We start from the raw sequence: 57,671 nt of genomic DNA, 5'->3' as shown, positions 1-57,671 counted from the left end.
ATCAAAAATTTGAATAGCACTTGCCCCTGCATGAATTTGTGCTCGTACATATGTAATCGTCATTTCCGCCAATTTATCCATTAATGCAAACCAAGCTTTTGGTTCAGAGTACATAAATGCTTTGGTTTTATTGTAATTTTTCGATGGCCCTCCTTCAATCATATAGCTTGCTAATGTAAACGGAGCCCCAGCAAATCCTATTAGCGGAACAGATAATTGTTCCTGAGTTAAGATCTTGATTGTTTCTAACACGTAAGGAACATCTTGCTCAGGATGAATTTCCCCCAGTTTCTCAACATCAGCTAAAGATTGTATAGGATTATCAATCACAGGACCAATTCCTGACTTGATATCTACATGTACCCCAATAGATGGAAGCGGTGACATAATATCTTTATATAAAATGGCCGCATCTACATCATATTGCTCAACAGGTAATCTTGTCACATATGCACAGAGTTCAGGTTGATGAGTAATTTCAAAAAGTGAATATTTTTCTTTTAATTTTCTATATTCAGGTTGCGAACGGCCCGCCTGACGCATATACCATACTGGAGTATAATCTGTTTTTTCTCCTAAAGCTGCACGCAATATAGTTTCATTTATTTCTCTCATGCCTTTCGTCCACCTTTCAATTGGTCATCATTCTATAAAGGTTCATCTACTTTTATCATCATTAAGTAATAGTATGAATCGATGAACATAAAAGTAAGCAGGGGCCTACTTCCTCAAGCCCCTCTTCTGTAGTAGATAGAAATATGATTTTATGTAGAATTCATTCCATGCCCATCATCTAATTATACGATTACACTATAGACTTTTTTTAATTGAATGTATAGTTAATCAGGATAAATGTCATAAATTTGCCCGATTTAGTCCATTTTTGCTGTTTTAACGCCATTTCCCCTTTTTCTTGAAAATGTATATAATAATGGTAATGTTAAATCCTTAAAACTAAGAGGTGATCAAAGTGAATGTCTATTTAACAACAGGCACATATGATTTTTTAAGGATGATCTTGAATAATCATAAGCGGGAAAATCTAGTGTTAATGCAAAATGGTGAGCACACCTTATTGCTCCATGAGACGGACAAAAAAACAATTTTTCAGTCCCCTAGATCGTATGAGATTGTGGTCAAATCCGGAAAAATTGATCGACATGATGGATTTTTTGTAATGAACCATATACCCTTAACAGATGAAGGGAGACCGGTTTTTGAGTACCGCTTTAAAAACAGATCTGGATTCATTGAAAATGCTCCAGGTTTTAAAGCGCTCCGTGTGTTACGACCTGTTCATTCTGATACATATATCATATTAACAGAATGGCAAAATGAAGAGGCATTTAATAGATGGAAAAAATCAAAAACCTTTGAAAACGCACATAAAAAACAACAGGATTACCAAAAAGAGGAAGATAAAACCCCGATTTATCCAAGACCTTCCTATGTCACAACCTATTTCATTCCTAAAGAGGACAATTAAATTTGGCTGTTGATTTCTACTTCAGACGCTACGCTTTCTGCGGGGTCTCCCCTACTTAAATCAACATTAAATTAACATTGACTTTTAGCACAGCCTTTGAAAAAAGTGGATGAGCTTTTTTAAGCAATCCTCTTTTTCTGCATCTCCTCATATTTCACTTTTTTTCCTATTTAAGTGACCCCATCTCCATTTATTTCTCAGGAAATGACAAACTTTTCCCCAAAAAATTCAACTTTCATCCATTGCATCTTCCTTATTTTTTCACTAGTACATGTTTTAAGGAAATTTTCTTTACCCATTTTAGTGTTCTTTTTCACAACTTTATTATTTTCTCATATGTTGTATTAAAAAATTTGGCATATGCCTACATGTTTTTCCCCTATGCCTGAATCCTTTCGCATGAAAATCTCAATATTCCATCCTCCTATTTGACTCTGTTAAGATTTCTATTCTTCGATATTTGAAATAAAAATCGCTCTGTTTCTGAGTTTACGTTTCGTTTTTCACCTTCATCTCGTGAGGAGGCCAATGATATGCAAGTAGATTTATCGATGATTCATTGGATATATGTCCTTTTTATTGCGTTCATCATTTTATTTATGGTTTTTCAAAAGGACACAACGATTATATGTATTGTTGGGATTTTTTTAATTGGATTAACTGCAACCGGATCCCTTTATAAATCTATCATCAGTCTTTTTTCTAGTTTTGCTTATGCCATTACTGAATTATTATCTACCATCCTTGTTATTTCCATCATTGTAGCCATGAGTAGAAGTTTAATGAAAACAGGCATCAATGACGCCTTGATTAGACCATTTTCTAAACTTATTCGTACACCAACTCTTGCTTATTGGACGATTGGAATCGTGATGATGATGATTTCCTGGTTTTTCTGGCCTTCTCCCGCCGTTGCCTTATTAGGCGCAGTACTTGTACCGGTTGCCATTCGTGTTGGATTACCTGCTTTAGGAGCAGCGATGGCTATGAACTTATTCGGTCATGGGATTGCCTTATCGAGTGACTTTATCATTCAAGCAGCCCCAAAACTGACGGCTGATGCGGCTGGAATTCCTGTTCATGACGTAATTAGTGCCAGCATTCCACTAGCTATAACGATGGGGATTTCAACGACTATCATCGCCTTTTTCTTATTAAAAAGAGATATGAAAAAAGGAGTATTAGTTGTAAAACCGGAAGATCAAGAACATTTCCTGAACAAAGGAACGGACTTAGAAACCACTTTATCTCCACTACTAAAAAATTTTCTCGCTATTTTAATTACATTCCTATTTGCTTTAGATGTTATAATTATGTCCATTTACAATTTGCAAGGTGGAGACGCGGCAGCACTTGTTGGCGGTACAGCCATTGCCATTCTTTTAATCGTTACTTTAGTCGGTTTTAAAATGAAAGGGTTAGAAAAATCAACAAGTTTTTTAGTGGAAGGCTTTCAATTCGGATTTAAAGTCTTCGGTCCTGTCATCCCAATCGCTGCATTCTTCTATTTAGGTGACATAGGATTCGAAAAAATCATCGGCCCTTTCCTTCCAGAGACATCTCACGGAATTGTGAATGACTTAGGAGTTGCCTTATCTTCTGTTGTTCCATTTACGAAGGCCGTAGGTGCCATCACATTAAGTATTGTTGGGGCGATTACCGGGTTAGATGGTTCCGGATTTTCGGGGATCTCATTAGTGGGATCGGTTGCCACAATTTTTTCCCATACCATCGAATCAGGAACCGCCACTTTAACAGCCCTTGGTCAAATAACAGGGATTTGGGTGGGCGGTGGTACACTCGTCCCTTGGGCGCTCATTCCAGCTGCAGCGATTTGTAATGTCGATCCATTTGAGCTTGCCCGTCGAAATGTCATCCCTGTGTTTATTGGGATTTTGATCACCACAATCGTTGCAATCCTCTTATTATAATCAGCTTGTGAATTAACCCCACAGAAAGGGACCGAATCTCGGTCCCTTTTCTCACATTTTTCTTTCCATCTTTTTCAAACGTGCTGGTGCATATAAAATAATGAAAATACTTGCAAAAACTAGGTTACAAATGATGACGATTAAGCCATCTTTCCATGTGTCCGGAAGACCAGCCAAAATTCCAAATAACACAGATTGAATCAACAACCATTTTCTTAATACATATAAGAAGGCTTTCTTTTTTTGTTCTTGAGGAACAGGGTAAAGGAAGACCCAAATTTTACTTTCGTGACGCTTCATCATAGGAAAAAGCTGAAATCCTGTTAAGTAAATAAACAAGAAAGAAAGGATTAATTTTAATACCAATATATCACTAAAAGCAATAATGAGCCCACCTATAACCGTTAACCGCACAAACAACCCAAAATATTCATTCAAACGAATAAACGTTCTCGAAAGCAAATAGGTAAAGGAATTCTCTTGTTTGAAAGGAATCGTTTGAAGGATGAAATCCATCCACACTCTTCTTTTTACTTTTCCTTCAAGATGTGGAACATCTGTGAATAAATTAGCCAGATGATAAAATCTTGACATCCGTCGTTCTTCTAATTCCACTAATGTTTCCCATTTTAACACAAATGAATTAGTCACTTTTTTAAAATAGGAGAGATAAGCTATCATCATCACCAAAAGCGCAATGACTAAATAAAGATTCGCCTTAGAAAATAGAAAATATAGTAGAATAACATTAAGGAAATACCTTACAGCGATATCGATCAAATGAGCCTCTTTTTCCTGATACTTCAAAATATGCCAACGAACCGTTAGATTCCAAAATTTCAATCCAATTATAATCAACAACCAAATAAAAAAGGAAGAAAGATCAGCATGATTCACTTGAGCAAGCATAGGCATAAAGGCAGCCATAACTAAAATTAACGGATAGCTTTGAAAGGCAAGACTAGTGGTAAGACTTTTTTTAAAATAATCCTGCATTTTTTCTTCTAAAGGAATTAAAAAAACAGTATCTGCTCTTTTTAAAAACGTATACACGGATCCTAAAGCTAAAAATAAACTGAGGATAATGGCTGCTATCCATGCTGCCGGGAAATCCTTATCAAGTGTTTTAACCCAATCACTGTAATAATATAACCCAGCTCCTAAACCAAAAATGAGGACAAATAAGAAATGGTCATTCAACATATATTTCAAATATTTTCGGAGCTCAATGAAATATTGTTGAACCCTTTCTTTCCATAACAATTGTATATTATTCATTGCTCTTCTTCCTTTGTTAACTGAATATAAATGTCGTCTAATGAAGCCTCAGGCATTTGAAATTGTTGTTGAAGCTCATGAATCGTTCCTTTCGCTCGTATTTGCCCATTATGTAAGATGATGAAGGAATCACAATATTTCTCCGCTGTAGCTAAAATATGTGTGGACATTAGAATTCCTGCCCCTTTTTCCTTCATTCTCTTAATTAATTCAAGTAAAGATTGTATCCCTAATGGATCTAAGCCGACAAAGGGTTCATCGATAATGTATAAATTGGGCTCTGTCAGAAAGGCACTCATAATCATTACTTTTTGTTTCATCCCTTTTGAAAAATGGGCTGGGAACCATTTGTATTTATTTGTTAACCGAAACTCTTTTAATAATGGTTCGATTCTTTCATTTAATTGGGTTTCTGATAAACCATACGCCATTGCCGTTAATTTCATATGCTCTTCCAATGTTAGCTCTTCATATAAAATAGGAGTTTCAGGAATATAAGCAAATTGTTGGCGATATTTTTCTGGACTCTCCTTTAATGTTGAATCATTTATGGAAATGGTTCCTTTCTTTGGTTCCATAAGTCCAATAATATGTTTAATCGTTGTACTTTTTCCAGCTCCATTTAAACCGATTAAACCGACGATTTCATTCTTATTTATCGTAAAGGAAACGTCCTTTAATACAGGTTTCCTTGTATAACCGCCGACAAGGCCTTCAACTTTTAACAATGACATATACTCAACGTCCTTTCGTTTTGTCAGAGGTCTACCTCTTTAAATCTATAGCTATTTTAACAAAAAAGTAAAAGATTCTCATGTGCTAAACGTTATACAACCGAAAAAGTGAAACAATAAATTTTTCCTGTATAAAAAATGGCGATTTACACATTCTAATATTCGAAGGGGCTAACATTAAGAAAAACGGGGTGGTTGTTAAAAACCGTCTAACGAAGAGGTCACTAGTCGGTCGTCATTGAAGAAGACATAGATTACTCCAATAACGGGGTGGTAACAGCAGACTACGCTAATTCCTTTCATAAAAAGCACTAAGCTAAAAATGATAAGGGGATGGTAGTGTTGGACAAAGGATCTATGAATTCATAACAAACAACCAAATTGCAAAAATGAGGTGTTGATCAAAGATCACTTACTGATTGAAGATTTTCACCAAAAGAATAAGCAAATGAGGTGTTTGTCGCAGGCAACTTACTATAAAACCTATATAGCTAATGAAACGCTAACAAGGGGATGGTAAGCTTGAATTTGTTCGACGACTTAGAATCTGTCCGATAAAACAATCATTTATTGTAAATGAGGTGTTTATCAAAGGCATAGACCGAATGAATTAACCCTTTTTCTCCCCTTCATGGGATAGGATGAAATCGACATCCTATCCCTTTTCTTTTTTGCCCTTGTTTTATTTGTATAAATTTATATGATAAAGTTTACTATGCAACGAAATTTGGAAAGGATGAACATAATGAGCGATTGTATTTTTTGTAAAATTATTAATGGAGAAATCCCTTCAGCTAAAGTATATGAAGATGAGCATGTTTTAGCCTTCCTAGACATTAGCCAAGTGACCAAAGGGCATACCCTTGTCATCCCGAAAGCACATAAAGAAAATGTATTTGAGCTGGATTCCGAAACAGCTAGTTACATATTTGCGGCTGTTCCTAAAGTAGCTAATGCCATTAAATCTGAATTTCAACCCGTGGGGATGAATTTATTAAATAATAACGGAAAAGAAGCTGGGCAGGAAGTCTTTCATTACCATATCCACCTTTTGCCACGGTATGGAAAAGGGGATGGATTCGGAGCTGTATGGAAAACGCATAATAGTGAATATTCACAAGAAGACTTGCAAAATATCGCCCACTCCATCGCAAAACATGTGTAAGATCCAAAGAAAGAGCTCCTCTAAGGGGCTTTTTTGCGGACGGGAATCCTCTACCTCTTTAGAGTAGAGATGAGAGTACGCTTTTGTCGAAATCCCCTTGTGGGATGGCAAGACAAAACATGATATACTACTTACAAGAACGAGTGTTCTTTGAAAACTGCATTATATGGGGTTGTGGTGAAGAAAGAACAGTCACCACGTAAAATAATGCCTGTCATGTGGGAAAGACCCACTCATTTGAAACCATTGCAAGGTTCGGAATGAACCTTCGTGGAGGGCAGGTCGATAGACCGCCCGATGAAGCGAGAAGCTCAGTCAATTCATTGACGGGTAGTTCACTCGTAATGTAAATCAAAATTGGAAATACTCCCCTCTTTATAGTGAAATTTCTGAAAATGATTTCTTCTAATCCCCTTTTCCATGTGTTATAATAATGAAAACATTTTCGCTAATGGCAACGAGAGCACATTAGGAGAATGCCTAGACAAGAAGAGATGAGGAGAGAAGAGAAAAATGAATACGAAATCATTAGTAAGTCTATCCATGTTGATTGGGATTGGGGCTGTATTACACGCTGTGATGCCTGGACTATTTTTAGGAATGAAGCCTGACATGATGTTAACGATGATGTTTCTTGGAATTCTTATGTTCCCAACATTCCAAAATGTTTTATTAATCGGGCTGGTTACAGGTGTTATTTCCGGATTAACGACAACATTTCCTATGGGATTGGTCCCAAACTTTATTGATAAACCGATTACGGCTATTTTATTTTATGGTCTGTTTCTGATAAGCTCAAAGGTTTCCAAAAATCTAATTGGAGCTACTGTATTAACTGCGATCGGAACGATTATTTCAGGAACAATCTTCTTAACATCCGCTTTGATGATCGTCGGGTTACCTGGTCCATTTGTGGCACTTTTCACAACTGTTGTGTTACCAGCAACCGTCGTCAACGCCATTGTCATGGTGATTGTCTATCCAATTGTTCACTCTATTTTAAAACGTTCTAAATTAGTCGAGCAATTATAGAGTTCAAAACGTCACGCCCTGTCCATCGTCGGACCTTCATGTGCAATTATCCTCCCCTTCTTCTTTGATACCTCATCATTTTGAAGTGGAGGTTTTACTGCCCGTAAAGGCGGGATCACGACATCACAAGGAAGTAATTCGATTCCCTATCGATTGCTTCCTTGTTTCATTTTTTAGTGTTTCTTTCATTACATGAGCAAAATACTATGTCATAACCGTAAGGAGAACCCCAATCAAAAATGTAACCAACCCACTCATCCCCAAAAAACCCGCTCGTTTTTTTAATATGTTTTTAGGAGGATAGATCCCTGGCCGATAAAGGGCAAAAATATAGTGGAACATGCCAAAAAAGAAAACGGCACTTAAAGCAAATAAACCAAAAATAACCCCGTCCATACCCCACCTCCTCTATGTGTATCAGCCATTGTGGATAAAAATCACCATTTAGTCAAAGGTCTTTTCAAAAAGACTGTTATCTTTTTTAAAAATTTTTTCAATCATTATCGGTAAACGCCGGTTCCCCTAAGCCCCAACCTATCCTCCCCCAAGGAAAACAAAGAATAAATCATTTCCAATAATGAAACAACTATTATTCAACATCCTATGCATTTCAAGTTTGAAATATGAAATTTCATTCATCAGGAATAATTGAAGGATTTTATCCGAGTTTTGTTGAAATTCTTAAATGATAGTTCATCAAAGGGGGGCGAAACGAATGGATAAAAAATCTTTGACTTACGGATTTCTCATTGGAGGTGCAATAAGCGCGGTTACAACTTTACTTATTACACCTTCATCTGGAAAGGATATACAATTAAAATTCAAAACAAAAAAACAGCATTTAAAAGAAAGCTCAAATCAACTAAAAGGGGAAGTATTGCAGCTTAAACAGTCGGTAGTGTCGCTAGCAAAAGAAGGAAAAAGCGCATTTAATCAATTATCTACTGATTTGAAATCGAGTATTGAATTATGGCAAAAAAACATTGAACCAAATAAAGATGCCATCCAAAATGAACTTGAAGAAATTAAAAAATCCATTGATCAACTGGAAAATACAATGAAAATGTGAAAAACAAGTAACCTTTTTACAAGGTTGCTTATTTTTTCGAAAATTTAGTCAATTTAGGCCTTTATTAATTTTTACTTTATTGGCATAATAATATACATAGCTAAAATATTTTAAAAATAAAACAAATGCGGAAGCGCCTGCTTATCGGCGTACGGATTTCGCAAGTTTAGACTGAGATAAAGGAAACGAGAGTGAGGTACTTCACGAACTAATGTTGACTTATCGTAGGAAGAAAACGGAGAAATTCGCTAGACGACTACAAATGCGGAAGCGCCTGCTTATCGGCGTACGGATTTCGCAAGTTTAGACTGAGATAAAGGAAATAAGAGTGAGGTACTCCACGAACTGATGTTGACTTATCGTAGGGAGAAAACGGAGAAATTCGCTAGACGATAGGCGCTGAAGGCTTGCCGTGGACAACATTTTTAAAAGGGGATCCACAGTTCTAAAATTTTTTAGTTTCCTAAACAACCAAAAAGAAGGTGAGCATATGAAGGATGGTCAATACTCGATGAAAGAGGCTTTACTCTTTAGTCAAAGAATGGCTCAATTAAGTAAAGCACTTTGGAAAGCCGTTGAAAAAGATTGGCAACAATGGATCAAACCGTATAACCTAAATATTAATGAACACCATATATTATGGATTGCTTATCATTTAAAAGGAGCCTCCATATCAGATGTGGCGAAATTTGGTGTTATGCATGTATCAACAGCTTTTAACTTTTCGAAAAAACTAGAAGAACGTGGTTTTCTCACATTCTCCAAAAAAGAAACAGACAAACGCAACACGTATGTGCAACTATCAGAGAAGGGTAAAGATGTTTTATTACAATTAATGCAATCTTATAACCCAAAAACAAATTCAGTTTTTCAAGGGGCAGCACCTCTAAGAGAAATATTCGGAAGATTTCCAGATTTAATGGAAATTATGGCGATCGTTAAAAATATTTATGGAGATGATTTTGTAGAAATTTTTGAGAAGTCCATGATTAATATTGATCATGAATTTCTTGAGGAGGACGGAAAAATAACCAAAATTACAGATTCGAAAACTCACTAAATATTTTTCTTCAACTCCACCATTAATGGCACATACACCCCTTGTTGAATGCAAGCCTCTATCACTTCTTTACTTCTTAGACGGGGATGTACTCGTCTCTTAAACTCTTTAAAAAGCGGCGAATGGAATACAAATCCTTCCGCTTTTTGTTCCAGTCTAACCTTGTTCAACTCTTCACAAACTTTAAAAAACTCGTCCCTATCTTCTCTAGATAGCCTTTTTTCGATGATTATCCAATTAAAAGGGTAATCATCTCTTTTTACCATATTTAGTAGTAATTGCTGGTGAAACTCAAGTTTTTCAATTCTTTTAATTAAATCCTCTACCATGCTGCTCCCCCGTTTTTCCACCTATTCTAATAGCTTTTGATTTCATATGAATAAAACAATGAGTGAATCTCCGGTTACACTGGCTAACATAACGATCCATTCATTTATTGGCAACAAAATTTACGAATATTTTCCTTTTTTTAAATACAATACATTTATATTTCTTGTTTTTTATGAAAACTCCTTCTATTATTAATAATTTATCATACGAAACTCCCTTAAGGCGGAGTTTTACTGTTCATTCCAAGTCACCTTTTCAAATGAACACAATGAAAACGCCTCCATAGTTGCTATGTAAATCATGTCGAAAATTCAAGATTTTTTTTACAAAAAACTAATAAAAATTGTATTGATTTTTCCCCTAAATCATCGTAAAGTATGTAAGCAATATAGAAAGTTTTTAAAGTTTGCGAGAGAACACCCAGAAGTAGTTATAAGTTTATAAACTACTATTCATTCAAAAATATAAAATATTCGATAGGGGCTGGTTTCTTTGAGATGCTGGCGTACAATTGATTTAGAAAAAAAATATGGATTTCATAAAATTGCCTTGATTTCTACTTTGGTCATGATGTTAGTCTTTTCTATCATGTTTGCTTCATTACAAACATTTTTTTCTCAAACCCTTCATGACCGATATTTTATTGTTTTTACCGTGTCACTCATCTTATTATATCCGGCTCATAAATTTCTTCATATTTTGCCGTATATTCGTTTTATGCATAAACTTACTTTTAAGTGTCAGATCAAATTAATGGTTCTTCCCGTTATTATTGTCAGAGTGAAGGAACCTATTTCTAAAATGCGCTTTGTCATTTCGCTTTTAAATCCTTTTATCATTTTAAATTCGCTTTTTATCATTGGGTGTGCTATATTCCCGCATTATATACATTATTTTACGATGTTATTTGCTTTTCATACAGGAATTTGCGCGATCGATTTCATCAATTTAAAATCATTGATCGCTTCTCCAAAAAGCTCATATATTGAAGAAAATGATGATGGTTATGAAATTTTAATTTCACAATAAAAACACCCTATTCGGGTGTTTTTTCCCTTCAATCTTCTCTTTATATGAATAGCTTTTCCTTTATAGACCGAAGTTTCACTTCACTATTTCCTATCTTTTTTGAAAAAAATTTGATATCGTATTATTAATACGTAATATCGGAAGGGGGATTTGATGATCACCGTCTTTATTATTTTCTCTATTTTTATATTATACAATATTAATAGTATGACGAATTCCCTGTGTATTAAAAGAGAGATACCAGAAGAACGTCAACCAAAAGTATTTCGAACCATTAATGTTCTAATTACAATTTTGTTAATATCTTCCTATGTTGAAATTTTGTATACATAATAAAATACAACTTTTTCAATATGCTAATATCATGAAACTGAATATGGTGAACTTAGTAAACCATACAATAAGAAGAGCCCGGCTTCAAAGCCAGGCCCTCTTTGTTATATACCATTAGTAAACCCAAGTAGCCCCAATGATAATCAATAGAATAAACAATACTACGATTAATGCAAAACCTCCGCCATAAGTGGAACTCATCGTACTTCCTCCTTCAATAATGTTTTTAATGATGTTTCTTCATTAAAACCACGCTGCCCCTACAATGATCAACAAAATGAACAACACAACGATTAACGCAAAGCCTCCACCGTATGCTGCGCCCATATGAAACACCTCCCCTTGATCCGTCTTTATATCTTATTCATTGGCATTATTTTTTGTTTAGGCGTATAACTATGTGAATGGTTTCCATAAGTATGTGTATTAACAAATATAAGCTGCCCCTACAATAATTAATAAAATAAACAAAACAACAATCAAAGCAAAACCAGGATTATAAGCATTTCCCATTCGTAATACCTCCTTTTATCTCTTCTTTAATATCCTATGTATTGGCCTTTTTTTTGTTTTGGTGGAATCGCCCATTTTTTTCTAAATATCAGTAATAATTTTTGGGTTTTAAAAAAAATTATGATATAGTATGTTTTATGGAAATGTAGAACAATATAATTAGGGAGTTGTTGAACGGTATGAAAAAGTGGATTCTATCCCTTACTTTAGCTGCAGGGGTTGTAGGACTAGCAGCTTGTGGGAATAATAGCGGTGAAAAAGTGGCGACTTCGAAAGCGGGAGATGTGACAAAGGACGAGCTTTATGAGGCAATGAAAGAAAAATATTCACCGCAAATGGAACAAGCACTCCAAGAGCTCATGTATAAGAAAGTTCTTTCTGAAAAATACGATGTTTCAAAAGATGAACTAGACAAGAAATTTAAAGAAGCCAAAAATCAACTTGGTTCACAATACGATATGTTCCTTACCCAATATAGTTTAGACGAAGAGGGCTTTAAAGATGTTCTTGAATTAGAAATCTTACGTAATAAAGCCGCTACAGCAGGGGTAAAAGTGTCTGATAAAGAACTAAAAGACTATTATAAAAAATGGCAACCAGAAATTAAAGTCCGCCATATTTTAGTGGAAGACGAAGCGAAAGCTAATGAGGTTAAACAAAAGCTAGATAAAGGAGAAAAATTCGAGGATTTAGCGAAGAAGTACTCCTCTGACCAAGGTTCAGCACAAAATGGTGGAGAATTAGGATGGGTTAATAATGAAGGTCGTAAACAATTCGTTCCTGAATTCACAAAGGCACTCGAAACGTTAAAGAAAGGCGAAATTAGTGAACCCATTAAATCACAATTTGGATACCATATCATTGAAGTAACAGATGTAAAAGAAAAACAATCTTTTGATAAATTAAAAGGTCAACTGGAAGACGAATTAAAAATGACTAAAGTAGATCCAGAAAAAGCTCAAATGAAGCTTGAAAAAGAACTAAAAGCTGCTGATATTAAGGTAGAAGATAAAGATTTGAAAAAAGCATTTGAAGATCTTTCAGACGCTAAAAAAGAAGATTCTGACAAGAAAGAGAAACAGTAAAAGTAAAAAAAGAGGCTGCGATAAGCAACAGCCTCTTTTTTAGTAGTCAAACCCTCAGAATGAAGTTCCCTTAATTACGCCCCCTGAGGATCTCGATTTACATCTTCTTTTTTCTGTTTTTCTTCTTCCATTCGTTTTATGAATACTTCCCCTTCTTTTTCGATAAACTTCATTTCTTCTTGTCTCTCTTCTCTTGAAGCCTTCACAGCCATAAATGCGCTAATAAAGATCCCTGCCACAACGAAATACATCCATATTGGAAACATCTTCTACACCTCTCCTATCTTGTCCACATTTACTTCCATCATATGCAGTTCACGACAAAAAAATGACGATCTATTTAGAGAAAAAAACAAATGCGAAAGCGACCTGTTCATCGGCGTACGGATTTCGCAAGTTTAGACTGAGATAAAGGAAACACGGCGAGGTATTTCACGAGCCGATGTTGACTGATCGCATACCTAAACACAGAATAAAGCAGGAGCGGATATCTCCTCCTGCTTTAGTCTTATTTATGAAAGCTTGGTTTGTAAAAGGAACGATGATCTAATGCAAACACCTTTTCAGAAAACTCACCAGGTTTTGTTCTTTCTAATGTTCTATCTAACATATTCATTTTAGCATCGATATTATCAATATAATGAAGGATCTCCGCCTCTTTAATTAATGGCAACTTCGGACTTCCCCATTCAAGTTTGCCATGATGGCTTAAAATAATATGTTGGAGAACAGTTACCTCTTCCCCTTGAATTTGCAATTCATCTGCAGCTTTGCCGATTTCATTCACCATTATAGTAATATGTCCCAATAGGTTCCCTTCTACTGTATAAGTAGTGGAAATTGGACCAGAGAGCTCGATTACTTTTCCTAAATCATGCAAAATAACACCGGCATATAGAAGATCACGGTCTAGACTTGGATAAAGATCAGCAATCGCCTTCGCAAGTTTCAGCATCGAGACAACATGGTATGCAAGTCCTGATACGAACTCATGATGATTTTTCGTAGCCGCTGGAAACTCCAAGAAAGGCTGGTGATATTTCTTTAGCAAATGCCTAGTGATCCGTTGGATATTAGGATTTTTCATTTCAAAAATAAATTGCGTAATCGTATCAGCCATTTCTGTTTTTTCCAACGGGGCCGATTGAACAAAATCTTGAATTTGTACTGCATCTTGTTCAGTAGAAGGGCGGATTTGTTTAATTTTTAATTGGTTTCTTCCTCGATAATTTTGGATTTCCCCTGAAACTTTCACGATGGTTTCTGCTTGATATTTCTGTACTTCCCCGTCCGAAGCATCCCATAGCTTTGCTTCAATTTCCCCACTCTTATCCTGAAAGATTAATGTTAAATACGGTTTTCCATTCACAGCGATGCTTTTTGTGGCTGTTTTAATCAGTAAGAAGCAATCTACTGCTTGCCCGGCGTCCAAAAACGTAATTCCTTGGGTCATCTCCATCCCCACCTTAATGATTTCTTCTAACTATCTCTTTAGTGAAAATTATATCATATTTGTGAAGCATCCTTCCTCATGAATCCTAAAGATGCATTAATATTCAGCCATTACATAAATTTGTTCTGGTTTAAAGTGATCAATTAAATGTTTATGACAGGTAAAAATGAGCACCTGGGATGAGCGGCTTAACTCTTTTATTAAATCGATAACGGCTTTGGTTCGTTGATGATCAAAATGAACAAACCCATCATCGATAATAATCGGGTATGGGAACTCTGGCTGCAACACATGGGCTAAGGCAAATCTTAAGGAAGTGTAGACTTGTTCCCCTGTCGCCTGACTTAGCTCTTGCATATCAAAAAACATCCCATCATTCCGCTCCACTTTAAACACTCCATTTTCCTCTACAAATAAGCGAATATATTGGCCATTAGTTAAAATAAATAAAAACTTCTCTGCATACTGGATGATAGCTGGTAATTTCTTTTGTTTATATTGATCCATCGTTTTCAAAAATGAATACTTGGTTATGGCTAATTGCGCCCATTTTTTTGCTTGCTTATTAAGAATTGATTTTTGTTGGTGGAATTCATGTAAAATATTTGAATAGGTACCCCCTTCCTCAAGAATATTTTTTTCATAGTTTAAGGCCGCTAGTTGTTCTTGATGTAACTTGATCTTTTGTAAACATGTTTCTAGTTGTGCTCTCAAATCTTCCTTCTTTTTTTGAAGATCAGATTCAGTCCATTTTTCTATCAGGATTGGATCCTTTGGGAGCTGTTCTTTTAATAAAACTAATTTTTCCGCAAGCTTCTCTTTCTCCTTGTTACGCTGAGCCTGCAACCGAAAATCCTCTTCATTTTCTATAGATGCGATTGTAAACAAGGTATGGATTTCTTGATCGATTTCTTGCTTTTCCTTTTTCAATCTTCTTATTTGCTGTTCTAGTTCTTTCTGTTTTTTTATGAGTTCTTTCCTATGTAATTGTCCTTCCTGACTTCTCAGCTGCATATCTTTCAAACGTACGAAGAGTTCATTTTCATTTTTCGTATGAATATCATAATTATTTGCCGTCTTTTCCATCAAAAGTCTGAATTCTTGAAGATTGATTTCGTTTTCAGCTAATTGTTTTTCATATGCCTTTTTTATCCTTTGTAATTCTTTCAGTTGAACAATTTCATCAAAAGCTTCTTCCATCATCGACCATTCCATTTCTGTCGACAAGAATAGCTCGTTTTTTAATTCCATTAAGACCTCTTCATTTTCGATTACATCTTGATGGATTTGTTGATATCGATCTGACCATTGTTCTTTTTCACGTTCATCTTTTTCTAATGTTAGGATGAGCTGTTTCCATTGTTCTCGAAGTTGTTGTTGCTGCTTGAGTTGATGACGCAATAATTGATTAGCGGGTTGTTCATATTGATTGATCTTTTCCTCTAATTCCACTAATTCAGCTCGGATCTCTTGATCTTGAGGGAGGTGAATTTTGTTCGATTTCGCCCCTCTTTTGATGAGAAATAAAAGAATGAGAGCAATAACCCCGATCATCAGTAATTCCCACCGGTTAAATACGATGGCGAAAGCAGAGGATAATAGGAAAATTCCAAGAATAAATGAAATGATCATCTTGAATTGTTTTTGCTCATTTTTACGAAATCTTTCTTCTGCTGATTTTTGCTGTTCTACTTGATTTAATTGACTTTTCGTCCATTCGTATTTTTGTTGTAATGTATCGATATGCTTTTCATTCACTCTCGTTTGCAATGTCCGAAATTCTTGCTCTGGCAATAACTGATTTTCAATTTGAGAGCACTGTTCTTCTATTACTTTGATCTGCTGGTCGATCATCTTTAATCTTTCTATGTATTCATCTAATCGATTTTTCAGCATGAAATGATTTTGGATCCCCTTTTTTAATCGACCTTTCATCTCTATGCCCGTATTTAAACTAGCTACCTCTTCTTCACTCACTTCATAAAAATGAAGATCTGATTGGATCCTATTAATTTCTCCTTCGACTTCGGCTTTCTTCTGTTCTAGCCTGTTTTGATCGATAAGCCATTGTTGATATTGCGGCTTCGTCTCGATTATTTTCTGGATATTTGCTTCATCTTCTGTAGTGATGATTTCTTTTTCCCGCTGATTCAATTCATCTGTTATTTTATTTTGCTCTTCTAATGCGGCATCTAAGGACGCTTGCAAGTGAAGTCGCCTTTGTTGAAAGTTTTCAAAACGATCCAAACCATCGATAGGAAATACAATAGCTTGCAACGGCTCTAATTTCCTCTCTATTTCGATTTTCTCCACATAAATAGGCCATAATGATTCAATCTGTTGGATAGAAGAGCGTTCTTCCCGAATCTTTTTTTCTTCAGACAAAAGATGGTTTATTTCATGCTGCAACTCTTCTATTTTGATGATGACCTTCCCATATTGATCATTTTTCTTCTTGCCATTCTTTAACTGCTGCTCTAATTCTCTAAGTCGCTGAATTTGTTTATTGATCACCGGATTTCTTCCATTAGGTTTAAATAACTTTTCCATTTCTTTTTGTAATTCATTCTCGATTTTTAGAAGAGCATCCGTTCCAGAAGCACTGGCAGAAAATAAAAACCTTCCGATATCCTCTTCCTTTAACTGATGAATTTTTTGTAATCCATGAACATCGAAAGAGAAGATATTTCGATAGAAGTGTTCGTTCATCCCATGAAGAATTTCTTTTAAAAAATCTTCTCCACCTGTCCTGCCATCTTCTAATCGTACAATCACTTCTTCCGGCGACCTTCCTTTGATCCTTTCAATGACGGCCGTTCCATATGTTTTGCTGTTGATCTTCATGACCCCGCCATATTTTGTATGGGTTTTTGGTTCATATCTTTGTTTTGCTTGCTGCTTAGTGGGAAAGCCAAAAAGGATACTATGAATAAATGACATCAGCGTAGATTTTCCTGCTTCATTTTTACCGTAGATCACCTGTAAATTAGGAATATCCGATAGGTGATAATCTTCTAACTTTCCATATGCATATATATGTAAGGAAAGGATTTTCATGAATGTTTCCCTCCCTTTTGTACTTCCATTCCAATATAATTTTTTGACTCTTCAAGAAAATGGATTTTCTCCTCCACTGTTAATGGGGAGAGAAAGCGACGGGCTTTAGGATGAAAATATAATGACAATGCTTCTTCCCAATCATCTGCTGTTAAGCTTTCCAATTGTCTCTCAAATTCATTAAAAAAAGGATGATAAAAGTTCTCTAGTTTTTGTTGCGATTGAATTTGAATTTGGTAAACCCATACGAATGAATCTTCATGTTCTTCCCCATCTGTAAGCAGCTCAATCATTTCATCCGATAGAATTTTCTTTAGAATTTCCTGATCTTGTACATTTTCAAGTACAATTTCTAATAATACTCCTTGATGTGACTTCCGATATTGATTCATTATCTCTTCGCATTGAATAAAAAATGAATGAAAAGTTTGATCACTTGTAAGAGATATTTTCACCTTTTCCCAAACAATATCGCAAGTTTCAATAAAATTTAACTCTGCACCATATTCTGACAGAGATATCTCATAACAGCCCTTTTGTCCCCTTTCTTTTCGATATCTCCCTTGAATATTTCCGGGATAAACAATAAAAGGATCTTTATGTATAACTTGTTGTTGATGAATATGTCCCAGTGCCCAGTAATCAAAACCTTTGGATACTAATTCATGTATAGTGAATGGAGAATACGGTTGATGTGCCGTCTCTCCCCCTTCCATACTTCCATGGAGCAGTCCAATATGAAAATCAGCTTCCTCCTGCTTCTGATAATATTGAATTTTCTTTTCCCAAATATGGCGTTCCTCATAACTAAACCCGTATAATTTGACAGTAGTATCTCCCTTTTGGAAAAGTTTGCTTTCAACTTGTGAGGAAAAAAGATGAACATTATCAGGCATTTCAATGGTGATCCATTGCCCGCTTAAATGATCATGATTCCCATGAATCATATAGACTGGGATATGAACCTCATACAATCTTTCCATTTGTTTCCGGAACCGTGCTTGTGCTTTTATGCTTCGATCTTCCCCATCATATAAATCCCCTGAAATAAGAAGAAAGTCCACTTTTCGCTCAATCGCTTCATTGACAATATTTTCGAAGGAACGAAAAGTACTTTCTTGAATTCGTTTAAATAACTCTTTCGGTAAATGTTGCAGACCTAAAAATGGACTATCTAAATGCAGATCTGCACAATGAATAAAATGAATATTTTTCATTCGGTATCCCTCTATTTAAAACTGTTTTAATAAATCGAATATATGTTCTATTGTATAATGTTTTTCTTTAAAAGTAAAAGCACCAACAGAAAGTTGTCGGTGCTTTTTTCATAGCTTACTTACGAAAGTATAAAATGAAACAATCATTCAATGTGTTTCCTTTATCTCAGTCAAAGGCTTCAAAATCCGTACCCCAGACCTGCTGCATTTCCGCTTTTGTTTCCATCCAGCTTCAGCGCCTATCGGCTAGCGAATTTCTACATCTTTTCCCTACGATAAGTCAAAGATTTCAAAATCCGTACGCCGATGAACAAGGCGCTTTCGCTTTTGTTTTTACGAATTTTTTTTCGTTAATTGTAGTGCTTTCTTAATATCTTTAAAAGAATTTGAGTTTCCGTACATTAATACACCACCACGATACACTCTTGCACCAATGATGGCGAGAATAATAATGGAAACAACTAATATTCCAATTCCAAGTAAGGCCTCCCATGTTGGGATATTGACCATTCCTACTCTCATGAACATAATCATTGGTGTGAAAAATGGAATATAAGAAGAAATCGTCACAAAAGGAGCTTCTGGATTGTTTAATCCAAACATAGCGATAAAGAAACCAATCATGATTAAGAATGTCATCGGCATGACCATTTGTTGAGCATCTTCTAAGCGACTTACTAGTGATCCTAAAAAGGCTGCCAACGTAGCATATAGGAAATAACCTAATGCAAAGAATACTAAAGCATAGACGATCGTTGAAACAGGTGTCTGATCAAGTCCAATGACTTCCTTTAATATGGAGCTATCTGCTTGCTGTTTCATCATAAAATAGCCAATTGCAATCCAAATCAACATCTGTGTTAAGCCAAGAAGCCCTACACCTAAGATTTTTGCAAACATTTGTTTAACAGGCGATACACTAGAAATCAAAATTTCCATCACACGAGATGACTTTTCAATAGCTACTTCTGTCGCAATCATGTTTGCGTACATAATGACCGCAAAATAAATGAAGAAAAGTAAAACATACACCAAAATTTGTGCCTGAGCCAGTTCTTCTTCCGTTTTAGCCCCTTCTTCTAACGCAATTTTTTCGAAAGACGCAGGTCCATTAAGCGTTTGTAATTGTTCCGCATTTAGATTAAGTTGAGTGGCCGCTACATTACTTTTAAATCCTTGAAGGGCAAGTTGCAAATCATCAGCAATAGAAGAGTTTGAAACCGTCTGTGCCTTATAAACTCCTTTAGGTAAATGATCTTCGCCTAATGATAAAATTAAGTACCCCTCATATGTATCTTTTTCTATTTCTTTTTTTAATTCCTCTTCAGATTTCGTTACCTTTGATAATTGAATATCTTTTGAGATAGTTTTTACATGCTGTTTATAAGATTCAAATAAAGTCCCACTTTCATCAATTACAGCTATTTGATCACCGGTTTCATCATCAAAAACAGAAATAATTTTTTCAATATTCGATAATAGCAAGATACCCGCAGCTACTAATAATGTCGTGATGATAAAAGCTTTTGATTTAAATTTATTCATGTAAGAATGGGATAAAATAATCCAAAAATTATTCATAGGAAGCACCTACTTTCTCAATAAAGATATCATTTAAAGATGGTTCTTCCAGCTCAAACTTCCGCACGAAACCTTTTCCATGCAGCTCCTTAAATAATGTTTGCGCCACTTCTTCTCCTTCAACTTGAAGGGTCATTCCTTCTGTTGTTTTCTTATATTTTAGAACGCCTGCACATTCTTGCAAAAATGAAAGGTCAAAGTCGGCTGAGATCGTGACATTTTTCTTCCCAAATGAACGCTTAATTTCCCTTAATCCTCCATGAACAACCGGAACACCTTTTTGCATAATACATAAATGCTCGCATAATTCTTCCACATGCTCCATGCGATGGCTTGAAAATACAATCGTTGTCCCTTGTTCTTTAATTTCCAGGACGGCTTGTTTTAATTGCTCTACATTGACAGGGTCCAGACCACTAAAAGGCTCATCAAGGATTAATAATTTGGGTTGATGTACGACCGCTGTAATAAATTGAATTTTTTGTTGATTTCCTTTTGAAAGTTCTTCAATTTTTTTATTCTTATATTGCGGAATCTGAAATCGTTCTAGCCAGCGATCCACTTCTTTTCCAGCCTGATCTTTATCCATCCCTCTTAATCTAGCAAGATAAACGACTTGGTCCTTTACTTTCATTTTTGGGTACAAACCGCGTTCTTCAGGTAAATAACCAATATAAGGACTTGTTGAATAATTAATTGTTTGACGGTTCCAAGTAATCTGACCTGAAGTCGGTTCAAGCAACCCTAGGATCATTCGGAATGTCGTCGTTTTCCCGGCTCCGTTCGCTCCTAGAAATCCAAATATTTCCCCTTCTGGAATCATTAACGATAGCCCATCCACTGCTGTAAAATTTCCAAATATTTTCGTTACTTTTTCCAATTGTAGTGTCATCTCATCACTCCTCTATTTGTTATTACGAACAAAACGAAGAGAAGGTTCACTTTTTCTGAAATATTTGTAAAATATCACATAAAAGATTTGCAAAATGCAGAAATTGTGCAAAAATAAAGATAATAGAGCCACGATCATTTCATATAGAAAATATTTTTCCTTTAAAATGTTTTTTAGAAAGGGGACTTACAATGAAAACTTATAAATTAACAGCTTTTGAGAAAAATGGAGAAAAGATTCTTGATGAAGTATTAGAAGCAAACAACGATAATGAAGCAAAAGTAAAGGGCGAACAGATTCTTGCCGAAAAAGGGCTTCTAGAAAAAACACATCGTTGTACTTCACCTGCTGGAAAATTATTATTATTCCATGTATAAGTAGAACTTCCTTCAGTGGGGGATCCCCACTGATTAGTTAAACTCGGTATCATAACCATACCTTTAGTGCCATATTCAGTGGTTTTTTCCTGACGCAAGAAACCGCCCGAGCTTTCTTGCGAATACTTCGCCTTACACTTTAAGCGTTTCGTCTTTTTACTTCTTTAAGTCGTGGGCAAATATTACCCATTCATCTACGTAAAATGGCTCTTGAACTTTATAGATGATAAAGGCTACACTGAATGAAAATTCATTCAGTGTAGCCTTTAACTTATTCACCGATAAAACGTGGTGGGCGTTTTTCAATAAAAGCTTGTATTCCCTCTTTGTGATCCTTTGTCTGTCTCATTTTCCATTGGGCTTGTTTCTCTAATTCTAATGCTTTAAGCAAAGTCGGTCTGCTTAATTCTGCTAAGATTTTTTTCGTCTCAATCATTGCTTGTAAAGGTTTTCGTTTATAAGCTTCAATTACTTCTTGAACTTTCTCTTCAAAGTTTTCCTTAGGAATCGATTGATCTACTAAACCAATAGAAACCGCTTCCACTCCTGACATCACTTTTCCTTCCCAGATAATTTGTTTCGCCTTTACTTCTCCTACTCGTCTTTCCATTAAGAAATGGCCACCACCATCAGGGATTAAAGCAATTCCAATGAAGTTCATCGCTAGTTTACTATTTTCCTCACAAAGTACATAATCAGTAGCTAATGCAAGGCTTAATCCTAAACCAGCGGCCGCTCCGTGAATAGCAGAAATCGTAACGGCCGGGATCGTATAAAGCGTCATGACTAACTCACTGATCGTATCCATCACAGAAGAAAATTGCTCTTTACTTGTAAGTTCCGCTAACATTCCCTTAATATCTCCACCAGATGAAAATGCTCGCCCCTCTCCTTTTAACACAACTATTTTCACATCTTCACGTACACTTAAATCTTTCAAAACTAATACGAACTCCTTCAACATATCAACATTGAGAGCATTTAATGTTTCTGGTCGATTAAGTGTTACTAAAGCAACAGAATCTTTAATCTGCAATAAAACGGTTTCATTTTTTTCTTTTGTTTCCATAGCTGATCCCTCCTCATTCAAGGATACTAAATTTTCAAATAATATTGTATACATTTTTTGAAAATTTACATTATTAACTGAAATTTCCTATAAAGTGAAACATCATTCAGTGGGGGTTTTCTTCACCCTCCACTGAATGTTAATTGAACTTATCGGACCTTTAGGGGCCGTAATCCTCCACCTATTTTCTTTGTTTTTCAAATCATTTTGAGGTGGAGGTTTTACTGCCTATTAAGGTCAGATAAAAATAATTGATTTAATTTATCGATCTTTTTCTGCGTGTATTCCTCAAACCTCTCATTATATGATTTCGGATCTTTTGGATTGGAAAAATGCTCGATTTTCCCTGTGATTGGATGGATAAATTTACTTGCTGCCCCACAACCAATTCCGATAATGGTTTGGACTTCTTCCATAATCATGATATTGTAAATACTTTCTTGTCCAGGTAAAGAATACCCGACATTCTCCAAGTTACCTAAAATATTTTTTTGACGATATAAATAGTAAGGAACGTAGCCATGATTATTTGTCCAGTTTTCAGCCATTGACATCATCTTTTCAATTTCGGTACGAGCCGCTACTTTATATTTTTCCTTATTTTTTGTCATTTCTGATGCTCGTTTGAAGGATAACGTATGGACGGTTAAAGATTCTGGCATTAATTTTTCTGTCTCATCCAAAGTGTGTTGGAATTGCTCGACTCCTTCACCAGGAAGACCGATAATTAAATCCATATTGATGTTTTTCATTCCCATTTCTTTCGCTAAATGATACTTTTCAACCGTCTCTTCAACTGTATGGTGACGCCCAATCGCTTTTAATGTTTCTTGAGTATAAGATTGTGGGTTAATGCTAATACGATCAATCTTCCATTTTTTCAATACTTCGAGTTTTTCCGGAGTGATCGTATCTGGTCTTCCTGCCTCTACCGTGATCTCACGAATATGATCAACATCCGGGAAAGATTGATACATCGTTTCATATAATACATCCATTTCTTCAGCAGTGATCGATGTCGGTGTTCCTCCCCCATAATAGACCGTTGTAATTCGAATTCCTTTTTCTTGAAGCCATTTTCCAATTTCACGCATCTCATAATGGAGTCCGAATAAGAAAGAATCGACTTTTCCAAGTTTTCCTTGAATGGCATAGGCCGGGAATGTACAGTATGCACATTTCGTTGGACAGAAAGGAATTCCAATATAAATGCTTACCTCATTTTGGAGCTGGTAAAGGTCTGGGACCATCTTCAGTTGACGTTCTAAAATTCTTTGCATAAGCTGAATCTTTTCGTCTGTAATCATATAGTTTGTTTTTAAATGTATTCGAGCATCTTCGGAGGAAATATTTTTTCTGTTCAATTTATGAAGAAGTTTTGTCGGGCGAATTCCTGTTAGAAATCCCCATTTTTGTTGAATACCTGTATATTGTTGGAGTACATCTAAATAAAGATGGGAGACAACATTTTTCAATTGCCTGAAGTACTCTTTTTCATTTAAGAATGCTTGCACTTCCTTATCCATTTGTGAATGAAATGTTTGATGCGTTCCATTTACAAGAAGTGTTGCTTTTCCGGCAATTAGATGCTCTTCTTTTTCTTGTACTAGAAAATCCACTTGAATCGTATAATCGCTTTGATCGTTTATGATTAATTCTGCTTCTTCAAAGAATAGATTTGCAATTAATTGTAGTGGGCGATGATACCGTTCGTCCTGCAAACCATTTATTTTAATACGCAATAGGAGTCACCTTCACTTTTTTTCGTAACTTAAACTTTTATAAGTGTACTGAATATGTACTTTTTGGTCAATAAAAACAAAAGCGGAAGCGCCTTGCACATCGGCGTACGAATTTTGAAGTTTTCGACTGAGATAAAGGAAACACGGCGAGGCATCCCACGAGCCAATGTTGACTTATCGTAGGGAGAAAACGTAGAAATTCGCTAGACGATAGGCGCTGAAGCTAGACGACATCAAAAGCAGAAGCGCCTTGCACATCGGCGTACGAATTTCGTAGGCTTTGTGACTGAGATAATAGAGACGAGAGCAAGGTCCTTCGTTGACTTATCGTAGAGAAAAGACGTAGGGGAGTCACCATTCTAAATGGTTATAGTTTCCAATACAATAAAAAAAGGAAGAAAGATGCCGCTTTTCTCCCCACGTTTCATTCCATTATTTATCAATCATATTCATCTTCTGTAAGAAGCGGATCGGTTGTTGTCTACGAAATAATTCCTTAACGACATAACTAACACCATGATCTTGATTCGATCTTGTCACCCAATCTGCTTGTCGTTTCACTTCATCTGGTGCATTGCCCATCGCTACACCTAAGCCTGCCTTTTTTATGAGTGGAATATCATCCACTCCGGATCCAATCATCACGATTTCATTCATTTGAATCCCAATTTTCTCACATATATTGATTAGTCCGTTTAATTTTGATACTCCTCGAGGAACGATATCAAACTTTAAATTCTCTGTTAAAATGATATCTACCTCATCATACATTCCTTCCATCGCCTTTTTTGCATCCAAAAGATCAGAAGTATTGTCAAAGTTCACTTCTATCTTCGGTGGAGATACTGGATCCTTTTCAATATGGTCGCTTAAAGAATCAACAAAATACTGTGCGTAGAAATTACGACTTGTTCGTTGCCAAATCGTTTTTCCAATTAATGAATCCGGGGATTTCACTTTATTACTGATTGAAAAATCATCATGAACTAATCGAATTTGGCAATAAAATGATTCAAGAAAACGTACTAAGTCAAAGGTAATTTCCTCATTAATTCTTTTAACAAACACAGGTTTATCCACTTGTGATGCTGTAAAAGCCCCCTGATGAGAAATGATGATGCTATCGGCCTTTAATGACTTAGCAATTTTTTTTACGGAATGATAATGACGCGATGAAATTAAACCGATATAAATCCCTTTATTTTGTACATATCTAATGGCTTCTTTTGTCAATTTATGAATTCTGCCATTATCCTGAACAAGCGTTCCATCTATATTGACAGCTAATAGACGATAAACCATAGATGTTCCCCCTTCTTATGGTGTCACCTATTTTACATGTATGAGAAAAAACAAGGAAATAGAACAGAATATTAGAAAACGCAACCTTTCGTGGTGGGAGTCGGAAGTTAAAAAAGAAACACCTTCTGAAAAACGAAGGTGTTTCTTTTTTCTTTATTTTTAACCATTCATTGGTCCATATAATTCTTCAAGAGGCTTCATGATGATTTTATTTAATTCTGCAATTGCCATGCTCATACGCTGTTCTGCTTCCATTAATTGTGAAATTAATGGATGCTGCTGTACTTGTTGTACGGTATTTTGCGCATTTTGTACTTCTTCCTCTGAAATATCTTGACCCATCATTTGTTTTTCTTGCAATTGCATTTGAATATCACGAAATTGAGTAAAGAGCGTTCTTGCTTCCGAGTCTGCATTCACTTGTTCATATAGACTTTTCAACTGTCCGTACTCATTGCTCTTTCTTAACGCTTTCTCTAAATCATAGGCATAATCAAATAAATTTACGCTCATATTCTGACCTCCTAAAAAATAGCTACCATAACATAACTTGCATTTCTTCACTATAACAAATTATGTTAAACAATGCGAATTTATCCCTTTCTCTATTTCTTTTCCTAATGTTGAACTCCGTTATAGAACCATCACTATAATCGATTGTATCCCACCGATGATTCCACCTAGGAGTGCTCCTAAAAATGTTATCATTTTTAGTTCCTTCCGGGATATTTCTAGAACCATTTGTTCTAATCGTTTAACTGAAAAAGATTCGACCTGTTCTTTTACAATTTTCGAAATATGAAGCTTCTCCATAATCGTCTGTACTCGAGAAGCTAAATACGTACCACTTTTGACGACAAGCTTTGGAGTGACTTCCTCCACTATTTTATTTTTATAAGGCATAAGGATTTCTCCTAATGAACGTTGAAATACTTTTTGAACTGGAAGGCGCTGAATAATCCACTCTTTCCCTTTTCTAACGAGTGCTTCTTCAGAAATTTGAGCAAATATCCAATTCCAATCTCTATGACTGAATTCTTCCCATTCCTTTTTCAATAATGAATTTAGAAGTTCCTTCGTCCCATCACTTTTTAGAAATTTAATAATTTCTGGTTGGATCTTGTCGGCAAGTGACGTGTTTCCTAAAAACATTTGCAACATATTTCCAAGCTTTCCACGTCCCATAAAAAATTCATCAATCATTTTTTTTATGAGTTGGTTTCCGTCTTCACTTGAAAAATAATCAACCGCTTTTTGTAAAATATAATCCGTTACATCTGGAATTTTCTCATCCACTTTTTGCTTCCATTCTTTCGGTAATGTGGACCCAAGTGTTTTAGAAGATAATGTTCTTTTTAAGTTATGATATTCACCATCTAACCATTTATCCACCCATTCGATGGTTTTCTGTTCTGGTTCTTGAATTTGAACATATTGCAACCATTCCGCAACTGTTTTTTTGGAAGAGAAAAATCTCGTGATTTCCGCTTGCACTAACTGGGTCATTTCCTTTTGAAACTGTTCATCTTGGAATTTATTTTGGATACTTTCTGGGGTAAGTAGATGGGTTGAAACAATTTTACCTAATTGCTCTGCCAATTCCCCCCTACGCTTTGGAATAAGTCCAGGAGTGAAAGGCATCCGCCATTTTCCTATGTAGAATGCTTTATAAGGGCGAAATAACATTTGAATCGCAATCGAATTTGTCATTCCCCCAATCACAGCACCAACTATGACCATAAATAAAAAAAGAAAAAATGGATCCATGATTATTCTTCACCTTTCCAAACATTTACTACCTTCAAACTTGTCCTTCATACAGAAAAACGCTATAAAGAACATTTCTTTTCACTGAAGCTTTTTCATTCATTTTATTGTACATTCCACAAGAATGGTCATATTTTGCCGAAGAATGTACCATTATATTATAAAACCATCAACAGATGAATAGCAAATCAGAATAATGGTTTTCCTTATCCTAAAATTTTTTTAATAATCTTTATCGAAAAGACTATATTCTTAATAATAAGATATTTAAGACTACGGACCCTAGCTGTTTCTTTCAAAACCATTTAAAATAAATCTAAGGGGTGATCAAATGCTACTTCATTTTCAGTACAAACCTTTGTATAAAGCAAGAGAAATTCCGGGTTGGGGATTTTCGTTTTATTACCAAAATATTCATTACACCGGAACTTATCATGGGAATGGATCGATTGAATGGCAACAGCTCCCTCAAAGTTCTGAAGAAAAGCAATTATTAGAGAGACAAATTCATGAATTAATGCTTTACCATGTTTACGATGGATAGTTTTTCCTATCAATACCCAATGAATAAAACCTCCTTTACAATGAAAAAATGATAGTAAAGGAGGTTTTTCTATTGGGAAAAGATAAAGAATATAATTTTTTACCTGACACGCAATATGAAGGTAGAGGTCAAGCTTATTTAGATATTGATCGCATGATTAACGAAGGAATGTCTGGTGGATCTGTTCATATGAGAGCAGATTCCGTTAACATTGGTGAGATTCATGAACTTGGTGATGAAGATCCCCCAAATATTAATGATTAAAAAAGCGAACCTAAATGGTTCGCTTTTTCCTATAGAAATGGGCCCCGCTCTGTTTATAAGTATATATTTATCGACTTTTGACAAGCATATTCACTGCTTCTTGAATGGCCTCTTCTGTATTTTGCCCCTGTTCATTTGCTTCGCGAATACAACTTTCTAAATTTTTTGCTACGATCAGGCCTAATGCACGGTCTACGGCTGACCTAATAGCAGAAAGTTGGGTCACTACATCTTTGCATTGCTTATCTTCTTCCATCATTTTGATTACTCCGCGAACTTGGCCTTCTAACCTGCTCAATCGATTTTTGATTTCTCGATTATATTTCATGATTGCCACCTCGAATTTATTCATTAACTTTAGTCTATATAATTCCCTTAATGAATGCAATCACCTTTATGCGGATTATTTCTTTGTCATCGATACTTTATAAACTTGAGTTTCTTCACACATCGGGCAATAGAATACATGTTGACATTGATTTTTTCTCGTACTTTCCGGATCCCCATCGACTAGCAACATTTGGCGAAAATCCATATAAGCGTTGTAATCATCGAAGTAATCAAATATTTTCCCTCTGTCAATCATTTTCTCATTACATTGATGACACTCAATATGGATATCATTTAAACCATTGCATAATAAACATATTCCCATCTTTCATCACCACTTATGATTATTTGTATATTTTTATCCTTTCTGTTGAATGATGAATTATGTATGTGTAAATACAGTCATTCAGTGGGAATAATTACCGGCTAAAACATTCGAATAAATGGCTAAAAAAAAACCATAATACTTAGTAACAACACAGCAACACCAAACAGCGACCAATTAAATTACTGGGTTAACCATAGTGGTCACAATACATGTGAGTTGGTGCAATTCCAACTAGCCCAACCATAAAATACACCAAGGAGATGACAGAATATGCCAAACAATAGTGGCGGACGTAACAGTAACGAATTATTAGTAGCAGGAGCACAACAAGCAATTGACCAAATGAAATTTGAAATTGCTCAAGAGTTTGGAGTACAACTTGGAGCAGATTCTACTTCTCGTGCAAACGGATCAGTTGGTGGAGAAATTACGAAACGTCTAGTTTCTATGGCTCAACAACAACTTAATGGCTTCCAAGGTCAATAATTGACACCCTAACAATTTTATATTTAATGGCTAGAGCCCTTGAGATCTCTCAAGGGCTCAATTATTTTTTCTTTATTGTCATGGCAGGCTCCTTGGCACTCGTCCGCCGAACGGATGCTTGGCGCCGCTTGGCAGTCGCCTTCGCTTTTCTATTTCAAATGGACCATTTTTTTGGGGTCGACCCATTGGTTATATTGTTCGTTTGTGAGGTAACCACTTTTTAATGCTGCTTCTTTTAGTGTGGTTCCTTCGTTAAAGGCTTTTTTTGCGATTTCTGCTGCTTTTTCATACCCTATATGGGGATTTAAGGCGGTGACGAGCATTAGTGAATTTTGGACGTGCTCGGCAATTATTTCTTTGTTTGCCTCTAACCCGATCATACATTTCTCATTAAATGATCTTATTCCGTCTGCCAATAAACGGATGGTTTGTAAAACATTATATATAATAACCGGTTTGAATACATTTAATTCAAAATTTCCTTGGCTGGCGGCAAATCCGATGGTCGTGTCATTTCCAATAATTTGGGTTACGATCATCGTCATCGCTTCACTTTGAGTTGGATTTACTTTTCCTGGCATGATCGAGCTACCAGGTTCGTTTGCAGGGATTGCTAACTCGCCAATTCCACTTCTTGGCCCGCTTGCTAACCAGCGTACATCATTTGCAATCTTCATTAAATCTACCGCAAGCGCTTTTAATGCTCCGTGAACGTGAACAATTTCATCATGACTAGTTAAAGCATGAAATTTATTTTCAGATGAGCGGAATGGGTATCCCGTTTGATTTGATAATTGCTCAGCAACCTTCCCACCAAATAGTGGATGAGCATTGATTCCTGTGCCAACAGCTGTACCTCCAATTGCTAAATCAAGAAGATGATCACTTGCTTCCAGAATCATTTTTTTACTTTTTTCAATCATCATTCTCCACCCTGATATTTCCTGACCTAATGTTAAAGGTGTAGCATCTTGAAGGTGAGTTCGCCCAATTTTAATTAAATCCATATATTTTGTTTCTTTTTCTCTTAATGTTTGAACGATTTCATCTATTGATGGTAGGAGTTGCTCTTGTAATTGGGAATAAATCGCTATATGCATAGCTGTTGGAAACGTATCATTTGAACTTTGGGACATATTCACATCATCATTTGGATGTAGACGTTGATCTTTATTCGGAATGAACTCATTTCCTCTTCTGGAAATCACTTCATTCACATTCATATTCGATTGTGTACCACTTCCCGTTTGCCACACAGCGAGTGGAAAATGTTCATTCCATTTTCCTTGGAGAATTTCGTCACAAGCTTGAACAATAGCTGTTTCCTTTTCTTCACTAAGCTTTCCTAATTGGTGATTGACAGTTGCCGTCGCTTTTTTTAATTGTGCAAAAGCATAAATCACTTCCATCGGAATTTTTTCTGTACTTATTTTGAAATTTTCAAGACTTCTTTGTGTTTGTGCCCCCCAATATTTATCTGCAGGAACTTTTATTTCCCCTAAAGTATCTCTTTCCACACGTTCCTTCAAGTGTTAATTCCTCCTTTTGAAATATCCTCTTTATCTTTCATCAAAACAATATGATCCTTCCTTTATTCTTCTTCCCCTTTTTACCATGTATAATGCATCAATTTTTGTTAATAAAGTGAAACTTCATGCAGTATGGGTTTTACTACCCGTCAAAGGAGAAAAATATGAATGTGCAAACGCCTTCTCATCAGCGTTTCCTCAACGAGAACAAAAAGGGGCTGTCCGAAAAGTAGTTTTCTAAGCCTAAATCGGTAAAATGCAAAACCCAAGAATGCTGTCATATCAACATTCTTGGGTTTTTAATTTGGGCAAAATTCATATTAAAATGGACTTTTGAGACATCCCCTTTTGGAAGATTAACATTAGGAAATGGCTAATACTCCTTGTTTCGTTTCTTCATACGTTTTAATTTCTTTTTCTAGTTTTAATGTGACCGCGATTTCGTCCCATCCATTAAGGAGCATTTCCTTCCAATATGGGTCGATATCGAAATTCGCAATTAATCCTTTTCGATCTGTAATGAATTGCTCTTTTAAATCAACAAATAATCGATACCCTGGATCCTCTGCGTTCTGCATGATTTCATTAACTGTCTTTTCCTCTAATTTAATCGCTAAAATTCCATTTTTGACACAGTTATTATAGAAAATATCCGCAAAACTCGGTGCAATGATCACTTTGAATCCGTAATCTAATAATGCCCATGGAGCATGTTCACGAGATGAACCACATCCGAAGTTTTCACCCGCTACTAAAATAGAGGAACTTTCGTATTGCATTTCATTTAATATAAAATCATGTCGTTTCTCACCATTGTCATCAAATCTCCAATGGTAAAATAGAAATTGTCCAAATCCTTGTCTTTCAATTCGTTTTAAAAATTGCTTTGGAATAATTTGATCTGTATCTACATTTACCCGATTAAGAGGGCAAACCGTCCCGTTGAATTTATTAATGGCTTCCATTTATCCTACCCCCTATTGAGTAATTCCAGATAATTTTCGTACATCGGTGAATTTACCCGCTATTGCGGCTGCGGCTGCCATTGGCGGACTGACAAGATGGGTTTTTGCCCCATTTCCTTGCCGGCCTTCAAAATTTCGGTTCGATGTGGAAGCACAACGTTTTCCAGCTGGTACGACATCTTCATTCATCGCTAAGCACATACTACAACCAGATTCTCTCCATTCAAATCCCGCTTCGATAAAGATTTGATCTAATCCTTCTTCTTCGGCAGCTTGTTTCACAGTTTGCGAACCTGGTACAATCAGTGCTTTCACTCGTTTATGAACTTTTCTTCCTTTAACAACTTCAGCTGCAGCCCTTAAATCACTTAATCTAGAATTCGTACAGGAACCAATAAATACATAGTCCACTGGAATATCTTCTATTTTTTTGCCTTCCTCTAGTTCCATATATTCTAATGCCCTTGTGATTGCTTCCTTATCTGCTTCACGCTCAAAGTCATTTGGACTTGGTACAACACCATTAATTCCAGTTCCCATCGATGGATTTGTTCCCCAAGTGACTTGAGGTTCAATTTCAGCACCGTCAATTTCTAGGGTTTTATCATATTCTGCCCCTTCATCCGTCGCCAATGTTTTCCAGTACTCTACTGCCTTTTCAAACTCTACACCTTTAGGAACATGCTTACGTCCCTTCAAATAATTAAATGTCACTTCATCAGGGCTGATTAATCCCGCTCTTGCCCCAGCTTCGATTGACATGTTACATACAGTCATTCGTTCTTCCATGGACAAATGACGAATCGCTTCACCAGTAAATTCCATAATATATCCTGTTCCTGCATTCACTCCGAACTTAGCAATAATCGCTAAAATTAAATCTTTTGCAGTCACACCAAAGCCTAATCTTCCATTTACTTTTATTTGTAATGTTTTCGGTTGTTTTTGCCATATCGTTTGTGTTGCTAATACGTGTTCTACCTCACTCGTTCCAATTCCAAATGCAAGTGCACCAAATGCACCATGAGTAGAAGTATGGCTATCTCCACAAACAATTGTTTTTCCTGGTTGGGTAAGCCCAAGTTCTGGTCCAATTACGTGAACAATTCCTTGGTCTGGGTGATGAATATCAGCTAATTCAATTCCGAATTCCCGGCAGTTTTCTAAAAGTTTTTCCATTTGTGTTTTAGAAACAGGGTCATTGATCATGTGACGATTAATGGTTGGTACATTATGATCCATTGTTGCATACGTCAAATCGGGACGTCGAACTTTCCGATTATGAATGCGTAGTCCTTCAAATGCTTGTGGGGATGTCACTTCATGTATTAAATGAAGATCAATATACATTAAATCTGGTTTTCCTTCTTCTCTATGAACAACATGTTTATCCCAAATTTTTTCGATAATAGTTTTTGGATTCATTCATGTCCCTCCTTTTTTTAAGTTCAGAATAATGTTTCGGACCTTCCCGTAGAGGAAGATCCGAATGATTTTCTATTTCACGGAATATTCAATCAATTTACATGTAAACAGCCATAATAGATGAAATTGCTGAATCTTCTCTTACACGATGAACGACTAAATCAATCATTTTCGTCGTACCTACTACATGGGTTCCTGTGTTCTGAATATCAGGCGTGCGGTAACCTGCATTTAATACTTCATTAATCGCTTGCTCAATCGCTTCAGCTTCCTTGTGCATATTAAATGAGTATTTTAACATCATGGCAGCCGATAAAATCATCGCCATTGGATTTGCTTTATCTTGGCCAGCAATATCTGGAGCTGATCCATGGACTGGTTCGAATAAACCAAATCCATCTGCACGTAAGCTCGCGGATGGTAATAATCCTAATGATCCTGTGATCATTGAAGCTTCATCACTTAAAATATCTCCAAATAGATTTTCGGTTACCATGACATCAAAATCTTTAGGTTGATGAATTAATTTCATTGCTGCTGCATCTACATACATATGCTCTACTTGTACTTCAGGATAGTTCTTCGCTTTCTCTTGAACAATTTCCCTCCACATTCGGCTGGATTCCAATACATTTGCTTTATCAACAGATGTTAATTTTTTATTTCTAACCATTGCTAATTCAAAGCTTTTTTCCACAATGCGCTCAATTTCTTCCCGAGTATAATGAAGGGTATCAATAACTACTTCATTATGCTCTCCTCGACGTTCTGATGGTTTTCCAAAATATAATCCACCTGTTAATTCGCGAACAATCATTACATCAACATCTTCAATAATTTCTCTTTTTAAAGGTGACGATTCAACTAAGCTTTCAAAAGTAATAATCGGTCGAAGATTTGCAAATAATTGTAATTCTTTTCGAATCGCTAATAAACCACGTTCTGGGCGAATATGGGATGGAAGGTGATCCCATTTAGGACCACCGACCGCTCCTAATAATACAGCATCACTACGTTTACAAGCTTCGGTTGTTTCATCTGGTAGGGGTGTATGATGTTGATCAATTGCAGCCCCTCCGATATCGGCAAATTCAATTTCGAATTCATGACCGAAGCGTTCTCCAACAGCCTTTAAAACTGCGACTGCACCCTTAGCTATTTCTCGCCCAATACCATCTCCAGGTAATACCGCAATTTTCTTTTTCATAAGAACCCCTCCATTTAAATTTTACGCGTTTTGCTTTTCTGTTATCTTCCCTAAAGAATGTACTCTATTGACTGCGTTTAAATAAGCTCTAGCAGATGCCTCTAACACATCTTGTGCTGTTCCACGTCCAGTCGTTTCCTTATCTTCAAATCTAACCCGTACATATACATCAGCTAATGCATCTCGACCAGCACCAACGGAATTGATTTTATAGTCTAGAAGCTGGACCGAACCATCTACAATTCTTTCAATCGTATTATAAATAGCTTCAACACTTCCTGAACCTGTTGCCGCCTCTAATACTTGTATTCCATTAGGAAGCGTAACAGCAATCGTTGCCGTTGGAATATTTTCCGTTCCGTATTGAACCTGAATACTGTTTAAAACGTATTTTTCATCTGATTCTGTTTGCTTATCGGTTAAGATCGCAAACAAATCTTCGTCTGTAATTTCTTTCTTTTTATCTGCTAAATCTTTAAATACGACAAATGCTGCATTTAATTTCTCTTCTGACAATTCAAAACCTAATTCATAAGCACGATTTTTAAATGCATGTCGTCCTGAATGTTTTCCTAACACGAGTTTGTTTGACTGCACTCCAACAAGTTCTGGAGTAATAATTTCATATGTCGTTTTTTCTTTTAATACGCCATCTTGATGAATTCCAGATTCATGTGCAAACGCATTTTCGCCAATGACGGCTTTATTTGCTGGGACAATCATTCCAGATAATTTGCTTACTAGATTACTAGTTCGTTTAAATTCGCTCAATTTTAACCGTGATGATGCTTGATAGTAATCGTTGCGAATATGAAGGGCAACTGCCACTTCCTCCAAGGCAACATTTCCGGCACGCTCACCAATTCCATTGATTGTTCCCTCAACTTGTTCTGCCCCATTCTGGATGGCTGCTAAAGTATTAGCTGTAGCCATCCCAAGATCATCATGGCAGTGGGAAGATAATTTAACCCCAGCAATATTTGGAACATTCTCTCTAAGGAATTTAAAGATTGCACCATACTCTGCTGGTGTACTATAACCGACTGTATCTGGAATATTCACAACCGTTGCTCCCGCTTCAATAACTGCTGAAACTATTCTTGCAAGAAAACTTAAATCAGAGCGGCTTGCATCTTCAGCTGAAAATTGTACGATTGGGAACTTCTCTCTTGCATATTTCACCGCATGAACAGCCCGTTCCACTACCTCCTCTGATGTCATTTTCAATTTATATTTCATATGAATAGCTGAAGTCGCAATAAAGACATGTAATCTGGGTTCAGCTGAATCCTTTAACGCTTCCCAAGCAGCATCAATATCTTTTTCATTTGCTCTTGCAAGACCTGTAACGGAACTATTTTTAATGGTATTGGCGATCAATTTGACAGCTTCTAGATCTCCTTTGGAAGCGGCAGGAAAGCCCGCTTCCATCACATCTACGCCTAATCTTTCAAGTTGTTTTGCGATCTCAATTTTTTCAAGAGTATTTAAGTTGACCCCTGCTGATTGTTCACCATCTCTTAACGTCGTGTCAAATATGTCAATTTTTCGCACCAGCTGCCACTTCCTTTTTCGATTGTTTTTTTACAAATGGCATCATTTCACGTAATTTTCTTCCTACAACTTCGATTTGATGTTTATTTTCGCGGTTGTTAATAGCGTTAAATTCTGGACGATTTAGTTGGTTTTCTAACAACCAACCTTTTGCAAATTTCCCTGTTTGAATATCTTCTAAAACTTCTTTCATACGTTGTTTTGTATCAGCATTCACAACACGTGGACCTGAAACGAAGTCACCCCATTGTGCTGTATCGGAAATAGAATAACGCATGTTTTCTAAACCGCCTTCGTACATCAAGTCAACGATTAGTTTTAACTCATGTAAACACTCAAAATAGGCAACTTCTGGTTGGTAACCTGCTTCTACTAATGTTTCAAAACCAGCTTTTACTAATGCTGTTGTTCCTCCACAAAGGACTGCTTGCTCACCGAATAGATCCGTTTCAGTTTCTTCTTGGAAAGATGTTTCTAAAATTCCTGCACGACCTGCACCAATTCCTTTTGCATAAGCAAGTGCTGTATCTTTTGCTTTCCCTGTTACATCTTGGTATACCGCGAATAACGCTGGAACACCGGCTCCTTCTTCATATGTTCTGCGAACTAAATGTCCAGGGCCTTTTGGTGCAACAAGGAAAACATCTACATCACTTGGCGGAACCACTTGGTTGAAATGAACATTAAAACCGTGTGCAAATGCTAAAGCTTTCCCACTTGATAATTCAGGCTCAATTTCGTTTTTGTACACTTGTGGTTGATACTCATCTGGAAGTAAGATCATAATCACATCAGCATCTGCACTTGCTTCACGTACAGATTTTACTTCAAATCCATCTTGCACTGCTTGTGTCCAAGACTTTCCTTGTCGAAGACCAATGACTACTTCATAACCACTATCACGAAGGTTTTGAGCATGAGCATGACCTTGAGAACCATATCCTACGATTGCAACCTTTTTATTTGTTAAAACTGCTTCATTAATATCTCCGTTATAATATACTTTTACCATCTTTTTCATCCTCCAATAGATTTTTTATAAGATTGAAATTTGTTTAAATTCAGTTACTGTTTTTTGTGATCCCCTTGGGAATGCTGTAACACCTGTTCTGGCAATTTCTTTAATGCCATATGGTCGAAGCAAGTCGATAATCGCTTCTACTTTGTTTGAATCACCCGTTACTTGGACGGTGATGCTGTCTTTTGATACATCAATAATCGATGCTCGGAATGGGTCAACCACTCCATTAATTTCAGAACGAGTTTGCGCATTACTTACCACTTTAATAAGGGCTAATTCTCTAGCAACAATCGCCTGGTCAGTGATATCCGTAACTTTTAATACACCAATTTGTTTATTAAGTTGTTTGGTTAACTGTTCCACTTGACGATCATCTTCTACATTGACAACAAATGTCATTTTAGAAATACCCTCAGTTTCAGAATGTCCTACTGAAATACTCTCAATATTAAATTGACGACGTGTGAATAAACTTGTGACTCGATTCAGAACACCACTTTCATTCAAGACCGTTGCAGTTACAATTCTTCTCATGGTCTCACCCCAATCATTTCATGTAGTCCCTTTCCTGGAGCTATCATCGGAAAGACTTTTTCTTTTGGCTTTATGCGAAAGTCGATAACTACAGGAGAGCGGTCATTTAATGTTTCTTTTAAAATACGATTCGCCTCTTCTTCTGTATCCGCTCGGAATCCACGAATTCCATAGGATTCAGCTAATTTGACAAAATCAGGTTGAACCGGCATTAATGACTCGGAGTATCTCTCCTCAAAGAACTTTTCTTGCCATTGTCTAACCATGCCTAAAGCAAAATTATTTAAAATAACTACTTTTACAGGTAAATTTAATTCTGTTAACAAGGCAAGTTCTTGTAATGTCATCTGGAAGCCAGCATCCCCTACAATAGATACAACCGTTGCATCTGGATCAGCTAGTTGAGCACCTATTGCGGCTGGGAATCCAAATCCCATTGTTCCTAGGCCTCCAGATGTGATCCAACGATTTGGTTCAGTAAAGCCATAGTATTGAGCTGCCCACATTTGATGTTGACCTACATCCGTCGATACAATGGCTTTTCCGCTTGTATGTTTATGAACCATTTCAATGAGGCGTTGTGGGGAGATCCCTTCTTCGTCATCAGAAGACCAAAGTGGAAATTCCTGTTGATACTGTTTTAAGTGATTTCTCCATTCACCTGCTTCAGGTGGATTATTACATTCAGCAATCAATCTAGTTAAAGCTTCTTTTGCGTCCCCAACAATTGGAATTTGCGTTTCTATATTTTTCCCAATTTCGGCAGGGTCAATATCGATATGAGCTACCGTTGCCGAAGGAGCAAAATCACTTAATTTCCCTGTTAATCGGTCATCAAAACGTGCGCCAAAATTAATGAGTAGATCACATTCATACATCGCCATATTTGCGGTATATGTTCCATGCATTCCTCCCATTCCTAGAAATAATGAGTGGTTTGCTGGGAAGCTTCCGAGTCCAAGTAAAGTATTCACTACAGGGATTTCAAGTTTTTCAGCGAGTGCTAACAGTTCCTCAGAAGCTTTCGCATGAAGAACACCTGCACCAGCCAATATAATCGGTTGCTTCGCTTCACTGATCACATCCGCTAATTTTTTTATTTGTAAAATATTAGGAACTAAAGTTGGTTGATAACCAGGTAAATCAACTTTAGTATCGAATGAAGGCACGACTCCAACTGTTGAAACATCTTTCGGTATATCTATTAATACAGGTCCAGGTCTCCCAGTTGTGGCGATATGAAATGCCTCTTTCACGATTCTTGGTAGTTCATTCAAGTCTCGGACTTGATAATTATGTTTTGTAATAGGCATTGTCACTCCAATTACATCTGCTTCTTGGAATGCATCTGAACCAATGACATTTGTTGCGACTTGGCCTGTGAAAACAACTAGCGGTAAGGAATCCATCATAGCGTCTGTGATACCTGTTACTAAATTCGTTGCCCCCGGTCCAGATGTAGCAATGACTACCCCTGGTTTCCCTGTCACTCTTGCATACCCCTCAGCAGCATGAATTGCACCTTGTTCATGTCTAGCAAGAATATGACGAATTGGATTTCGATATAAAGCATCATAAATTGGTAACACAGCACCACCTGGATATCCAAACAGAACTTCGACATTTTCTCGTTTTAAAGCTTCGATAAAGATCTCGGCCCCACTCATCTTATTGATCAATGGTTCTGCTTCCGCGTTTACTTTTGCCTTCATTCATACTCCCTCCAAATTTTTTAAATTATGTTAATTTTCAAACGACAAAAGTTGCATTCACTCTCTTTTTGAACTTGCAACCACGCCCCGTCGTTTATAGTGATTTGGCGTTCCCCTAAAACTAAATGACTCGCTTCTTAGAAATAGGCAAATCCTCTATCATGTTGAAATATATAGAAAAAAGCCCATTCCCCCCTACGCCTACTAATCCTGTAAACGCAGGGGTGAAAAGGCCTTTCTTTTCACGGTACCACCCTGATTTATGGTATTTTCACAAATACCACCTTATGAACAATTGAAACAATTGTTCTTTTGATAACGAGTATAGAACTCGACTAATCCTAATAGTTTCCGTTCAGATTAGCACTCAGAGGGGATGTCGTTATAGGGTGTATTACCGGCTCTCAGCACCAACCGGCTCTCTGTGAATACAAGATCCTATACCTTTTGCCTCGTCAACGATTTTTGTTGATTAAATTTTCATGATGCCTCCCGTACTTGCGGAAGTGACTAATTTTGAATATCTTGCTAAATAACCTTTTTTAATTTTTGGTTCTGGTTGAATCCAATTTTTCTTACGTTCTTGTAATTCTTCGTCAGAAATTAAGTGATTAATCGTTCTATTCACTAAATCAATTGATATGATATCTCCATTTTCCACGAATGCGATTGGACCACCTTCTGCCGCTTCAGGAGATATATGGCCGATAGAAATCCCTCGTGATGCCCCTGAAAATCTCCCATCTGTCATGAGAGCGACTTTTTTGTCTAATCCCCTTCCAGCAATTGCGGCTGTTGGAGCTAACATTTCCGGCATCCCTGGACCACCTTTTGGTCCTTCGTAACGAATAACTACAACATGCCCTTCGTGAACAGTACCATCATCGATCCCCTGTTGAGCTGCTTCTTGTGAATCAAATACGATCGCTTCGCCTTTGAATGTCTTAATGGAAGGGTCAACCGCTCCTACCTTGATTACTCCGCCATCAGGAGCAATATTACCATGTAAAATGGATAACCCGCCAACTGGACTATAAGGATTTTCTTTTCGTCTAATTACTTGCTCATTGCTAATCTTAGCGTCTTTCACATTTTCATAGACTGATTTTCCCGTGATTGTAATTCTGTCTTTATGGATGGCTCCATCTACTTCACAAAGTTCTTTAATAATGGCACTAATTCCGCCAGCCTCATGCACATCCTGCATTGTATAATTGGATGCTGGGCTAATTTTCGCTAAATAAGGAACTCGTTTTGCCACCTCATTAATCCTTTTTAGATCGTACTCAATTTCAGCTTCATTCGCAATCGCTAATGTATGAAGGACTGTATTTGTTGAACCACCCATCGCCATATCTAGCGCAAAGGCATCGTCAATCGCATCCTCCGTTATAATATCTCTTGGTTTCAAGCCACTTTCAATCGAATTCATAAGATGATTGACAGCTTCTTTAATTAATTGATGGCGATCTTTGGATGTCGCCACAATCGTTGCATTTCCAGGAGGTGTCATTCCGAGCATTTCCATTAACGAGTTCATTGAATTAGCTGTGAACATTCCTGAACAGGATCCACATGTTGGACAGGCATTAGATTCTATTTCTAGAAGCTCATCTGCTGACATTCTTCCAGATAAATGAGCCCCAACTCCTTCAAATACGGAGACTAATGATAATGGTTTACCTTCTTTCGTCTTTCCACCTTCCATTGGCCCACCTGAGACGAAAACAGAAGGAACATTCGTCCGAACAGCTGACATTAACATTCCGGGTGTTATTTTGTCACAGTTTGGAATATAAAATACTCCATCAAACCAATGAGCATTTATGACCGTCTCTGCAGAGTCAGCAATGAGTTCCCGACTTGGCAATGAATACCTCATTCCAATATGTCCCATCGCAATCCCATCATCTACACCAATCGTATTAAATTCGAAAGGAACTCCTCCTGCTTCTCGTATCGCTTCCTTCACCACTTCTGCAAATTCTTTCAAGTGGACATGACCTGGAATAATGTCTATATATGAGTTACAAACCCCAATAAATGGTTTGTGTAAATCCTCTGTTTTCACACCCGCTGCATAAAGCAAACTTCGGTGTGGGGCACGGTCAATTCCTTTCTTTATCATGTCACTTCGCATCTTGTATCTCCTCCAGAAAATTAACCTGCAATTCGGGCAATTTAAAAAAATTCTTTTTCCGATTCAAAAAACTGGACTGTTATTTAATCTTTTCCAAGCATTTCTTTTAATCTGAAAATTTAAATTATATTGAGGACAATAATACTGCCGATTTTCATTTTGGTCAACACCTTTTTTGTAAATTTTTTGACTATTTTGAGTAGTTTCTCAATTTGCAATCGCTTTCATAGTTGTTCTTATCATCTTTTCACAAGAATAAAAAAGTTTGACCAAAAATCGAATTATGACGAGTCCTAATCCTTTTTTCTTCATGTATTAGAGAATCAACCTTACTTTGATGTGAAGGGTTAATTAGGTTTCGGCGCTTTTTTAAATGGAAAAAGGGAGATGAAAGAGCCTAAAAAACCACCGCTTTGTGCCGAGCACTAAGCGGTGGTTTCATCATTTTAAAAAAGATCATTCCATTTATCTCTCAGTTTATCTTTCCAGTCTTTCTTTTTTTCTACTTTCTTTTTTTCTTTAATCGGCTCTACATCAAATGAAGTATTTCCAGTGTGTGGCAATACTTCCTCCATGATCTCTCTAAAAATAGGGACAGTGCCTTGTGAACTATCGATGGTTAAATATTGTCCCTTTCCTTCAGCTCCTAGCCATACTGTGCCGACAACATCAGGGGTATAGCCAACAAACCACTGATCTCTCGTTCCATTACTTTCCTCTTCTAGCGACTGCGTTGACCCTGTTTTACCTGCAATATCATAACCTTTCATTTTTGTGTTTCTTCCTGTTCCTCTTTCCACCACAGAAAGTAACATAGACGTCATTTGATCTGATACCTCAGGGGTCGTCACCTTTATTTCCTTTGGATTCCATTTGGCTTTCACTTCGCCGTTCGGCCCGATGATTTTACGGATAAAATGGCTTTCAGTTCGCACACCATCATTTGCAAAAGTCGAATAAGCCTCTGCAATATGAACTGGGGCAACCCCTTTATACATTCCACCTAATGCAATACTTAAATTATCATCCTCTTTTACTAACGGGATTCCAAATCGTTCAAGTGCATCAAGCCCTTTATTCAAGCCAATTTCGTCTAATAACCAAACAGCAGGGATATTAAGAGACTTCTCTAACGCTGTATGCATAGGAACTTTTCCACGATATACCCCGTCATAGTTTGTCGGAGCATAATCCCCAAATTCTATTTTTTCATCCGTTAATTTTGATGTTGGCTTATACCCCTCTTCAAGTGCAGGAGTATAAACCACTAATGGCTTAATAGTTGATCCAGGTGATCTTCTTAATTGAGTAGCATAATTAAATCCTCTGAATACATGTTCTCCTCGTCTACCAAGAATCCCTGTTACACCACCTGTTTTTGGGTTTAATAAAACGGCCCCACTTTGAACTTCCTTTCCATCCGCTGTCGTTGGGAAAAGCCATTCTTTCTTATACACTTTCTCTAGACCAGCTTGAATATTTTGGTCCATTTCTGTATAAATTTCATATCCTTTTGTAAGCAGTTCATCCTGTGTTAAACCGTAGCGCTCGATCGCCTCATTAATGACTGAATCAGAATAATGCGCGTATTTCCCTTTAAGTGGATCCCCACTTTTGTCAGATAAGTGTACAGAAGCATTTTTTGCTTGTTCAGCTTCTTCTGCAGAAATAAACCCATATTTATTCATTTGCTGCAAAACTACATTTCGCCGCTGGACAGACTTCTTTAGGTTTTCATATGGATTGATAGAAGAAGGGGCTTTAATAATCCCCGCAATCAACGCAGACTCACTCAAAGTAAGATCTTCAACATCTTTTCCAAAATATTTTTTTGAAGCATTTTGAACACCCCATGCACCTTCGCCAAAATAAATCGTGTTCAAATACATTTCTAGAATTTCTTTTTTCTTATATACCTTTTCTATTTCAATCGCTAAAAATAGTTCTTCAAATTTCCGTTTATATGTTTTTTCTGCTGATAACATCGCATTTTTTGTTAACTGTTGGGTAATCGTACTACCCCCTTGAACTACTCCTCCTGATACAAAGTTTTTGAAAAATGCTCGTCCCATCCCTTTTAAATCAAATCCATTATGTTCAAAAAATCGATGATCTTCAATGGATATTACGGCATTCTGTAGATGTTCTGGCATTTTGTTAATGGGAACACTTTCGGAGCGGTTCACTGATAGCTTACTCGCAACATCTCCATCTTTATCATAAATGATCGTTGATTGAGATAATCCCCTTTTTAATGATTCAACATCTGCTGATTTCATAAAATAGACGATAAATCCCAGTAATAGAAGAAATAATATGGAGATGAATAGAATCAATATTTGTGTAATATGAAACTTTCTCCACGTATTCTTCATAAAGTCTTGGAACATACCCATAACTTAAACTAGTTCCTCCTACTATAAAAAATTGGGGAATAATTCATTTTCCTGTTCACTTCCCTAATCACCCTATTATAATCCATCCGTATAAAAAAACCCCAGATAAAGTCCGGGATTTCTATATTTAGGCATTGTTATGATTGGGTTTTTTCTTTCTTTTTCTCTACCTCGTCCTCTTCGAGTACACCTTTCATGCCTCTTTTAAATTCATGAAGCGTTTGACCAGCCGCTTTTCCTAGTTGAGGAAGTTTTGTAGGTCCAAAAAGCAATAATGCGACAATGATAATGATTGCAACCTCGCCAAAACCTAAATTCATGATGGGCATCTCCTTTTTACTTTATAGTCTTCTTTCTATTTGACCATGGGTTAGAATTCATTTTTCACTTTAGTATATAATAATTTAAAGTAAATGAAAATAAAAATGAAGGGGAAATTCAATCGAATCCACTCCCATCCACTTTTGAAAAGAATCGAGAACAAATGCAGAAGCGCCTGTTCATCGGCGCTGAGGCTGAAGATGGACAATATTTTTAAAGGGGGATCCACAGTTAAATTTTATCCCGCCTTAACGGGCAGTAAAACCTCCACCTCAAAATGATTTGGAAACAAAAAAGATAGGTGGAGGATCACTACCCCTAAAGATCCGATAAGGTCAACTATTCAGTAGGGCATGAAGTTTCTCTCTATATTTTCGAAACGATAAAAAGTGTGTCAACAAATGACACACTTTATTCATCTATTGAATTGAATTTTTCTGCATTTTAATTGCACGTCTTTTCTCCGTTTCAGCAACATATACTGCACATGCTGCATCACCAGAAATATTGATAGCTGTCCGAGTCATATCCAGAATTCGGTCGATCCCTAGAATCAATCCGATTCCCTCTACAGGTAAACCTACACTACTAAGTACCATTGCTAACAAAATTAATCCCACACCCGGGACACCTGCCGTCCCTACACTAGCAAGAACAGCTGTTAGGACGACGGTCGTCAACTCTGCCATCGTTAAATCTTGTGCATATACTTGGGCGATGAAAACAGTAGCAACCCCTTGCATAATGGCCGTTCCATCCATATTAATTGTCGCCCCTAAAGGTTGAACGAACGAACTAATAGATTCAGGGACTTTTAATCTCTTTTGTGCTGTTTCCATTGAAATTGGTAAGGTGGCATTACTACTGGATGTACTGAATCCAACCCCCATTGCGGGCCAGAAATTTTTGAAAAACCATATAGGATTTTTTTTCGCCAAAAATAAAATAGTTCCCCCATACGTAATCAAAGCATGAATAAATAACGCAAGTAATACAACGATCATATAAACACTCATCGCTTTTATCGCGCTCCATCCTTGATTTCCAATGGCAGAGGCAATTAAACCAAATGTTCCATATGGAGCAAATTTCATGACGAGAGAAACGAGGTACATCATGATTTCATTTCCTTGTTCCACAAGGTTTAAAATGCCTTTTGTTTTTTCACCAAGCGCCGTTAAGGCTAGTCCAATAAAAATGGCGAATGTAATAATTTGCAGCATATTCCCTTGTGTCATTGCATCAAGTGGATTTTTAGGTATGATGTTCAGAAGAGTCTCTCCAACAGGTGGTGCTTCTTCTGCACTAAACTCTAAATGACTAGTATCAAAATCCCCTGCTAATCCCGGTTTAATAATAATGGCCAACAAAATACCTAGTGTAATAGCTATAGCAGTTGTAATTAAAAAATACGAAACCGTTTTCAAACCGATTCTTCCTAATTTTTTCGGATCTCCGAGTCCAGCTGCTCCCAATACAATAGAAAGAAATACGATTGGAACTACGAGCATACTGATTAAGTTGAGGAATATTTTACCTAGAGGAGTAAAAAAATACGGATCTACTATTTCAAATGTATTTGACCAGAAAAGATTCATTACTAACCCTACAACTGCACCAGCTAATAATGCAATAATAATCTTGGATGTTAGTTTCATTCGCATTTCCCCTTTTTACATGTTCTTTAATGAAAACAGACACTATAATATCATAAATGATAGTGAATAAAAAAAGCAAAGTAAAATTTCATTTAGGAAAATTACGAAAATTCAAAATTATTTAATGGATGAATTATTTTTGTACTTACTAGCAAGGATGTTCAATCCTTTGATATGATAGAACAAAAAGGTGATGTAAAATGTCTGAAAAGAAGTTTAACGATTTAGACGAAGAGACATTATTCATCGTGTCGCAAACATTCAAGGCATTATCGGATCCGACGCGATTACGCATATTAAATTTACTTCTAACTGGCGAACATTCCGTCAATGATATTGCCGAAAGTCTTTCGCTCTTGCAATCGACCGTTTCTCATCAACTACGTTTCTTAAAGAACTTACGGCTCGTTAAATATCGTCGTGAGGGTACCACTTTTTATTATTCCCATGATGATGAACATGTTATTGATCTTCTTCAACAAGGGATCGAACATGCGAAACATCATTAATGCTCCAAAAGAACGGACAGACAATTAGTCTGTCCGTTCTTCGATTAAAGTTTCCCCCAATCGATTTCATCTTCTTTCATTGGAGCATCCAAGGTTTTTATAAGTCGCTTCAAGTAAGCCCCCCGAACTTCACGCTCATCCCCTTCATACAAACGACAACTAATATGATTTCTTTTTCTACCCTACATTCTTTTAAATTATTTGGTATAATTAGATAGAATACACCAACTATTTACCTAATGACTTAAGACTTATTTGTTCTCTTTCTCTTTTAAAGGCTTAATAATGGAAATCACTTCTAATAGCTACTGATTTCCAATGTGATAGTCCGTGTAAATATTCCTACTATGCCAGAATGAACAGAATACTAGCAAGTATTTGATTAAAATGGTCCTATTTTACCCGATATAGATTCCTATCAAGGAATTGACATTACTTTTTACATCATTATACTGAATCACCATATTGTGTCCAAAGTATTTTCTCTTTTGAAATAGATGACATTATACCCAACATAAACTATTGGTTTTTTTATTTTCTATGTTTAAAATATTCTTAATGGGGTAAATAATGACTCAAACTATAAAGTGAAACTTCATCACTGGGGGGTCTTCATCCCCCACTGAATATTAGTTGAACTTATCGAGCCTTTTAGAGGCATCCTTCACCTATCTTCTTTCTTTCTAAATCATTTTGAGGTGGGGGTTTTACTGCCCGTTAAAGCGGGATAAACGTTTTTATATTCTCATCTCTTGATCATAAATACTTGTTATAAATAGAATGAAGTTGCTATGAAAGTGAGGGGTCTTTATTGATAGGTGAACGCGTAAAAAAGTTAAGACTTGAGAAAAAAATTTCATTATCGGAACTAGCTGAAAAAGCAGGGGTTGCAAAATCATATTTAAGTTCACTGGAACGCAATTTGCAATCCAATCCGTCTATACAATTTCTCGAGAAAATTTCTTCTGCCCTTGATGTTTCCCTCGAATCTATCTTGCATGAGCAAATTAGTAAAGAGAAATTAGATCCTGAGTGGAAGAAACTTGCCCAGGAGGCAATGAGTTCAGGGATATCAAAAGAAGAATTTCGCCAGTTTATTGAGTTTAATAAATGGAAATTGAAAAAACATTAAGGTTCACTAATTACAGTGGCCTTATTTTTTATCCAATTGTTCCCATCCCTCTTTTTCATTTGAAATTGAGATACAAATGAGCACTTAATAAGTCATGGTTCTTTCTTTCCAATAGTAATCATTTCTTTCTATCATTTATCATACATCCCCTACTATGATCCTATCTGTTCTCCTCTAGCGTAAACTGCTAATTATCGTCATCTTCCGGGTTTTTACTTCAGTTAGGTGTAGTATGTCCCTTCTTATGAAGCAGGACCACTTTCATATTTTTTCTTTACATTTGCACATCGTATTATAGGATGAAACTTTTAAAATCCAAAATTCGTATACAAACCGAGAAACTTTAGGAAAGTGAGTGTACTTCATGGAAACGATCGAAAGGTTACAAAATGATTTACTCGAAATAGAAAAATGGGAGAAAGAGCAAAAAAAGGTTTGGTTTTGGGAACGATTAGGACGAATCCCATTCAAGTTGCTCGATAAATTTACCCCGCAATTCATTCAAAATAAAGTGGGTCTCTTATTAGATGAATTAGGGAATTTCATTCAAAATGGTGGCAAATATTTAACTCGGAAAGAAATGATCTTTAAAAAGCTACAAAAAAGGCTTCCGGACCTAATGATTGAACATCTATCAGATATCGAAAACCTTCCTATCGATCTAATGAACGAAGTAAGTGAGGAATTAGAAAAAAACAGAAAGGACTTTGCGACTGTACAAGGGGCAACAACGGGGATTGGCGGGATCTTTACTTTAGCCATTGACATTCCTCTTTTATTAGGTGTCTCCTTGAAAACTTTACAGGAAATCGCTGTCACATATGGATTTGATCCTAATGAAAGGAAAGAACGTATATTTATTGTGAAATGCTTGCAATTCTCAACTGCAGATGTGGTAGGTAAAAAAGCGATTTTAAATGAATTATCCACTTATTATAAGGGTGGGACGCAGCAAAAAGAAATGCTTTCACAATTACAAGGATGGCGTGAAGTTGTATACACATACCGGGATCAATTTGGATGGAAAAAATTATTACAAATGGTTCCAATAGCTGGAATGATTTTTGGAGCATTCACAAATCGCGCTATGATTCAAGACCTATCTGAGGCAGGAATTATGCTTTATCGGAAACGTAGAATTATGAAAAGACTGAAGGAGCTTCAAACATCATAATGACTAATGCTATAGAAAATCTTTTACGGACAGACCATTTCTAAAATCGTTATTCCAGAAAAATATCGGTCCCCCACTCGCTAATATACACTAGTTTGAAGAGGGACCGGTACCTCATTTTTCAATATTACAAGTATTTTCTCTGAACGCTTTTTCCATTATAAGTAAACAACATGGACCGCTCTTCAACAAATGTCTCCAAATGTACGTTTCTTCCCCAAAGCTGATAAACATAAGGAAGCACTTTCTCTAAATATTTAAGATCTAATTCGACGCCCTCATACCAATGCTTTAAATATAATTCACCATTTCTCAAATAATCTCCATCATTTACTGTAATATACGGAAATCCGCCATTCACTCTCATGCCAACTAATTGATCCCGCACTTCTTTCCAGTCTTTATCGACAATTTTGTAATCCCGGCCTTGTTTTTGGAATAAATACATATCTTCCCTTGTCACAAGATCTTTCGTTAAATAATTGCGTAAAAAGGAAATATCTGATTCAATTTCCCTCACTTCAAACATTTTTTCACGTCCTGATCCTGGTTTCACCCCTCGTTTGATCATTTCCTCTGTTGGGTTATTATATCGTTCCTCAATATCTTCAAATATTTTAACCCCTAAATAATATGGATTAATACTTGTACGTGATGGTTGAACAACCCCTGCATTTAATTTAGCAAATTCTATCGCTTCTCCCGAAGATAAATTTAATTCACGGATAATTCGTTGATGCCAATATGATGCCCAGCCCTCGTTCATAATTTTCGTCTCAAGTTGGGGCCAAAAGTATAACATTTCTTCACGAATCATCGTCATAATATCGCGCTGCCAATCTTCCAGTTCCCGACTGTATTGTTCAATAAATAATACGATATCTTTTTCAGGATGAGGAGGAAATTTTCTTACTTTCTTACGAGGTTGTGGGGTTGTGTCCTTTTCCTTATCTAAGTTCCAAAGGTCATCATATGGAGTTGGGGCTGGCTTTACCTCTTCTTCCCATTGTTCAATATCATCATCTGTCCAAGATAGCTTCGATCTCATCAATGAAGGGTCAATATGTTCTTCAATCGCCAATACTGCATCAATAAACGATTCGACTTCTTGCTTTCCGTACTGAATTTCATATTCCCGTATTCTCTCGGCGGTGGCAGCCATGCTTTCTACCATGTCACGTTTTGTATTTTGAAAACGGACATTATTTTTAAAGAAATCGCAATGCGCCAATACATGGGCAACGATTAATTTATTTTGAATTAATGAATTGGTATTTAAAAGAAAGGCATAACATGGATTCGAATTAATCACTAATTCATATATTTTACTTAATCCAAGGTCATAATGAATCTTCATTTTAAAAAACTGTTTCCCAAAGCTCCAGTGAGAAAACCTTGTAGGCATCCCATAAGCGCCGAATGTGTATATAATTTCTGCTGGACATATTTCATACCGCATCGGGTAAAAATCAAGCCCAAATCCAGAGGCAATTTCGGTAATCTCTTCTATAGCATGGTGCAAAGCTTTCCGGTCCTCTTGTTTCATTCGCTCTCCCCCTTTTTTCTCATATCATAATGTATGATTTAAAAAGAGAAATCATGAGGGGCGAATAGAATGGCCTAAAAATATATTCTATGAAATCATTCTTTAAGGGAGATGGCCTCTCTTGCCAGTAAAAAACCTATAAATCGTATTCTTTTCCATTCTTCCTTTAAGCATGTAAGCGGTGGAGTGGTTTCTTCAACAAGTGGACACATTTCGATTGTAAAGGCAGGTATCTTTCTCGTGGTAATGATCCAATCTGTTAACCCTCCACCCCGTGCATATTTAACAGGACTGCTTAGTGAATACGCAGTTAGTTCCGATAATTTTTGGGCTATATCATAATCCCTTTGTGTATTTTCTCCATTTTTATAATGCCAAAAAATTTCTTGACCTGAAGTGTGGAAGGACACCACAATTTTTGGATCAATCCTTGAAATAAATAGGGTTAAATGCTGCACTTCTTTTGCTTCTAATGGCCTCTTCCCTTTATAAAATTGATAAAATGGTTGATTAACATCACTTTTTTGTTTTGACCATCCAGCGGGATATTGCCGATTTAAATCCACTCCTACACCATTCGCCTTCCATTTTCTAAAATCTAAAGAAGCTAAATTCATTTCAAAAATGGAGGTCCTCTGCTGTTTCGGAACAGACGATAACCCCTGTTGAGCAATCATCACACCATCAGGGTTTAACATCGGTACAAACCAGATCGCTACTTCATCAAATAATTCTCTTGATGACATTCCCTTATACTTCTGACCATTGCGGTAAAATAAACTATACTCCTCCATCATTTTCATCAAGCTATTTGTTGTAAGCCATTCCCTCCCATGATGCGAGCCGACGAATAAAATGTTTTCCTTGCCTTTTCCCAATTTAACCGCCCAAATTTCCCTGCCAAAATGACTCTGTCCAATGGATTGAATTTCAAGAGGATATGTTTTTTGCAGATAGGATAAATCAGTCGTAAGCTGGTCATACGAATAGACACTCTGTGTTTGGATGAAATTTGCCATACTCTTATCTGGATTTAAACTCATAAGGAATAGAATGATCATACAGATTGCCTTTCTTTTCATGACTTCCTCCTTATTCATTCTTGACTTGAATTACTGTTTGACAAGATGCCCAACATTTACAGCGGAAGTTTTAGAAGAATACAGCCAAAATATAAACAACTCCTTTTAAAGGAGGGAAACCACTTGGACAAAATGGATTATGATCGTGCACTTTACTATACACATCGATCTGAATGGGATAATCTTCTGATCTTGATGGTACGAACACATGATGATTTTTTATCAAAAAAAATCGAGCATTTTTTACACATGTATCACTTTTCTCATGATTATTCTGCCATCGAGCAACATTTATATGCATTGCTTCACTATCTCGAACATGCGAATACAACCTATAGTATTCATCCACCTGAAGAAGAGGAATTTCTTTACTCATAATAATGGCTGGGCTACGAGCTTTTAATAAGAATTCCACCAATCAAAAAACTCCCTGGGATTCTCAGGGAGTTTTTCTTTAACCTTTACATTATGGAATTGGATGAATGAAGAAACTTACGAAGCCGATTGTTTTCCGTTTGGAAAATTCCCTCTGAACTATCAACTACTATGACATCGGCCCCTTTTTCTGCCAGTTGTTTAGCAATTTCCTTTTTCCTCGGGAAGCTCCCGTTACAATGGCTATTTGACTTTTCAGCACTCCACTCTTTCTTTCGATGCATTTCTTGTTGTATCGGTTTTCTTATTGATCCATTTCCAATATATGATGGATGTTTTCCATGAAGCTTTCTTTTAATTGCGTGATTTTTTCTTCGCTATGTTCTAGACTTTCCCCAATAATACCAAAGTAAAACTTCATTTTAGGTTCAGTTCCAGAAGGACGAATACATACCCATGAACCATCTTCAAGAAAATATTTTAATACATTCGATTTTGGTAAGGATAAAACTTCCTTCGCGCCTTCGGTTACATTTGTTTTTTCACCGGTTAGGTAATCTTCTATCATTTTCACTTTTACATGATGAATCTCTTTAGGGGGTGTTTTTCTTAAGCTTGAAAGAATCGTTTGAATTTGCTTTGTCCCTTCTAATCCTTTTAATGTTAAGGAAACAAGGCCCTCACGATAATAACCAAATTTTTCATATACATCTTGTAAAGCATCATAAAGAGACTTTCCTTGTTTCTTGTAAAAGGCACAGGCTTCAACGATCAAAATCGCCGCTTGTACAGCATCTTTATCACGTGCAAAATCAGCTATTAAATATCCATAGCTTTCCTCATATCCAAATAAAAATTGATATTCACCTGATTGACGATATTGCTCAATCTTTTCCCCAATAAATTTAAACCCTGTTAGCACATCTTCTGTTGAAATACCGTAGGATTCTGCTACTTTTCTTCCGAGTTCCGATGTAACAATCGTTTTGAAAACTCGTCCATTTTCAGGAAGTTGGCCTTTTTCTTGTTTTCTTGCTAATAGGTAATGAAGGAGAAGAACTCCTATTTGATTTCCAGTTAGCAATGTATATTCTCCCATTGCATTTTTCACTGCAATTCCAAGTCTGTCTGCATCTGGATCGGTAGCCAGTAGTATATCCGCATCATGATTTTTGCCGTATTGAACGGCTAATTCAAAAGCGGCTTTTTCCTCAGGATTCGGATAGACAACTGTTGAAAAATTAGGATCTGGTTTTTCCTGCTCCTTTACAACGATCACCTTCTCATATCCCAGTGCCTTTAACGCTTTACGAACTGGCCAATTTCCAGTCCCATGTAATGGCGAATAGACAATTTTCACATCTACTTCTTTTGATAATTGCGGTTTTTCAGAGATGCTCACAATTTTCTTTAGATAAGTTTGATCAATTTCTTCTCCGATCATTTGGATCAACCCAGCACTTCTTAAATGATCTTCTTCTTTCACATGAATTTCTAGTTCATTTTCAATTTCATTCACTTTCGATATAACGAGATCGGCAATCTTAGGTGGCAACTGCGCCCCGTCTTCCCCGTATACTTTATACCCGTTATATTCTGCAGGGTTATGGCTTGCAGTAATGACAATTCCTGCAAAAGCATGTAAGTATCTTAAGGCAAAAGACAATTCGGGAGTTGGTCGAAGTTCATTGAATACATAAGTTTGAATCCCCTCTGTTGCTAATGTTCTGGCGGCTTCCATCGCAAATTGTGGTGACTTATGTCGGGAATCATAGGCGATCACAACTCCACGTCTTTTCGCTTCTTCCCCGAACCCGGCAATATAATTGGCTAATCCTTTGGATGCTTTTCGAATCGTATATAGATTAATCCGATTGATTCCGGCACCAATTTCCCCTCTCATTCCACCAGTCCCAAATTCTAGATTTTTCAAAAAAGCTTCTTCCAAATCCTGCTCTTTCATAGTTGAAAGTAATTTCCTCATTTCAGGATCTAAATCTTTACACTCATTCCAACGAGTATATGCTTTTTTCCAAGACAATGGTCATTCCTCCTAGCTTTTCCTCTCGTTTATTTCGATATCATTCGTAAAAATATGTATGTAAAACGAACATTATGTAGTGAATCCAGTTTACCATATAATGAATAGTTCTATCAGCGAAACCTCTCATTAAAAAAATAATATATCACTTAAACGTTCAAACATTTACTTATAAAAAAACATTATAATTTGAGGAGAAAATGGAATTTGCGGGGAAGCGTATGAAAAACAAAAAGAAAAACTAAATAAACACAAAAAACTCCCCTTAGGAAAGAATCCGAGGGAGTTTTTCTTCAGATTGGATTTATTATACGAGGAGTTCATTGGCCGCTTTCGTAAACATACTCAACTCTTCTATATCAACCTTCTTTGATGAAAATTGCTGAATGGAAAACGGAAAGAAAAGGCCAAAATATTGTAATGTATCTACGTTTTTATTAAATATTTCTTCGTAGTAAGAGGAAACACGCTTATTTTTTTTATTTTCTAAAATAGATATAATCGTTTGTAAGCTTGTGATAACTTGATAAGCTTCACTCAATGTTCCAAAGTATTCAAAATGTCGAGTTGTTGTATGTAATACTTGAAGCTCATGAAAGTATTGGATTTCTTCGTTATTAAAAAAACGAGGAAACACTTCACTATATATTTGTTCGATAAGCTCTTGAATTATTTCTTCTTGCTCATGAGTTGAAGCAAATATTACTTTCACTTGGAAGACCACCTTTTTTCCTACAGTAAGCATTGTTTGTAACTAGGATAACATACGAAGATAAAGAGTGCGTGTGGTAATTATCGCCATCATGAAGGAGATGTGAGATCGTTCATTATGATAAAAACATTAAGAAAAAAACATTTATTTGAAGTCATTTGCCCATCACATTGGGAAGGTGAAACATTGGAGGACGTATTAAAAACGAGGTGGAAAGTTCCAAAAAAATGGATGCATGAATGGCGTATGAAAAAATCCGTGATGCTCAATGATAAAGTCGTTCACTGGAGGACTAAGTTAGTCAAAGGGGATCGCATTCAGTTGCCATTATTTCAAGAAACCCCTTTTGAATTTCAACCTTATAAGCGGGAAGTTGAAATATTATATGAAGATGAACATATGTTAATCGCCAATAAACCTGCAGGAATGAAAACTCACCCAAATGATCAAAGAGATCGACAAACTTTATTACAGGCTGTTATTTTTCATTTACAGAAAAAAGGGGAACATTGCTTTATCCGGCATGTCCATCGTTTAGATGAGAATACTTCGGGAGCCGTCTTGTTCGCGAAACATCCCTTAGCTTATTCGCTCCTTTCTTCCATGTTAGAGAAACGCGATATCAAAAGAACCTATTGGGCGATTGTACATGGCCCATTCAAAAAAACTCACGGAATGATTGAAGAGCCTATTGGACGGGATCGCCATCACCCAACTAGGAGACGTGTATCGAAGACAGGACAGAAGGCCATTACTCATTATAGAGTCATTAAAACAGATTCTATAAAGAATTTATCTCTTTTAGAATGTACCCTTGATACGGGGAGAACCCATCAAATTCGGGTTCATTTAAGCTATATCCACCATCCACTTGCTGGGGATCAATTATACGGAGGAAAACCAATCTTTCCAAGACCAGCACTACATGCTCGCAAAATTGAATGGTTTCATCCCTTTACAGAAAAAAATATGAAATGTCAGGCTCCATTTCTCGATGAAATATTTTCTGAATTTCAGAAATAGAGGAAGTGGATGAAAAAAGACCAGTCACCTTTTTAGTGCGGTGAACTGGTCTTTTTTTGAATTATTGTTGTCCCTTTTTAATCCAACTAGCAATTTGTACGGTTCTTTTCGCTTGATGTTTTACAGCACCTTCAGCATCATTAACGATTTTACCATCTTGGCTAACAGTCACACTTGTTCCATATGGGTTACCCCCTGCAGCGTAAATGGAAGGATCTGTATAACCAGGGTTCGCAATAATCGCACCCCAATGCATCATCGTTGTATAGAAAGATTGTAATGTTTGTTCTTGACCACCATTTGGATTTCCCGCTGACACCATCGCACTAACTACTTTGTTTGTCAGCTTCCCTTGTGACCAAAGACCACCCGTTGTATCAATAAATTGTTTTAATTGAGATGGAACATTTCCAAATCTTGTTGGCATACTGAAAATATATGCATCTGCCCAGTCTAAATCTTCTAAAGTAACGGTAGGGACCTCTTTTGTTTCTTCATAATGCTTTTTCCAGGCTGGGTTACTTTCAATGGCTGCCATTGGTGCAAGTTCTTCTACTTTTAAAACACGGACATCTGCACCAGCCTCTTTCGCGGAAGCTTCAGCCCATTTTGCCATTTGGTAGTTCGTACCTGTTGAACTATAATAAATAATCGCTAATTTTACATCGTTTGACATAAAAATACTCTCCTTTAAATTTGTTTTCTTAAAACATGATACCCATCAAAGAATAAACTTACTCGAAAGGTTTTTATATCTCGAATTTGAGATATATGATTTCAAAAAAATATATCTCGAACTCAAGATAATCATATTCATACTTTCATCATTTGTCAATAAAATTGATTTTCATCCTCATTTCCTGTCTTTAAAGAAAGATAGTCCCGTATACGTATACCGTTTCCTAGGTTACGGGACATCTATTGCCCCCTTCTAAAGGTTGAAATAATCAGGGTCTTTTCCAAACCGTTGATCTTTATTTAATGAATGGATCACTTCCACATCGGTAGCTTGTAATTCAAAATCAAATAATTGGGCATTTTCCTTAATTCGATTTGCATGAACTGATTTCGGAATGATCACCACATTATTTTGAAGATGCCATCTTAAAATAATTTGTGCAGTCGTCTTTCCATATTTTTTACCCATCTCTGCTAACACTGGGTCTTCTAATATTCTTCCCCGTGCAATCGGTGACCAGGCCTCTACGGCAATTTGGTGCTGTTTGCAAAACTCACGTAATGGTTTCTGACTTAAATATGGATGAAGCTCTACTTGATTGATGACTGGTTTCTCATTGCTTGTTGACATTAAGTCTTCAAGGTGATGAATTTGAAAGTTACTTACCCCTATAGCTTTCACAACCCCCTCACGATATAATCTTTCAAGTGCTTTCCATGTCTCCTTGTATTTTACTTTTATTGGCCAATGAATTAAATATAAATCTATGTAATCTTGTTTTAATTCATTCAAAGAATGCTCAAAAGCCCGCAAAGTGGAATCATATCCTTGATCACTATTCCAAACTTTTGATGTAATAAAAATTTCCTCGCGTGGAATCCCTAACTCTGCCACTGCCTTTCCGACACAATCTTCATTTTGATAAAACTGTGCTGTATCAATGGACCGATAACCAGTTTCAAGCGCGGTTTTAACTGCTCCAACGGCCTCTTCCTTATCCTCCATTTTATAAACTCCCAAACCGACATAAGGAATTTTCACACCATTATGCAGTTCATATCGATCTTGTAAATGTCCGACCACCTTCTATTTCCTCCTTTTCTAACTAGTGATTTAAAGAGATCATTTTCTTTATTCTATCGACTTTCTAACAGAAAAGCGAATGAACAGACTCATTAGATCAATACTAACAAATGCGGAAGCGACTCGTTCATCGTCGTACGGATTTCGTAGTCTTTGACTGAGATAAAGGAAACACAGCGAGGGGATTTTGCGAGCTGATGTTGACTTATCGTAGGGAAAAGACGGAGAAATACGCTAGACGATAGGCGCTGGAGCTGGACGATCAAATGCGGAAGCGCCTTGTTCATCGTCGTACGGATTTCGCAGTCTTTGACTGAGATAAAGGAAACACAGCGAGGGGATTTTGCGAGCTGATGTTGACTTATCGTAGGGAAAAGACGGAGAAATACGCTAGACGAT

Annotated in this window: 57 protein-coding genes and 1 other annotated feature (1 of these 58 running past the window's edge); of the genes, 18 read left to right on the top strand and 39 right to left on the bottom strand. The window is 36.5% G+C overall.

The window, feature by feature from the left end; translation table 11 throughout:
* Positions 1 to 615, bottom strand: partial view of a uroporphyrinogen decarboxylase gene (gene hemE, locus J2S13_RS05710; protein WP_307256753.1) — the 5' portion only. It extends 426 nt beyond the left edge of the window; 615 of the gene's 1,041 nt are visible here — the first part of the coding sequence; it begins with the start codon at positions 613 to 615; the stop codon falls past the left edge of the window.
* A 397-nt stretch (positions 616 to 1,012) separates the two neighbouring features.
* On the opposite strand from hemE, the gene J2S13_RS05705 reads away from it, so the two are divergent.
* Together J2S13_RS05705 and J2S13_RS05700 are read left to right on the top strand one after the other, a co-directional pair.
* A complete protein-coding gene (locus J2S13_RS05705; protein ID WP_370873969.1) occupies positions 1,013 to 1,486 on the top strand; it encodes an antibiotic biosynthesis monooxygenase family protein in 474 nt (157 codons plus the stop codon).
* A 533-nt stretch (positions 1,487 to 2,019) separates the two neighbouring features.
* The gene (locus J2S13_RS05700; protein WP_307256751.1) at positions 2,020 to 3,417 is read left to right on the top strand and encodes a transporter permease; all 1,398 of its coding nucleotides are present in this window, start codon (positions 2,020 to 2,022) and stop codon (positions 3,415 to 3,417) included.
* 51 nt (positions 3,418 to 3,468) lie between these two features.
* Here J2S13_RS05700 and J2S13_RS05695 read toward each other — a convergent pair whose 3' ends face one another.
* Together J2S13_RS05695 and J2S13_RS05690 are read right to left on the bottom strand one after the other, a co-directional pair.
* Positions 3,469 to 4,695, bottom strand: a complete 1,227-nt coding sequence (locus J2S13_RS05695) for an ABC transporter permease (RefSeq protein ID WP_307256750.1) — start codon at positions 4,693 to 4,695, stop codon at positions 3,469 to 3,471.
* Complete coding sequence (locus J2S13_RS05690; protein ID WP_307256749.1) at positions 4,692 to 5,429, bottom strand: ABC transporter ATP-binding protein; 738 nt, start codon at positions 5,427 to 5,429, stop codon at positions 4,692 to 4,694. The genes J2S13_RS05695 and J2S13_RS05690 overlap by 4 nt, the downstream gene beginning before the upstream one ends.
* 745 nt (positions 5,430 to 6,174) lie before the next feature.
* On the opposite strand from J2S13_RS05690, the gene J2S13_RS05685 reads away from it, so the two are divergent.
* Positions 6,175 to 6,594 (top strand): HIT family protein, encoded by a 420-nt coding sequence (locus J2S13_RS05685; RefSeq protein ID WP_307256748.1) that lies wholly within the window; start codon positions 6,175 to 6,177, stop codon positions 6,592 to 6,594.
* A 513-nt stretch (positions 6,595 to 7,107) separates the two neighbouring features.
* Complete coding sequence (locus J2S13_RS05680) at positions 7,108 to 7,626, top strand: tryptophan transporter (RefSeq protein WP_307256747.1); 519 nt, start codon at positions 7,108 to 7,110, stop codon at positions 7,624 to 7,626.
* Between the two features lie 204 nt (positions 7,627 to 7,830).
* Here the strand turns inward: J2S13_RS05680 and yhzF are convergent, their stop codons facing one another.
* Complete coding sequence (yhzF, locus tag J2S13_RS05675) at positions 7,831 to 8,022, bottom strand: membrane protein YhzF (protein ID WP_307256746.1); 192 nt, start codon at positions 8,020 to 8,022, stop codon at positions 7,831 to 7,833.
* Between the two features lie 319 nt (positions 8,023 to 8,341).
* On the opposite strand from yhzF, the gene J2S13_RS05670 reads away from it, so the two are divergent.
* Together J2S13_RS05670 and J2S13_RS05665 are read left to right on the top strand one after the other, a co-directional pair.
* The gene (locus J2S13_RS05670) at positions 8,342 to 8,695 is read left to right on the top strand and encodes a YtxH domain-containing protein (RefSeq protein ID WP_307256745.1); all 354 of its coding nucleotides are present in this window, start codon (positions 8,342 to 8,344) and stop codon (positions 8,693 to 8,695) included.
* Positions 8,696 to 9,185: 490 nt separating this feature from the next.
* The gene (locus J2S13_RS05665; RefSeq protein ID WP_307256744.1) at positions 9,186 to 9,755 is read left to right on the top strand and encodes an HTH-type transcriptional regulator Hpr; all 570 of its coding nucleotides are present in this window, start codon (positions 9,186 to 9,188) and stop codon (positions 9,753 to 9,755) included.
* On the opposite strand, the gene J2S13_RS05660 is transcribed toward J2S13_RS05665, so the two are convergent.
* Positions 9,752 to 10,084, bottom strand: coding sequence for a DUF1878 family protein (locus tag J2S13_RS05660; protein ID WP_307256743.1), 333 nt, complete (start codon positions 10,082 to 10,084; stop codon positions 9,752 to 9,754). The genes J2S13_RS05665 and J2S13_RS05660 overlap by 4 nt on opposite strands.
* Positions 10,085 to 10,577: 493 nt before the next feature.
* On the opposite strand from J2S13_RS05660, the gene J2S13_RS05655 reads away from it, so the two are divergent.
* Both J2S13_RS05655 and J2S13_RS05650 read left to right on the top strand, forming a co-directional pair.
* Positions 10,578 to 11,114, top strand: coding sequence for a DUF3267 domain-containing protein (locus J2S13_RS05655; protein ID WP_307256742.1), 537 nt, complete (start codon positions 10,578 to 10,580; stop codon positions 11,112 to 11,114).
* Between the two features lie 153 nt (positions 11,115 to 11,267).
* A complete protein-coding gene (locus J2S13_RS05650) occupies positions 11,268 to 11,447 on the top strand; it encodes a hypothetical protein (RefSeq protein WP_307256741.1) in 180 nt (59 codons plus the stop codon).
* 114 nt (positions 11,448 to 11,561) lie between these two features.
* Here J2S13_RS05650 and J2S13_RS05645 read toward each other — a convergent pair whose 3' ends face one another.
* From J2S13_RS05645 to J2S13_RS05635, 3 genes are all read right to left on the bottom strand, one after another.
* Positions 11,562 to 11,648, bottom strand: coding sequence for a YjcZ family sporulation protein (locus J2S13_RS05645; RefSeq protein WP_307256785.1), 87 nt, complete (start codon positions 11,646 to 11,648; stop codon positions 11,562 to 11,564).
* 42 nt (positions 11,649 to 11,690) lie between these two features.
* Positions 11,691 to 11,774, bottom strand: coding sequence for a YjcZ family sporulation protein (locus J2S13_RS05640; RefSeq protein ID WP_307256784.1), 84 nt, complete (start codon positions 11,772 to 11,774; stop codon positions 11,691 to 11,693).
* A 99-nt stretch (positions 11,775 to 11,873) separates the two neighbouring features.
* Positions 11,874 to 11,960 (bottom strand): YjcZ family sporulation protein, encoded by an 87-nt coding sequence (locus J2S13_RS05635; RefSeq protein WP_307256783.1) that lies wholly within the window; start codon positions 11,958 to 11,960, stop codon positions 11,874 to 11,876.
* 179 nt (positions 11,961 to 12,139) lie between these two features.
* On the opposite strand from J2S13_RS05635, the gene J2S13_RS05630 reads away from it, so the two are divergent.
* Entirely contained in the window at positions 12,140 to 13,045 is a 906-nt protein-coding gene (locus J2S13_RS05630) for a peptidylprolyl isomerase (RefSeq protein WP_307256740.1), read from the top strand.
* 74 nt (positions 13,046 to 13,119) lie between these two features.
* On the opposite strand, the gene J2S13_RS05625 is transcribed toward J2S13_RS05630, so the two are convergent.
* From J2S13_RS05625 to J2S13_RS05600, 6 genes are all read right to left on the bottom strand, one after another.
* Complete coding sequence (locus tag J2S13_RS05625) at positions 13,120 to 13,311, bottom strand: sporulation YhaL family protein (protein ID WP_307256738.1); 192 nt, start codon at positions 13,309 to 13,311, stop codon at positions 13,120 to 13,122.
* Between the two features lie 242 nt (positions 13,312 to 13,553).
* Entirely contained in the window at positions 13,554 to 14,498 is a 945-nt protein-coding gene (gene yhaM / locus J2S13_RS05620) for a 3'-5' exoribonuclease YhaM (protein WP_307256737.1), read from the bottom strand.
* Positions 14,499 to 14,594: 96 nt separating this feature from the next.
* Positions 14,595 to 17,555 carry an ATP-binding protein gene (locus J2S13_RS05615; protein WP_307256736.1) on the bottom strand — a complete coding sequence of 987 codons (2,961 nt, stop codon included), beginning with the start codon at positions 17,553 to 17,555 and terminating at the stop codon, positions 14,595 to 14,597.
* Complete coding sequence (locus J2S13_RS05610) at positions 17,552 to 18,772, bottom strand: metallophosphoesterase family protein (RefSeq protein ID WP_307256734.1); 1,221 nt, start codon at positions 18,770 to 18,772, stop codon at positions 17,552 to 17,554. Before J2S13_RS05610 ends, J2S13_RS05615 begins: the two co-directional genes overlap by 4 nt.
* Before the next feature lie 333 nt (positions 18,773 to 19,105).
* Complete coding sequence (locus J2S13_RS05605; protein ID WP_307256733.1) at positions 19,106 to 20,353, bottom strand: ABC transporter permease; 1,248 nt, start codon at positions 20,351 to 20,353, stop codon at positions 19,106 to 19,108.
* Positions 20,346 to 21,245 (bottom strand): ABC transporter ATP-binding protein, encoded by a 900-nt coding sequence (locus J2S13_RS05600; protein ID WP_307256732.1) that lies wholly within the window; start codon positions 21,243 to 21,245, stop codon positions 20,346 to 20,348. Before J2S13_RS05600 ends, J2S13_RS05605 begins: the two co-directional genes overlap by 8 nt.
* A gap of 191 nt (positions 21,246 to 21,436) precedes the next feature.
* Between J2S13_RS05600 and J2S13_RS05595 the strand changes: the two genes are divergently transcribed.
* Complete coding sequence (locus J2S13_RS05595; protein ID WP_307256731.1) at positions 21,437 to 21,622, top strand: YhzD family protein; 186 nt, start codon at positions 21,437 to 21,439, stop codon at positions 21,620 to 21,622.
* A gap of 271 nt (positions 21,623 to 21,893) precedes the next feature.
* Here the strand turns inward: J2S13_RS05595 and J2S13_RS05590 are convergent, their stop codons facing one another.
* The 5 genes from J2S13_RS05590 to J2S13_RS05570 all read right to left on the bottom strand — a co-directional run bounded on the left by J2S13_RS05590 (position 21,894) and on the right by J2S13_RS05570 (position 27,502).
* Positions 21,894 to 22,691, bottom strand: coding sequence for an enoyl-CoA hydratase (locus tag J2S13_RS05590; protein WP_307256730.1), 798 nt, complete (start codon positions 22,689 to 22,691; stop codon positions 21,894 to 21,896).
* Between the two features lie 221 nt (positions 22,692 to 22,912).
* Positions 22,913 to 24,433: a coproporphyrinogen III oxidase gene (locus tag J2S13_RS05585; protein WP_307256729.1), complete on the bottom strand. Its 1,521-nt coding sequence runs from the start codon at positions 24,431 to 24,433 to the stop codon at positions 22,913 to 22,915.
* A 432-nt stretch (positions 24,434 to 24,865) separates the two neighbouring features.
* On the bottom strand, positions 24,866 to 25,735 hold the full coding sequence (locus tag J2S13_RS05580; RefSeq protein ID WP_307256728.1) for a Cof-type HAD-IIB family hydrolase: 870 nt from the start codon (positions 25,733 to 25,735) through the stop codon (positions 24,866 to 24,868).
* Between the two features lie 159 nt (positions 25,736 to 25,894).
* Positions 25,895 to 26,248 carry a YlbF/YmcA family competence regulator gene (locus J2S13_RS05575; protein WP_307256727.1) on the bottom strand — a complete coding sequence of 118 codons (354 nt, stop codon included), beginning with the start codon at positions 26,246 to 26,248 and terminating at the stop codon, positions 25,895 to 25,897.
* Between the two features lie 120 nt (positions 26,249 to 26,368).
* Complete coding sequence (locus tag J2S13_RS05570; protein ID WP_307256725.1) at positions 26,369 to 27,502, bottom strand: DUF445 domain-containing protein; 1,134 nt, start codon at positions 27,500 to 27,502, stop codon at positions 26,369 to 26,371.
* Positions 27,503 to 27,833: 331 nt separating this feature from the next.
* Between J2S13_RS05570 and J2S13_RS05565 the strand changes: the two genes are divergently transcribed.
* Positions 27,834 to 28,046 carry a YheE family protein gene (locus J2S13_RS05565; protein ID WP_307256724.1) on the top strand — a complete coding sequence of 71 codons (213 nt, stop codon included), beginning with the start codon at positions 27,834 to 27,836 and terminating at the stop codon, positions 28,044 to 28,046.
* A gap of 72 nt (positions 28,047 to 28,118) precedes the next feature.
* Positions 28,119 to 28,310 (top strand): hypothetical protein, encoded by a 192-nt coding sequence (locus tag J2S13_RS05560; protein WP_307256723.1) that lies wholly within the window; start codon positions 28,119 to 28,121, stop codon positions 28,308 to 28,310.
* A 67-nt stretch (positions 28,311 to 28,377) separates the two neighbouring features.
* On the opposite strand, the gene J2S13_RS05555 is transcribed toward J2S13_RS05560, so the two are convergent.
* Together J2S13_RS05555 and J2S13_RS05550 are read right to left on the bottom strand one after the other, a co-directional pair.
* Entirely contained in the window at positions 28,378 to 28,638 is a 261-nt protein-coding gene (locus tag J2S13_RS05555) for a metal-sensitive transcriptional regulator (protein ID WP_307256722.1), read from the bottom strand.
* Between the two features lie 75 nt (positions 28,639 to 28,713).
* Positions 28,714 to 28,965 (bottom strand): hypothetical protein, encoded by a 252-nt coding sequence (locus tag J2S13_RS05550; RefSeq protein WP_307256721.1) that lies wholly within the window; start codon positions 28,963 to 28,965, stop codon positions 28,714 to 28,716.
* 273 nt (positions 28,966 to 29,238) lie between these two features.
* Between J2S13_RS05550 and J2S13_RS05545 the strand changes: the two genes are divergently transcribed.
* The gene (locus J2S13_RS05545; RefSeq protein WP_307256720.1) at positions 29,239 to 29,454 is read left to right on the top strand and encodes an alpha/beta-type small acid-soluble spore protein; all 216 of its coding nucleotides are present in this window, start codon (positions 29,239 to 29,241) and stop codon (positions 29,452 to 29,454) included.
* 149 nt (positions 29,455 to 29,603) lie between these two features.
* Here J2S13_RS05545 and fumC read toward each other — a convergent pair whose 3' ends face one another.
* The 12 genes from fumC to J2S13_RS05485 all read right to left on the bottom strand — a co-directional run bounded on the left by fumC (position 29,604) and on the right by J2S13_RS05485 (position 45,916).
* Positions 29,604 to 30,983 carry a class II fumarate hydratase gene (gene fumC, locus J2S13_RS05540; protein WP_307256719.1) on the bottom strand — a complete coding sequence of 460 codons (1,380 nt, stop codon included), beginning with the start codon at positions 30,981 to 30,983 and terminating at the stop codon, positions 29,604 to 29,606.
* Between the two features lie 362 nt (positions 30,984 to 31,345).
* The gene (gene leuD, locus J2S13_RS05535; protein WP_307256718.1) at positions 31,346 to 31,948 is read right to left on the bottom strand and encodes a 3-isopropylmalate dehydratase small subunit; all 603 of its coding nucleotides are present in this window, start codon (positions 31,946 to 31,948) and stop codon (positions 31,346 to 31,348) included.
* A gap of 12 nt (positions 31,949 to 31,960) precedes the next feature.
* Positions 31,961 to 33,373 (bottom strand): 3-isopropylmalate dehydratase large subunit, encoded by a 1,413-nt coding sequence (leuC, locus tag J2S13_RS05530; RefSeq protein ID WP_307256717.1) that lies wholly within the window; start codon positions 33,371 to 33,373, stop codon positions 31,961 to 31,963.
* A 97-nt stretch (positions 33,374 to 33,470) separates the two neighbouring features.
* Positions 33,471 to 34,580 carry a 3-isopropylmalate dehydrogenase gene (gene leuB, locus J2S13_RS05525; protein WP_307256716.1) on the bottom strand — a complete coding sequence of 370 codons (1,110 nt, stop codon included), beginning with the start codon at positions 34,578 to 34,580 and terminating at the stop codon, positions 33,471 to 33,473.
* 21 nt (positions 34,581 to 34,601) lie between these two features.
* Entirely contained in the window at positions 34,602 to 36,134 is a 1,533-nt protein-coding gene (locus J2S13_RS05520; RefSeq protein WP_307256715.1) for a 2-isopropylmalate synthase, read from the bottom strand.
* Complete coding sequence (ilvC, locus tag J2S13_RS05515) at positions 36,121 to 37,146, bottom strand: ketol-acid reductoisomerase (protein ID WP_307256714.1); 1,026 nt, start codon at positions 37,144 to 37,146, stop codon at positions 36,121 to 36,123. The genes J2S13_RS05520 and ilvC overlap by 14 nt, the downstream gene beginning before the upstream one ends.
* Before the next feature lie 24 nt (positions 37,147 to 37,170).
* Positions 37,171 to 37,689, bottom strand: a complete 519-nt coding sequence (ilvN, locus tag J2S13_RS05510; protein WP_307256713.1) for an acetolactate synthase small subunit — start codon at positions 37,687 to 37,689, stop codon at positions 37,171 to 37,173.
* Complete coding sequence (ilvB, locus tag J2S13_RS05505; protein WP_307256712.1) at positions 37,686 to 39,401, bottom strand: acetolactate synthase large subunit; 1,716 nt, start codon at positions 39,399 to 39,401, stop codon at positions 37,686 to 37,688. The genes ilvN and ilvB overlap by 4 nt, the downstream gene beginning before the upstream one ends.
* A 217-nt stretch (positions 39,402 to 39,618) precedes the next feature.
* Positions 39,619 to 39,869, bottom strand: a binding site (T-box leader).
* A 4-nt stretch (positions 39,870 to 39,873) separates the two neighbouring features.
* Positions 39,874 to 41,541 carry a dihydroxy-acid dehydratase gene (gene ilvD, locus J2S13_RS05500; protein ID WP_307256711.1) on the bottom strand — a complete coding sequence of 556 codons (1,668 nt, stop codon included), beginning with the start codon at positions 41,539 to 41,541 and terminating at the stop codon, positions 39,874 to 39,876.
* A 446-nt stretch (positions 41,542 to 41,987) separates the two neighbouring features.
* Positions 41,988 to 43,937, bottom strand: coding sequence for a transglycosylase domain-containing protein (locus J2S13_RS05495; RefSeq protein ID WP_307256710.1), 1,950 nt, complete (start codon positions 43,935 to 43,937; stop codon positions 41,988 to 41,990).
* A 137-nt stretch (positions 43,938 to 44,074) separates the two neighbouring features.
* Positions 44,075 to 44,257, bottom strand: coding sequence for a twin-arginine translocase TatA/TatE family subunit (locus tag J2S13_RS05490; protein ID WP_307256709.1), 183 nt, complete (start codon positions 44,255 to 44,257; stop codon positions 44,075 to 44,077).
* Between the two features lie 420 nt (positions 44,258 to 44,677).
* Entirely contained in the window at positions 44,678 to 45,916 is a 1,239-nt protein-coding gene (locus J2S13_RS05485) for a dicarboxylate/amino acid:cation symporter (RefSeq protein WP_307256708.1), read from the bottom strand.
* A 200-nt stretch (positions 45,917 to 46,116) separates the two neighbouring features.
* Here J2S13_RS05485 and J2S13_RS05480 point away from each other — a divergent pair, with 200 nt between their 5' ends.
* The 3 genes from J2S13_RS05480 (at position 46,117) to J2S13_RS05470 (ending at position 48,731) form a co-directional block, all read left to right on the top strand.
* Positions 46,117 to 46,425 carry an ArsR/SmtB family transcription factor gene (locus J2S13_RS05480; protein WP_307256707.1) on the top strand — a complete coding sequence of 103 codons (309 nt, stop codon included), beginning with the start codon at positions 46,117 to 46,119 and terminating at the stop codon, positions 46,423 to 46,425.
* Positions 46,426 to 47,236: 811 nt separating this feature from the next.
* Complete coding sequence (locus tag J2S13_RS05475) at positions 47,237 to 47,557, top strand: helix-turn-helix domain-containing protein (protein WP_307256706.1); 321 nt, start codon at positions 47,237 to 47,239, stop codon at positions 47,555 to 47,557.
* 364 nt (positions 47,558 to 47,921) lie between these two features.
* Positions 47,922 to 48,731, top strand: coding sequence for an EcsC family protein (locus J2S13_RS05470; protein ID WP_307256705.1), 810 nt, complete (start codon positions 47,922 to 47,924; stop codon positions 48,729 to 48,731).
* Positions 48,732 to 48,858: 127 nt separating this feature from the next.
* Here the strand turns inward: J2S13_RS05470 and J2S13_RS05465 are convergent, their stop codons facing one another.
* Positions 48,859 to 50,277: a SpoVR family protein gene (locus J2S13_RS05465; protein WP_307256704.1), complete on the bottom strand. Its 1,419-nt coding sequence runs from the start codon at positions 50,275 to 50,277 to the stop codon at positions 48,859 to 48,861.
* Positions 50,278 to 50,372: 95 nt separating this feature from the next.
* Complete coding sequence (locus J2S13_RS05460) at positions 50,373 to 51,359, bottom strand: M14 family zinc carboxypeptidase (RefSeq protein ID WP_307256703.1); 987 nt, start codon at positions 51,357 to 51,359, stop codon at positions 50,373 to 50,375.
* 123 nt (positions 51,360 to 51,482) lie between these two features.
* Here J2S13_RS05460 and J2S13_RS05455 point away from each other — a divergent pair, with 123 nt between their 5' ends.
* Positions 51,483 to 51,737, top strand: a complete 255-nt coding sequence (locus J2S13_RS05455; RefSeq protein ID WP_307256702.1) for a YhdB family protein — start codon at positions 51,483 to 51,485, stop codon at positions 51,735 to 51,737.
* A gap of 301 nt (positions 51,738 to 52,038) precedes the next feature.
* On the opposite strand, the gene J2S13_RS05450 is transcribed toward J2S13_RS05455, so the two are convergent.
* Both J2S13_RS05450 and J2S13_RS05445 read right to left on the bottom strand, forming a co-directional pair.
* On the bottom strand, positions 52,039 to 53,775 hold the full coding sequence (locus tag J2S13_RS05450; protein WP_307256701.1) for a phospho-sugar mutase: 1,737 nt from the start codon (positions 53,773 to 53,775) through the stop codon (positions 52,039 to 52,041).
* A gap of 307 nt (positions 53,776 to 54,082) precedes the next feature.
* On the bottom strand, positions 54,083 to 54,487 hold the full coding sequence (locus J2S13_RS05445) for a DUF5365 family protein (protein ID WP_307256700.1): 405 nt from the start codon (positions 54,485 to 54,487) through the stop codon (positions 54,083 to 54,085).
* Between the two features lie 117 nt (positions 54,488 to 54,604).
* Between J2S13_RS05445 and J2S13_RS05440 the strand changes: the two genes are divergently transcribed.
* Complete coding sequence (locus J2S13_RS05440) at positions 54,605 to 55,510, top strand: RluA family pseudouridine synthase (RefSeq protein WP_307256699.1); 906 nt, start codon at positions 54,605 to 54,607, stop codon at positions 55,508 to 55,510.
* Positions 55,511 to 55,571: 61 nt separating this feature from the next.
* Here J2S13_RS05440 and wrbA read toward each other — a convergent pair whose 3' ends face one another.
* Entirely contained in the window at positions 55,572 to 56,186 is a 615-nt protein-coding gene (wrbA, locus tag J2S13_RS05435) for an NAD(P)H:quinone oxidoreductase (protein ID WP_307256698.1), read from the bottom strand.
* Between the two features lie 255 nt (positions 56,187 to 56,441).
* Positions 56,442 to 57,272, bottom strand: coding sequence for an aldo/keto reductase (locus J2S13_RS05430; RefSeq protein ID WP_307256697.1), 831 nt, complete (start codon positions 57,270 to 57,272; stop codon positions 56,442 to 56,444).
* Positions 57,273 to 57,671 lie beyond the last annotated feature (399 nt).

The sequence above is a fragment of the Oikeobacillus pervagus genome (assembly GCF_030813365.1).
Taxonomy (GTDB): domain Bacteria; phylum Bacillota; class Bacilli; order Bacillales; family DSM-23947; genus Oikeobacillus; species Oikeobacillus pervagus.
Note: the sequence above shows the minus strand (reverse complement) of the source record. Positions and strands in the feature narration are given on the sequence as shown.

Bases quoted from the DNA above. Each gene is read 5' to 3' on its own strand.
- ilvC (WP_307256714.1), bottom strand. From the start codon at position 37,146: ATGGTAAAAGTATATTATAACGGAGATATTAATGAAGCAGTTTTAACA.
- J2S13_RS05590 (WP_307256730.1), bottom strand. From the start codon at position 22,691: ATGGAAACAAAAGAAAAAAATGAAACCGTTTTATTGCAGATTAAAGAT.
- J2S13_RS05570 (WP_307256725.1), bottom strand. From the start codon at position 27,502: ATGGATCCATTTTTTCTTTTTTTATTTATGGTCATAGTTGGTGCTGTG.
- J2S13_RS05555 (WP_307256722.1), bottom strand. From the start codon at position 28,638: ATGAAATATAATCGAGAAATCAAAAATCGATTGAGCAGGTTAGAAGGC.
- J2S13_RS05460 (WP_307256703.1), bottom strand. From the start codon at position 51,359: ATGAAAAGAAAGGCAATCTGTATGATCATTCTATTCCTTATGAGTTTA.
- ilvN (WP_307256713.1), bottom strand. From the start codon at position 37,689: ATGAGAAGAATTGTAACTGCAACGGTCTTGAATGAAAGTGGTGTTCTG.
- leuC (WP_307256717.1), bottom strand. From the start codon at position 33,373: ATGAATCCAAAAACTATTATCGAAAAAATTTGGGATAAACATGTTGTT.
- J2S13_RS05665 (WP_307256744.1), top strand. From the start codon at position 9,186: ATGAAGGATGGTCAATACTCGATGAAAGAGGCTTTACTCTTTAGTCAA.
- J2S13_RS05595 (WP_307256731.1), top strand. From the start codon at position 21,437: ATGAAAACTTATAAATTAACAGCTTTTGAGAAAAATGGAGAAAAGATT.
- yhaM (WP_307256737.1), bottom strand. From the start codon at position 14,498: ATGACCCAAGGAATTACGTTTTTGGACGCCGGGCAAGCAGTAGATTGC.
- yhzF (WP_307256746.1), bottom strand. From the start codon at position 8,022: ATGGACGGGGTTATTTTTGGTTTATTTGCTTTAAGTGCCGTTTTCTTT.
- J2S13_RS05600 (WP_307256732.1), bottom strand. From the start codon at position 21,245: ATGACACTACAATTGGAAAAAGTAACGAAAATATTTGGAAATTTTACA.
- J2S13_RS05490 (WP_307256709.1), bottom strand. From the start codon at position 44,257: ATGAATTTAGGTTTTGGCGAGGTTGCAATCATTATCATTGTCGCATTA.
- J2S13_RS05550 (WP_307256721.1), bottom strand. From the start codon at position 28,965: ATGGGAATATGTTTATTATGCAATGGTTTAAATGATATCCATATTGAG.
- J2S13_RS05565 (WP_307256724.1), top strand. From the start codon at position 27,834: ATGCTACTTCATTTTCAGTACAAACCTTTGTATAAAGCAAGAGAAATT.
- J2S13_RS05440 (WP_307256699.1), top strand. From the start codon at position 54,605: ATGATAAAAACATTAAGAAAAAAACATTTATTTGAAGTCATTTGCCCA.
- J2S13_RS05615 (WP_307256736.1), bottom strand. From the start codon at position 17,555: ATGAAAATCCTTTCCTTACATATATATGCATATGGAAAGTTAGAAGAT.
- J2S13_RS05610 (WP_307256734.1), bottom strand. From the start codon at position 18,772: ATGAAAAATATTCATTTTATTCATTGTGCAGATCTGCATTTAGATAGT.
- J2S13_RS05690 (WP_307256749.1), bottom strand. From the start codon at position 5,429: ATGTCATTGTTAAAAGTTGAAGGCCTTGTCGGCGGTTATACAAGGAAA.
- J2S13_RS05630 (WP_307256740.1), top strand. From the start codon at position 12,140: ATGAAAAAGTGGATTCTATCCCTTACTTTAGCTGCAGGGGTTGTAGGA.
- J2S13_RS05645 (WP_307256785.1), bottom strand. From the start codon at position 11,648: ATGAGTTCCACTTATGGCGGAGGTTTTGCATTAATCGTAGTATTGTTT.
- ilvD (WP_307256711.1), bottom strand. From the start codon at position 41,541: ATGCGAAGTGACATGATAAAGAAAGGAATTGACCGTGCCCCACACCGA.
- J2S13_RS05465 (WP_307256704.1), bottom strand. From the start codon at position 50,277: ATGAAACAAGAGGACCGGAAAGCTTTGCACCATGCTATAGAAGAGATT.
- J2S13_RS05495 (WP_307256710.1), bottom strand. From the start codon at position 43,937: ATGGGTATGTTCCAAGACTTTATGAAGAATACGTGGAGAAAGTTTCAT.
- J2S13_RS05685 (WP_307256748.1), top strand. From the start codon at position 6,175: ATGAGCGATTGTATTTTTTGTAAAATTATTAATGGAGAAATCCCTTCA.
- J2S13_RS05705 (WP_370873969.1), top strand. From the start codon at position 1,013: ATGATCTTGAATAATCATAAGCGGGAAAATCTAGTGTTAATGCAAAAT.
- J2S13_RS05700 (WP_307256751.1), top strand. From the start codon at position 2,020: ATGCAAGTAGATTTATCGATGATTCATTGGATATATGTCCTTTTTATT.
- J2S13_RS05470 (WP_307256705.1), top strand. From the start codon at position 47,922: ATGGAAACGATCGAAAGGTTACAAAATGATTTACTCGAAATAGAAAAA.
- J2S13_RS05575 (WP_307256727.1), bottom strand. From the start codon at position 26,248: ATGAGCGTAAATTTATTTGATTATGCCTATGATTTAGAGAAAGCGTTA.
- J2S13_RS05660 (WP_307256743.1), bottom strand. From the start codon at position 10,084: ATGGTAGAGGATTTAATTAAAAGAATTGAAAAACTTGAGTTTCACCAG.
- leuD (WP_307256718.1), bottom strand. From the start codon at position 31,948: ATGGAAGCCATTAATAAATTCAACGGGACGGTTTGCCCTCTTAATCGG.
- J2S13_RS05580 (WP_307256728.1), bottom strand. From the start codon at position 25,735: ATGGTTTATCGTCTATTAGCTGTCAATATAGATGGAACGCTTGTTCAG.
- J2S13_RS05650 (WP_307256741.1), top strand. From the start codon at position 11,268: ATGATCACCGTCTTTATTATTTTCTCTATTTTTATATTATACAATATT.
- J2S13_RS05635 (WP_307256783.1), bottom strand. From the start codon at position 11,960: ATGGGAAATGCTTATAATCCTGGTTTTGCTTTGATTGTTGTTTTGTTT.
- J2S13_RS05680 (WP_307256747.1), top strand. From the start codon at position 7,108: ATGAATACGAAATCATTAGTAAGTCTATCCATGTTGATTGGGATTGGG.
- J2S13_RS05670 (WP_307256745.1), top strand. From the start codon at position 8,342: ATGGATAAAAAATCTTTGACTTACGGATTTCTCATTGGAGGTGCAATA.
- leuB (WP_307256716.1), bottom strand. From the start codon at position 34,580: ATGAAAAAGAAAATTGCGGTATTACCTGGAGATGGTATTGGGCGAGAA.
- J2S13_RS05480 (WP_307256707.1), top strand. From the start codon at position 46,117: ATGTCTGAAAAGAAGTTTAACGATTTAGACGAAGAGACATTATTCATC.
- J2S13_RS05485 (WP_307256708.1), bottom strand. From the start codon at position 45,916: ATGAAACTAACATCCAAGATTATTATTGCATTATTAGCTGGTGCAGTT.
- J2S13_RS05695 (WP_307256750.1), bottom strand. From the start codon at position 4,695: ATGAATAATATACAATTGTTATGGAAAGAAAGGGTTCAACAATATTTC.
- ilvB (WP_307256712.1), bottom strand. From the start codon at position 39,401: ATGAAGGCAAAAGTAAACGCGGAAGCAGAACCATTGATCAATAAGATG.
- wrbA (WP_307256698.1), bottom strand. From the start codon at position 56,186: ATGTCAAACGATGTAAAATTAGCGATTATTTATTATAGTTCAACAGGT.
- J2S13_RS05545 (WP_307256720.1), top strand. From the start codon at position 29,239: ATGCCAAACAATAGTGGCGGACGTAACAGTAACGAATTATTAGTAGCA.
- J2S13_RS05625 (WP_307256738.1), bottom strand. From the start codon at position 13,311: ATGTTTCCAATATGGATGTATTTCGTTGTGGCAGGGATCTTTATTAGC.
- J2S13_RS05640 (WP_307256784.1), bottom strand. From the start codon at position 11,774: ATGGGCGCAGCATACGGTGGAGGCTTTGCGTTAATCGTTGTGTTGTTC.
- J2S13_RS05605 (WP_307256733.1), bottom strand. From the start codon at position 20,353: ATGAATAATTTTTGGATTATTTTATCCCATTCTTACATGAATAAATTT.